The 51,748-nt window shown below is 49.4% G+C and carries 85 protein-coding genes, 1 tRNA gene and 1 pseudogene (1 of these 87 cut by a window edge); 23 read left to right on the forward strand and 64 right to left on the reverse strand.

The annotated features are described in order from the left end of the window. From PHI12_06395 to PHI12_06505, 23 genes are all read right to left on the reverse strand, one after another. On the reverse strand, positions 1-2,078 hold a 2,078-nt coding region (locus PHI12_06395; GenBank protein MDD5510418.1), incomplete at its 3' end, for a hypothetical protein. A 13-nt stretch (positions 2,079-2,091) separates the two neighbouring features. Next, complete coding sequence (locus PHI12_06400; protein MDD5510419.1) at positions 2,092-2,265, reverse strand: hypothetical protein; 174 nt, start codon at positions 2,263-2,265, stop codon at positions 2,092-2,094. After that, positions 2,262-2,498, reverse strand: coding sequence for a hypothetical protein (locus PHI12_06405; GenBank protein MDD5510420.1), 237 nt, complete (start codon positions 2,496-2,498; stop codon positions 2,262-2,264). The genes PHI12_06400 and PHI12_06405 overlap by 4 nt, the downstream gene beginning before the upstream one ends. A gap of 43 nt (positions 2,499-2,541) precedes the next feature. Further along, positions 2,542-3,465, reverse strand: coding sequence for an SDR family oxidoreductase (locus PHI12_06410; protein ID MDD5510421.1), 924 nt, complete (start codon positions 3,463-3,465; stop codon positions 2,542-2,544). Between the two features lie 9 nt (positions 3,466-3,474). Continuing rightward, a complete protein-coding gene (locus PHI12_06415; GenBank protein MDD5510422.1) occupies positions 3,475-3,951 on the reverse strand; it encodes a hypothetical protein in 477 nt (158 codons plus the stop codon). Positions 3,952-4,259: 308 nt separating this feature from the next. Beyond that, entirely contained in the window at positions 4,260-5,132 is an 873-nt protein-coding gene (locus tag PHI12_06420; protein MDD5510423.1) for a hypothetical protein, read from the reverse strand. Continuing rightward, on the reverse strand, positions 5,117-6,157 hold the full coding sequence (locus tag PHI12_06425; protein MDD5510424.1) for a 3-oxoacyl-[acyl-carrier-protein] synthase III C-terminal domain-containing protein: 1,041 nt from the start codon (positions 6,155-6,157) through the stop codon (positions 5,117-5,119). Before PHI12_06425 ends, PHI12_06420 begins: the two co-directional genes overlap by 16 nt. A 24-nt stretch (positions 6,158-6,181) precedes the next feature. Next, positions 6,182-6,454 (reverse strand): hypothetical protein, encoded by a 273-nt coding sequence (locus tag PHI12_06430; GenBank protein MDD5510425.1) that lies wholly within the window; start codon positions 6,452-6,454, stop codon positions 6,182-6,184. Between the two features lie 145 nt (positions 6,455-6,599). Beyond that, positions 6,600-7,733 (reverse strand): DNA polymerase III subunit beta, encoded by a 1,134-nt coding sequence (gene dnaN, locus PHI12_06435; protein ID MDD5510426.1) that lies wholly within the window; start codon positions 7,731-7,733, stop codon positions 6,600-6,602. Positions 7,734-7,763: 30 nt separating this feature from the next. Continuing rightward, on the reverse strand, positions 7,764-8,183 hold the full coding sequence (locus tag PHI12_06440; protein ID MDD5510427.1) for a hypothetical protein: 420 nt from the start codon (positions 8,181-8,183) through the stop codon (positions 7,764-7,766). Next, positions 8,180-9,010 carry a DUF5131 family protein gene (locus PHI12_06445; GenBank protein MDD5510428.1) on the reverse strand — a complete coding sequence of 277 codons (831 nt, stop codon included), beginning with the start codon at positions 9,008-9,010 and terminating at the stop codon, positions 8,180-8,182. The genes PHI12_06440 and PHI12_06445 overlap by 4 nt, the downstream gene beginning before the upstream one ends. Further along, entirely contained in the window at positions 9,007-9,420 is a 414-nt protein-coding gene (locus tag PHI12_06450) for a VRR-NUC domain-containing protein (protein MDD5510429.1), read from the reverse strand. The genes PHI12_06445 and PHI12_06450 overlap by 4 nt, the downstream gene beginning before the upstream one ends. Continuing rightward, positions 9,417-9,932 (reverse strand): J domain-containing protein, encoded by a 516-nt coding sequence (locus PHI12_06455; protein ID MDD5510430.1) that lies wholly within the window; start codon positions 9,930-9,932, stop codon positions 9,417-9,419. The genes PHI12_06450 and PHI12_06455 overlap by 4 nt, the downstream gene beginning before the upstream one ends. 24 nt (positions 9,933-9,956) lie before the next feature. Further along, positions 9,957-10,772 (reverse strand): prenyltransferase, encoded by an 816-nt coding sequence (locus PHI12_06460; protein ID MDD5510431.1) that lies wholly within the window; start codon positions 10,770-10,772, stop codon positions 9,957-9,959. A gap of 109 nt (positions 10,773-10,881) precedes the next feature. Continuing rightward, positions 10,882-11,277, reverse strand: coding sequence for a hypothetical protein (locus PHI12_06465; GenBank protein MDD5510432.1), 396 nt, complete (start codon positions 11,275-11,277; stop codon positions 10,882-10,884). 451 nt (positions 11,278-11,728) lie between these two features. Beyond that, positions 11,729-11,872 (reverse strand): hypothetical protein, encoded by a 144-nt coding sequence (locus PHI12_06470; protein MDD5510433.1) that lies wholly within the window; start codon positions 11,870-11,872, stop codon positions 11,729-11,731. Positions 11,873-11,883: 11 nt separating this feature from the next. Beyond that, positions 11,884-12,066, reverse strand: a complete 183-nt coding sequence (locus tag PHI12_06475) for a hypothetical protein (protein ID MDD5510434.1) — start codon at positions 12,064-12,066, stop codon at positions 11,884-11,886. A 173-nt stretch (positions 12,067-12,239) separates the two neighbouring features. Continuing rightward, positions 12,240-12,803: a hypothetical protein gene (locus PHI12_06480; protein MDD5510435.1), complete on the reverse strand. Its 564-nt coding sequence runs from the start codon at positions 12,801-12,803 to the stop codon at positions 12,240-12,242. A 265-nt stretch (positions 12,804-13,068) separates the two neighbouring features. Further along, entirely contained in the window at positions 13,069-13,746 is a 678-nt protein-coding gene (locus tag PHI12_06485; GenBank protein ID MDD5510436.1) for a hypothetical protein, read from the reverse strand. A 12-nt stretch (positions 13,747-13,758) separates the two neighbouring features. After that, positions 13,759-13,902 carry a hypothetical protein gene (locus PHI12_06490; protein MDD5510437.1) on the reverse strand — a complete coding sequence of 48 codons (144 nt, stop codon included), beginning with the start codon at positions 13,900-13,902 and terminating at the stop codon, positions 13,759-13,761. Position 13,903: 1 nt separating this feature from the next. Further along, positions 13,904-14,095, reverse strand: a complete 192-nt coding sequence (locus PHI12_06495; GenBank protein ID MDD5510438.1) for a hypothetical protein — start codon at positions 14,093-14,095, stop codon at positions 13,904-13,906. 8 nt (positions 14,096-14,103) lie between these two features. Beyond that, a complete protein-coding gene (locus PHI12_06500; protein MDD5510439.1) occupies positions 14,104-14,490 on the reverse strand; it encodes a hypothetical protein in 387 nt (128 codons plus the stop codon). Position 14,491: 1 nt separating this feature from the next. Further along, entirely contained in the window at positions 14,492-15,082 is a 591-nt protein-coding gene (locus tag PHI12_06505) for a hypothetical protein (protein ID MDD5510440.1), read from the reverse strand. A 175-nt stretch (positions 15,083-15,257) separates the two neighbouring features. Between PHI12_06505 and PHI12_06510 the strand changes: the two genes are divergently transcribed. Beyond that, a complete protein-coding gene (locus PHI12_06510; protein ID MDD5510441.1) occupies positions 15,258-16,280 on the forward strand; it encodes an RNA-guided endonuclease TnpB family protein in 1,023 nt (340 codons plus the stop codon). Positions 16,281-16,315: 35 nt separating this feature from the next. On the opposite strand, the gene PHI12_06515 is transcribed toward PHI12_06510, so the two are convergent. The 3 genes from PHI12_06515 to PHI12_06525 are packed head-to-tail and all read right to left on the reverse strand — an operon-like array spanning position 16,316 to position 18,130. Then, complete coding sequence (locus PHI12_06515; GenBank protein MDD5510442.1) at positions 16,316-16,651, reverse strand: hypothetical protein; 336 nt, start codon at positions 16,649-16,651, stop codon at positions 16,316-16,318. Positions 16,652-16,666: 15 nt separating this feature from the next. Beyond that, positions 16,667-17,521, reverse strand: a complete 855-nt coding sequence (locus PHI12_06520) for a P-loop NTPase (protein MDD5510443.1) — start codon at positions 17,519-17,521, stop codon at positions 16,667-16,669. Positions 17,522-17,548: 27 nt separating this feature from the next. Next, entirely contained in the window at positions 17,549-18,130 is a 582-nt protein-coding gene (locus tag PHI12_06525) for a hypothetical protein (protein MDD5510444.1), read from the reverse strand. Between the two features lie 122 nt (positions 18,131-18,252). Between PHI12_06525 and PHI12_06530 the strand changes: the two genes are divergently transcribed. The 22 genes from PHI12_06530 (at position 18,253) to PHI12_06635 (ending at position 31,549) form a co-directional block, all read left to right on the forward strand. Beyond that, positions 18,253-18,600 (forward strand): hypothetical protein, encoded by a 348-nt coding sequence (locus PHI12_06530; protein MDD5510445.1) that lies wholly within the window; start codon positions 18,253-18,255, stop codon positions 18,598-18,600. A gap of 31 nt (positions 18,601-18,631) precedes the next feature. Continuing rightward, the gene (locus tag PHI12_06535) at positions 18,632-18,916 is read left to right on the forward strand and encodes a hypothetical protein (GenBank protein MDD5510446.1); all 285 of its coding nucleotides are present in this window, start codon (positions 18,632-18,634) and stop codon (positions 18,914-18,916) included. Then, a complete protein-coding gene (locus PHI12_06540; protein MDD5510447.1) occupies positions 18,888-20,198 on the forward strand; it encodes a hypothetical protein in 1,311 nt (436 codons plus the stop codon). The genes PHI12_06535 and PHI12_06540 overlap by 29 nt, the downstream gene beginning before the upstream one ends. Before the next feature lie 3 nt (positions 20,199-20,201). Beyond that, complete coding sequence (locus PHI12_06545) at positions 20,202-20,639, forward strand: hypothetical protein (protein ID MDD5510448.1); 438 nt, start codon at positions 20,202-20,204, stop codon at positions 20,637-20,639. Positions 20,640-20,817: 178 nt separating this feature from the next. Then, positions 20,818-21,012, forward strand: coding sequence for a hypothetical protein (locus tag PHI12_06550; protein MDD5510449.1), 195 nt, complete (start codon positions 20,818-20,820; stop codon positions 21,010-21,012). Positions 21,013-21,199: 187 nt separating this feature from the next. Beyond that, positions 21,200-21,697: a hypothetical protein gene (locus PHI12_06555; protein ID MDD5510450.1), complete on the forward strand. Its 498-nt coding sequence runs from the start codon at positions 21,200-21,202 to the stop codon at positions 21,695-21,697. A gap of 62 nt (positions 21,698-21,759) precedes the next feature. Beyond that, positions 21,760-22,440, forward strand: coding sequence for a DNA polymerase III subunit gamma/tau (dnaX, locus tag PHI12_06560; GenBank protein MDD5510451.1), 681 nt, complete (start codon positions 21,760-21,762; stop codon positions 22,438-22,440). A 6-nt stretch (positions 22,441-22,446) separates the two neighbouring features. Beyond that, positions 22,447-23,058: a hypothetical protein gene (locus tag PHI12_06565; GenBank protein ID MDD5510452.1), complete on the forward strand. Its 612-nt coding sequence runs from the start codon at positions 22,447-22,449 to the stop codon at positions 23,056-23,058. Then, on the forward strand, positions 23,055-23,243 hold the full coding sequence (locus tag PHI12_06570) for a hypothetical protein (GenBank protein MDD5510453.1): 189 nt from the start codon (positions 23,055-23,057) through the stop codon (positions 23,241-23,243). The genes PHI12_06565 and PHI12_06570 overlap by 4 nt, the downstream gene beginning before the upstream one ends. 146 nt (positions 23,244-23,389) lie before the next feature. Next, positions 23,390-23,749 (forward strand): hypothetical protein, encoded by a 360-nt coding sequence (locus PHI12_06575; GenBank protein MDD5510454.1) that lies wholly within the window; start codon positions 23,390-23,392, stop codon positions 23,747-23,749. A gap of 4 nt (positions 23,750-23,753) precedes the next feature. Then, positions 23,754-23,987, forward strand: coding sequence for a hypothetical protein (locus tag PHI12_06580; GenBank protein MDD5510455.1), 234 nt, complete (start codon positions 23,754-23,756; stop codon positions 23,985-23,987). Continuing rightward, the gene (locus PHI12_06585) at positions 23,984-24,931 is read left to right on the forward strand and encodes a hypothetical protein (GenBank protein ID MDD5510456.1); all 948 of its coding nucleotides are present in this window, start codon (positions 23,984-23,986) and stop codon (positions 24,929-24,931) included. Before PHI12_06580 ends, PHI12_06585 begins: the two co-directional genes overlap by 4 nt. A 13-nt stretch (positions 24,932-24,944) precedes the next feature. After that, entirely contained in the window at positions 24,945-25,400 is a 456-nt protein-coding gene (locus PHI12_06590; protein MDD5510457.1) for a hypothetical protein, read from the forward strand. Further along, a complete protein-coding gene (locus tag PHI12_06595; GenBank protein ID MDD5510458.1) occupies positions 25,400-25,678 on the forward strand; it encodes a GIY-YIG nuclease family protein in 279 nt (92 codons plus the stop codon). The genes PHI12_06590 and PHI12_06595 overlap by 1 nt, the downstream gene beginning before the upstream one ends. Next, positions 25,678-25,935 (forward strand): hypothetical protein, encoded by a 258-nt coding sequence (locus tag PHI12_06600; GenBank protein MDD5510459.1) that lies wholly within the window; start codon positions 25,678-25,680, stop codon positions 25,933-25,935. Before PHI12_06595 ends, PHI12_06600 begins: the two co-directional genes overlap by 1 nt. Next, entirely contained in the window at positions 25,922-26,245 is a 324-nt protein-coding gene (locus PHI12_06605) for a hypothetical protein (GenBank protein MDD5510460.1), read from the forward strand. Before PHI12_06600 ends, PHI12_06605 begins: the two co-directional genes overlap by 14 nt. Then, entirely contained in the window at positions 26,246-26,611 is a 366-nt protein-coding gene (locus tag PHI12_06610; protein ID MDD5510461.1) for a hypothetical protein, read from the forward strand. A 1,150-nt stretch (positions 26,612-27,761) separates the two neighbouring features. Beyond that, on the forward strand, positions 27,762-28,181 hold the full coding sequence (locus PHI12_06615; protein ID MDD5510462.1) for a hypothetical protein: 420 nt from the start codon (positions 27,762-27,764) through the stop codon (positions 28,179-28,181). 42 nt (positions 28,182-28,223) lie between these two features. Beyond that, positions 28,224-28,439: a hypothetical protein gene (locus PHI12_06620; GenBank protein MDD5510463.1), complete on the forward strand. Its 216-nt coding sequence runs from the start codon at positions 28,224-28,226 to the stop codon at positions 28,437-28,439. 184 nt (positions 28,440-28,623) lie between these two features. Continuing rightward, positions 28,624-30,756, forward strand: coding sequence for an ArdC-like ssDNA-binding domain-containing protein (locus PHI12_06625; protein MDD5510464.1), 2,133 nt, complete (start codon positions 28,624-28,626; stop codon positions 30,754-30,756). 3 nt (positions 30,757-30,759) lie between these two features. After that, positions 30,760-31,236: an SAP domain-containing protein gene (locus tag PHI12_06630; GenBank protein MDD5510465.1), complete on the forward strand. Its 477-nt coding sequence runs from the start codon at positions 30,760-30,762 to the stop codon at positions 31,234-31,236. Next, entirely contained in the window at positions 31,220-31,549 is a 330-nt protein-coding gene (locus PHI12_06635; protein MDD5510466.1) for a hypothetical protein, read from the forward strand. The genes PHI12_06630 and PHI12_06635 overlap by 17 nt, the downstream gene beginning before the upstream one ends. Here the strand turns inward: PHI12_06635 and PHI12_06640 are convergent. From PHI12_06640 to thyX, 38 genes and pseudogenes are all read right to left on the reverse strand, one after another. Then, complete coding sequence (locus PHI12_06640; GenBank protein MDD5510467.1) at positions 31,506-31,706, reverse strand: hypothetical protein; 201 nt, start codon at positions 31,704-31,706, stop codon at positions 31,506-31,508. The genes PHI12_06635 and PHI12_06640 overlap by 44 nt on opposite strands. Positions 31,707-31,787: 81 nt before the next feature. Beyond that, positions 31,788-32,045, reverse strand: coding sequence for a hypothetical protein (locus tag PHI12_06645; GenBank protein ID MDD5510468.1), 258 nt, complete (start codon positions 32,043-32,045; stop codon positions 31,788-31,790). 117 nt (positions 32,046-32,162) lie between these two features. After that, positions 32,163-32,237, reverse strand: a tRNA-Met gene (locus PHI12_06650). Positions 32,238-32,319: 82 nt separating this feature from the next. Beyond that, positions 32,320-32,754: a hypothetical protein gene (locus PHI12_06655; protein MDD5510469.1), complete on the reverse strand. Its 435-nt coding sequence runs from the start codon at positions 32,752-32,754 to the stop codon at positions 32,320-32,322. Position 32,755: 1 nt separating this feature from the next. Next, positions 32,756-33,367 (reverse strand): hypothetical protein, encoded by a 612-nt coding sequence (locus PHI12_06660; protein ID MDD5510470.1) that lies wholly within the window; start codon positions 33,365-33,367, stop codon positions 32,756-32,758. Between the two features lie 180 nt (positions 33,368-33,547). After that, positions 33,548-34,165 carry a hypothetical protein gene (locus tag PHI12_06665; protein ID MDD5510471.1) on the reverse strand — a complete coding sequence of 206 codons (618 nt, stop codon included), beginning with the start codon at positions 34,163-34,165 and terminating at the stop codon, positions 33,548-33,550. Next, positions 34,162-34,650: a hypothetical protein gene (locus PHI12_06670; protein ID MDD5510472.1), complete on the reverse strand. Its 489-nt coding sequence runs from the start codon at positions 34,648-34,650 to the stop codon at positions 34,162-34,164. The genes PHI12_06665 and PHI12_06670 overlap by 4 nt, the downstream gene beginning before the upstream one ends. A gap of 4 nt (positions 34,651-34,654) precedes the next feature. Next, positions 34,655-34,915 carry a hypothetical protein gene (locus PHI12_06675; GenBank protein MDD5510473.1) on the reverse strand — a complete coding sequence of 87 codons (261 nt, stop codon included), beginning with the start codon at positions 34,913-34,915 and terminating at the stop codon, positions 34,655-34,657. 12 nt (positions 34,916-34,927) lie between these two features. After that, positions 34,928-35,455 (reverse strand): hypothetical protein, encoded by a 528-nt coding sequence (locus tag PHI12_06680; GenBank protein MDD5510474.1) that lies wholly within the window; start codon positions 35,453-35,455, stop codon positions 34,928-34,930. A gap of 1 nt (position 35,456) precedes the next feature. Then, positions 35,457-36,122, reverse strand: a complete 666-nt coding sequence (locus PHI12_06685; GenBank protein ID MDD5510475.1) for a hypothetical protein — start codon at positions 36,120-36,122, stop codon at positions 35,457-35,459. A gap of 112 nt (positions 36,123-36,234) precedes the next feature. After that, positions 36,235-37,563, reverse strand: a complete 1,329-nt coding sequence (locus PHI12_06690) for a cohesin domain-containing protein (GenBank protein MDD5510476.1) — start codon at positions 37,561-37,563, stop codon at positions 36,235-36,237. Between the two features lie 112 nt (positions 37,564-37,675). Beyond that, positions 37,676-37,996, reverse strand: a complete 321-nt coding sequence (locus PHI12_06695) for a hypothetical protein (protein MDD5510477.1) — start codon at positions 37,994-37,996, stop codon at positions 37,676-37,678. Then, complete coding sequence (locus tag PHI12_06700) at positions 37,971-38,357, reverse strand: hypothetical protein (GenBank protein MDD5510478.1); 387 nt, start codon at positions 38,355-38,357, stop codon at positions 37,971-37,973. The genes PHI12_06695 and PHI12_06700 overlap by 26 nt, the downstream gene beginning before the upstream one ends. Continuing rightward, positions 38,354-38,665 (reverse strand): ferritin family protein, encoded by a 312-nt coding sequence (locus PHI12_06705; GenBank protein MDD5510479.1) that lies wholly within the window; start codon positions 38,663-38,665, stop codon positions 38,354-38,356. The genes PHI12_06700 and PHI12_06705 overlap by 4 nt, the downstream gene beginning before the upstream one ends. A 22-nt stretch (positions 38,666-38,687) precedes the next feature. Beyond that, a complete protein-coding gene (locus PHI12_06710) occupies positions 38,688-39,011 on the reverse strand; it encodes a hypothetical protein (protein ID MDD5510480.1) in 324 nt (107 codons plus the stop codon). A 65-nt stretch (positions 39,012-39,076) separates the two neighbouring features. Further along, complete coding sequence (locus PHI12_06715) at positions 39,077-39,451, reverse strand: hypothetical protein (protein MDD5510481.1); 375 nt, start codon at positions 39,449-39,451, stop codon at positions 39,077-39,079. Between the two features lie 4 nt (positions 39,452-39,455). Continuing rightward, positions 39,456-39,791, reverse strand: coding sequence for a hypothetical protein (locus PHI12_06720; GenBank protein MDD5510482.1), 336 nt, complete (start codon positions 39,789-39,791; stop codon positions 39,456-39,458). Then, the gene (locus PHI12_06725) at positions 39,736-40,800 is read right to left on the reverse strand and encodes a site-specific DNA-methyltransferase (protein MDD5510483.1); all 1,065 of its coding nucleotides are present in this window, start codon (positions 40,798-40,800) and stop codon (positions 39,736-39,738) included. The genes PHI12_06720 and PHI12_06725 overlap by 56 nt, the downstream gene beginning before the upstream one ends. Before the next feature lie 45 nt (positions 40,801-40,845). Continuing rightward, positions 40,846-41,508, reverse strand: a pseudogene (locus PHI12_06730) (DNA methyltransferase). A 39-nt stretch (positions 41,509-41,547) separates the two neighbouring features. After that, positions 41,548-41,919, reverse strand: a complete 372-nt coding sequence (locus tag PHI12_06735; GenBank protein ID MDD5510484.1) for a hypothetical protein — start codon at positions 41,917-41,919, stop codon at positions 41,548-41,550. Between the two features lie 2 nt (positions 41,920-41,921). Beyond that, positions 41,922-42,881, reverse strand: a complete 960-nt coding sequence (locus tag PHI12_06740; protein ID MDD5510485.1) for a hypothetical protein — start codon at positions 42,879-42,881, stop codon at positions 41,922-41,924. Continuing rightward, positions 42,874-43,830 (reverse strand): DNA cytosine methyltransferase, encoded by a 957-nt coding sequence (locus tag PHI12_06745; protein MDD5510486.1) that lies wholly within the window; start codon positions 43,828-43,830, stop codon positions 42,874-42,876. The genes PHI12_06740 and PHI12_06745 overlap by 8 nt, the downstream gene beginning before the upstream one ends. Then, positions 43,827-44,078 (reverse strand): hypothetical protein, encoded by a 252-nt coding sequence (locus PHI12_06750; GenBank protein ID MDD5510487.1) that lies wholly within the window; start codon positions 44,076-44,078, stop codon positions 43,827-43,829. The genes PHI12_06745 and PHI12_06750 overlap by 4 nt, the downstream gene beginning before the upstream one ends. A 24-nt stretch (positions 44,079-44,102) precedes the next feature. Beyond that, positions 44,103-44,423, reverse strand: coding sequence for a hypothetical protein (locus PHI12_06755; protein MDD5510488.1), 321 nt, complete (start codon positions 44,421-44,423; stop codon positions 44,103-44,105). A 114-nt stretch (positions 44,424-44,537) separates the two neighbouring features. Further along, positions 44,538-44,738, reverse strand: a complete 201-nt coding sequence (locus PHI12_06760) for a hypothetical protein (protein ID MDD5510489.1) — start codon at positions 44,736-44,738, stop codon at positions 44,538-44,540. A 408-nt stretch (positions 44,739-45,146) separates the two neighbouring features. Continuing rightward, positions 45,147-45,464, reverse strand: a complete 318-nt coding sequence (locus PHI12_06765) for a hypothetical protein (protein MDD5510490.1) — start codon at positions 45,462-45,464, stop codon at positions 45,147-45,149. A 35-nt stretch (positions 45,465-45,499) separates the two neighbouring features. Beyond that, positions 45,500-45,685, reverse strand: coding sequence for a hypothetical protein (locus tag PHI12_06770; protein ID MDD5510491.1), 186 nt, complete (start codon positions 45,683-45,685; stop codon positions 45,500-45,502). Between the two features lie 20 nt (positions 45,686-45,705). Next, positions 45,706-46,578 carry a hypothetical protein gene (locus PHI12_06775; GenBank protein MDD5510492.1) on the reverse strand — a complete coding sequence of 291 codons (873 nt, stop codon included), beginning with the start codon at positions 46,576-46,578 and terminating at the stop codon, positions 45,706-45,708. Between the two features lie 6 nt (positions 46,579-46,584). Then, positions 46,585-46,719: a hypothetical protein gene (locus PHI12_06780; GenBank protein ID MDD5510493.1), complete on the reverse strand. Its 135-nt coding sequence runs from the start codon at positions 46,717-46,719 to the stop codon at positions 46,585-46,587. Next, positions 46,706-46,984, reverse strand: a complete 279-nt coding sequence (locus tag PHI12_06785; GenBank protein MDD5510494.1) for a hypothetical protein — start codon at positions 46,982-46,984, stop codon at positions 46,706-46,708. The genes PHI12_06780 and PHI12_06785 overlap by 14 nt, the downstream gene beginning before the upstream one ends. A gap of 31 nt (positions 46,985-47,015) precedes the next feature. Beyond that, entirely contained in the window at positions 47,016-47,270 is a 255-nt protein-coding gene (locus tag PHI12_06790) for a hypothetical protein (protein MDD5510495.1), read from the reverse strand. Further along, positions 47,227-47,430, reverse strand: a complete 204-nt coding sequence (locus PHI12_06795; GenBank protein MDD5510496.1) for a hypothetical protein — start codon at positions 47,428-47,430, stop codon at positions 47,227-47,229. The genes PHI12_06790 and PHI12_06795 overlap by 44 nt, the downstream gene beginning before the upstream one ends. Before the next feature lie 46 nt (positions 47,431-47,476). Next, positions 47,477-48,133: a hypothetical protein gene (locus PHI12_06800; GenBank protein MDD5510497.1), complete on the reverse strand. Its 657-nt coding sequence runs from the start codon at positions 48,131-48,133 to the stop codon at positions 47,477-47,479. Positions 48,134-48,295: 162 nt separating this feature from the next. Continuing rightward, on the reverse strand, positions 48,296-48,496 hold the full coding sequence (locus PHI12_06805; protein ID MDD5510498.1) for a hypothetical protein: 201 nt from the start codon (positions 48,494-48,496) through the stop codon (positions 48,296-48,298). A gap of 12 nt (positions 48,497-48,508) precedes the next feature. After that, positions 48,509-50,689: an LAGLIDADG family homing endonuclease gene (locus PHI12_06810; protein MDD5510499.1), complete on the reverse strand. Its 2,181-nt coding sequence runs from the start codon at positions 50,687-50,689 to the stop codon at positions 48,509-48,511. Positions 50,690-50,723: 34 nt separating this feature from the next. Next, entirely contained in the window at positions 50,724-50,978 is a 255-nt protein-coding gene (locus PHI12_06815) for a hypothetical protein (GenBank protein ID MDD5510500.1), read from the reverse strand. Between the two features lie 2 nt (positions 50,979-50,980). Next, positions 50,981-51,496, reverse strand: coding sequence for a DUF1643 domain-containing protein (locus tag PHI12_06820; GenBank protein ID MDD5510501.1), 516 nt, complete (start codon positions 51,494-51,496; stop codon positions 50,981-50,983). Positions 51,497-51,509: 13 nt separating this feature from the next. Further along, on the reverse strand, positions 51,510-51,748 hold the final stretch of the coding sequence (gene thyX, locus PHI12_06825) for an FAD-dependent thymidylate synthase (protein ID MDD5510502.1). 379 nt of this gene lie beyond the right edge of the window; only the last 239 of its 618 coding nucleotides appear in the window; its start codon lies beyond the right edge, outside the window; the stop codon is at positions 51,510-51,512.

Here is a 51,748-nt window from a genome sequence, read left to right on the forward strand (position 1 = left end):
CCCGAAAATACAAAGTCGGAAAATAATATATACCAGCCATCTCCGGGCTCTGCCTCTGTATCCTGTTTTTCGATGGCTGATATAGGAATGAAGCCATCAATCGTCAGGTCAATGTGACCAATCTCGCTGACATCAGAGGTGTTAATCCATCCTATAGCCAGAGAGATGGCTTTGTCCATTGGAACCTGGAGTCCGGATTCAATCTGTTTCCAAAGCCCGAGTCCTTCATAATAAATAATACCTCCATGGATTGACCCTGATAGTGTGCCTTGCCCGCCACTCGTTACATAGAACACATCGTCCCACTCGTCACTGGCGATCGACGTGCCACCGACGAATAGCTCCACTCCAATATCTCTCCGATCGATACTCCCGGCTACCGCCGTGTCGGTAACCACCACATTATAGGTGGCTCCCGGTGCTATGCTGAAGTTGACCGTCTTAGTCGTCAGCAACGTGCCATGACCAGACAAGATACTGCCTTCATAGATATAGACCTTGGCCGTCACCGATTGAGTGGCTGAGGACTGCGATGACACCGGACAGGTGATGGTCACTGCACTACCCGGGGCGACCTGGCCGGGGCTGGCCGATGGTTGTCCCAGTGTAAAAGCTACCACCGGAGCACTCGTTACATAGAACACGTCGTCCCACTCGTCACTGGTGATCGACGTGCCACCGACGAATAGCTCCACTCCAATATCTCTCCGATCGATACTCCCGGCTACCGCCGTGTCAGTAACCACCACGTTATAGGTGGACCCAGGAGCCACGCTGAAGTTGACCGTCTTGGTCGCCAGCAGCGTGCCGTGACCAGCCAGGGCACTACCTTCATATATATAGACCTTGGCCGTTACCGATTGGCTGGCGGAGGACTGTGATGACACCGGACAGGTGATGGTCACTGCACTACCCGGGGCGACCTGGCCGGGGCTGGCCGATGGTTGTCCCAGTGTAAAAGCTACCACCGGAGCACTCGTTACATAGAACACATCGTCCCATTCGTCACTGGCGATCGACGTGCCACCGACGAATAGCTCCACTCCAATATCTCTCCGATCGATACTCCCGGATACCGCCGTGTCGGTAACCACCACATTATAGGTGGCTCCCGGTGCTATGCTGAAGTTGACCGTCTTAGTCGTCAGCAACGTGCCATGTCCTGCCAGGGCGCTGCCTTCATATATATAGACTTTGGCCGTCACCGATTTGGCAGTATCATAATTCGATTTGACCGGGCAGGTTAAAGTCACCGCGCTGCCGGCGACAACATTAACAGGAGAGGCGGTCGGCTGGGAAAGAGTAAAACCTTCACTCACTTGCTGGACATTGAACACATCGTCCCATTCGTCACTGGCGATCGACGTGCCGCCAATGAATAGTTCCACCCCCACGTCACGCCGGTCTATGCTCCCGGCTACCGCCGTATCGGTAACCACGATGTCATGAGACGCGCCAGGCTCTATATTGAAGTTAACCGTCTTGGTCGTCAGCAACGTGCCGTGACCAGCCAAGGCGCTGCCTTCATAGATATAGACCTTGGCCGTGACGGACTGCGCGGTAGAATACCCTGATGTCACCGTGCACTTGATCGTTACCGTATTGCCCGGCATTACGGAGTTGGGGGTCGCCGTCGGTTGGGAGATGGCAAACCCGGCCTCTTCGCTTGAGACGCTAAAGGTCTGTTCGGTCAATTTGGTTAAAGACGGAAACGGCGGCAGCGTCACGGATTTGGAACTAATAATAGATACTGTGGTCGTCGGGCCGGCATACGCGCTGACTTCCAGTTTGTACTCTCCATCCCGGCTAAACCCTTTATCGAAGGTTACCTTAAAATTGCCGAGCCACGTCATCGCTGTTTTATATTCAGCGGGAGATCCTATGATTTCCCACCACTCCTCTGGATAGGTAACAGATACGATAACCCAGACAGGCACCAATAAAGGAATACCGAATAGCTCTACTTTCCCTTCGACAGTAAAAGCATCGTTCTTTTTAGGGATTTCGGGTGTCCATGTCACCTCTTTTAAAGTGAACAAAGCACCCGATGACTCCGCAAGGTCAACCGGAAATTTCATATCAACCTCCTCGCTACCAGTTCCACGGCCAGCCGGGTAGAAATCTCGGTACGGGCGGACCCTCCCAAGGGAATTGGGGTAGCAAATACCAGATTGCTTGAAACGGGTTAAGGGTAAAGAGTTTGGTAAAGTCCGTAAGTTTGGTCAGTTCTACCTGCTGCTGTTGTCTTCGCTGGTATTCGTTCATAGTTTGCTCCCGGTTACTATCTCGAACTCCCGCCGCAGTTCCTCCATAAGCCCTTTTTGCGGAATGGTTTTCCAGGGCGGTTCGTCGATAAGACGCTGTATGCCTCTTGTCAGGAAACCGGGCCACGAAATGTCCCAACTGGCAGGCACCGGGGGGCCTTCTTTAGGATTAGAGGGCTTCAGGAGAATCTCGGCAACTTTGAGGGCATTAACCTGTTTGCTCGTTATATCCATAGCCATCCTCCTGATAGGAGTTTAATCCGTCAAGAGGGATATGTCAAGACTTTAAGAGAAAACGCTTTATACTTTCCTGAATGTACCGCTTGTCGATTTTAGAGCAGTTACTCAGGTCGCTTTTGAAATCATCCCCTTGCAGGTAGGGGATAAAAGCATAACCCAAGCGCCGCAGGGCTGCCTCGATTGGCGTGGCCTGAAATTCAGGCTCTATGCGGAAGTCCAGGAGTATAACCTCGCCCACCCAGTCCGCTATTTGAGATAAAGATGGCGGAGAATCGTTTACAATCTGGAATGTCCCCTCGTCTTTAATATCAGCCATGCCGCGGGCGACATCATCGACTCTGATAAGGTTTAATACCCCGTCAGGATTCCCCGGCAGCCGGAACAGCGGCCGCAGCTCGGGTAAGCGCATCTGCCCCTCGATATACCGGCGGATAACCTCAGCCCGGTGATGGACGCCTACAATAAGCGAGACAAGCTGAAAGAAGTGCCCGTCGTAACTGGTGCCTTCGGGCATCACAATAGAAGGGCGGAAGATGGTTTTCAGGGGAATATCGGATTTTCCCAGTATCAACTCCGCCGCTTTTTTCGACCTCTCGTAAGGGTTGTGACCGCCTTCACAATATGCCGTTGAGCAATAATATAGATGGGGCACGTCATAACGGACGCAGAAATTGATTACATTACGTGTTCCTATAAAGTTTGTCTCGTAAACGTCCCCCTTTTTGTCATGCCCCAGGTTGACCAGCCCGGCAAGATGATAACAGGAATCGAAACCTTCGGCAGGGACCGCCAGTATACCAAGGTTCGGCTCAAGTATGTCGCCGGGCAGACCGATGAGATTTTTACTTGATTCTACAGGGTGACGAGAGAGTGAGTAAACGGTATGACCCTGTTCAACCAGTTTTTGAGCAAGGGCATTACCTATCAGACCCGATCCACCTGTTAGTAAAATATTGCTCATAAACGTCAATTATATGGGCATGATGCTGGCGCCGGGGTCATAAGGAATATAGTAGATTACCCAACCAAGTTCACCTAATCCGCCGGTAGCCGCCGATGTCGTTAAAGAGATTGTGCCGGGAGGTAAAAGGGGTAACCAGGTTATGGTATAGCCGACGATATCTACGAGTATCGGATCGGTCGGAACCATTATTTCAGAAAGTATCGTGCCCACCGGGGCGCTGTCGATATCCGCAGTCCCATCATCTAAAAAGAAAATACCGCCAATCGTCCTTTGCAAATACCCCTGTATGGTATTGACTCCGGCACCAAAGGGTGCTGTCACCACCTCACCTATCATCGAGGTCACTGCAACACGCCCGCCGGCTATCGCAAACAGGGAATGAGGACCAGCCGTGGCGAAGGTGGACGGGGCTCTTTCGACACGCTGCCCCAGAAACCCGACCGTGGACTTATATAACGCTGCCAGCTGTCTCGCAGGAATCATGTTACTCCCCCGGCCTTATTATCTGTTCAGAAAGCACCATTTGTCAATTTCTACCCCACTAATTCCGGTATTTGTGCCCTTTCGTAATAGGTGCTTTCCTTGGTTTCACCGGTTGCAACAGTATATCGAAGTGTCTGGAGCACAACATACAAACAAACTCAAACATCCCATTCCCTGAAGACTCACGTAGAAGTTTACTCCCACAACGGGGGCAATATGGGATTTTCAAGAGGATTAATCCCCCCTTGCATCGCTCACCAGCAATATAACAAGTTTACTTTTATTCAGTAAAACGCATGAGGGCCACGTTACTGGCACTTAGCCAATTTTTGCCATTGTCTGATCTTGTCCACAATTTCTTGTTCTGATAATTCTTTAATCTCATACTCCCAAATAACTAGACATCTAAAACCAACCGATGCGCAAGCCATGATACGTCCTAACTCTGTTTGGTGCCATTTAAGTTTCTTTCTTTTGTGCCAGTAATCTCCAAATATTTCAATAATTTCTTTTCTACCATTACAATTAGTGAAATCAGGTCTGTAACCTTCGATAATAAGAGAACCATCCCCAGTATATTTCCATTCTCCGGGGAAATTTCGTACAAGAATATCCCGTATATATTTCTCGGGTATATTTGGTTGTTTATGGAGAGATTGGGCAATAATATATGATTGGCTTTTCCGGTATTCTGGGTCTTTCCATTTCTGTATCATTGCTATTTTGTTTTTAGCACCAATCTTCTTTTTCGCATCCTCGGTAAGCCCTTTACGCCCCTCTCTCAGTTTCTGTAAATGTACTGAAGAACGCTTCCATCTTTTAGAGCCTTCACTAATCTTTTTTAACGCATCTTCCGAAAATACTCCGGTTTTACCTTTATTCCACGGAGTTCTACCAAGTACGCTGCATCCTCCTAATCGTTTCCCAATTAATTTAGCCTTCTCTTTATTAAGACCTTTATTCCATGGCACATGACCCGTACCATAAGAGGCTAGAAATAATTTAACTTCTGGTCTTTCCTTACCTTTTGGCCAACTACCCACCTTTTTACCTAAAATCAATTGCTGGGCTTTTGTTTGCGCTTTATTATGAGGAACTTGGCCCTTACTAAAGGCGGACTTTGGTATATTGCCCTTGGCAAATCTACCAAGATCATCTCTTTTATCTACTGGAACCTGCAAAGCGTAGCTCCTCCGGTCATTCCTGGCCCGATACTCAACATCATCAAATAATCATCTTGCTTAATATCTTGAAACATTAAGTGCTTACCCGTAATGCCGACGCTGGTACTGGACGTGTTGCCAAAATTTTTTAATGTTTCTCGCGAAAGTTTAATCTGCTCCTCCGAGAGTCCGATAGCATCCCGAATATTATCCAATACTCCACTTCCCGCAGCATGAATTACCCACCATTTTACTTGATGGCTGTCAAGTTTAGTTCGTGATAGAAGACCACTCATAGCTTTATAAGCTACCTCTGCCGCCAGATCCGGTACTCTCCGGGAAATAACAGCCCTTAAACGTCCATTCTGCCAGCGATAGCCCAAGTCATTCAAGTAAGTATGATCGATATATGTTTCGGTGTCAATGATGGTTGGGTGACGCCAATCATCATCATGCCCAACCAGACAAGCTACAGCTGCGTCTCCGAACAGGGCATTAGCTCGCATTAGAGAATAGCCGTCACCTTGATCCGGCTTCCCATTCTCAGGGAAATAGGTTAAATCACAGAGTTCACAGTTCACGACCAAGGCCATTTTACCGGATGACTGCACAAAGTCAAACCCTCGCTTTAACCCCGGGAAACCGCTTTCGCAACCCTGTCCTATAATATTGGAATGATAAACCGAAGGTGACATATTGAACTTAGCCCCGATATAATGACTAGCAGATGGTCCAGGCATCAGTCCTGTGCAACTACCATAGGTAATACACCCGATATCTTGCACATCACGACCATCCAAACATTGTACTATCGCTTCACACGACAACTGTACCGCCCATTTGGCATACTGTTCCTGCTGCTCCTGGAAGCTAAGAGTCTTTATCTTCTCAAGCGGCAAACAGAAATATCTCTTATTAATTTGAGCATCTCTGAACATTCGGAAAAAGGGTCTAGGATAACCCAGCACTTCAAATATCTTTTCCTGGGTGTACGTAAATTCCGGCACCGCGTATCCCAGGGAGATAACTTTGACTTTACTCATTTTTCATTCCCTTCCTGCTGCTATTTACTCTTTTATTTTTAAGAAGTCGGACCTTTCCACCCAGCGATTAATCCGCTCAATCTTCTCCGCCTCTTCCCGGGCTTCCACTTCTTTCGCCAGCCACTTTTTTGTATACTTCCCCAGGACATCATCCTGAAGTTCTGCCTTTACCTTGGCATCGAAGCCCCATTCCTTACAATCCTCTTCAACCACTGCCTCCAAATCGGAGAGGACTACGGGATGAGGCTCTTCCTTCAAATCCGTGTCGATTTCAACTGCAACCAGAATCCTTTTCACTTCTCACCTCCACTATACTCTTTTAAGGGCTGGTGGGCTTCCTGCAATCTACCGTAATCAGGCTTATCTATCATTTCGATAGCGTCCGACCGACCGATTGAACAGTTTTATCTCACCATGAAGCATGTCCCGTGCACACCCCATACTACCACTGAACGAACATCGGCATGAGTACATGGGTGAAGTTATTTTCACCAACCACACGTATTACACCAGGGGAAGATGGGCTATTGAGTTCAAGCGACAATGACGCCACTTTGAGCTCACTAAGCACTCCCATCAGCAGTTTACCATCGAAGGCAATCCTGGTAGCCTCGCCCTCTACTACCGCGTCTATTTCTCCGACAGCATCACCGATGTCTGCATCCTGTCCGGCAATCACCATTTGTCCGGGATTACCCTCTTTGCCGGCAATTACCTTCAACCGAACAATGGCCGTGTAACCCTGGGAAAAACCCGCGACTGCCTTAACAGCTCTCCACAATTCCCCTCTATCAACGTTTACTTTCGTTACGTAGCCCTGGGGAATCAACTGAGCGTAATTAGGAAAAGTGCCCGAGACAAGCTGGGATACCAGTTCTATTTTCCCGATGTGGAAGAGCACCTGGCTCGTCTTGGTATCGACCGCAATGTCAATCGTCTCTTCCTGATTGCCGATAAGGCTCATGACTGTCACGAGTGTCTTCGCCGGTATAATAATATTCGTATCTCGCCGGGAATTTTCCTTGAGTTCACAACTGGCAACGGACAATCTGAATCCATCGGCCGCCGCTAGTGTCAGAGTTTTACCCGCAAACACAGCATTGACACCGGTAAGAACAGGCCGCGAGTCATTGTCGGATGCTGCGAATACAACCCGACTGAGCCCATGAAACAGGGCCTCCGCTTCCACCCTGGCTATGAATGTATCATCAATGTGGGGAACCGGAGGAAACTCTTTCGCATCGACGCCGCTGAACCGGGCGTCTGATCTGCCGCATTTCACTTCCAGGGACCTGGACGCGGGTAATAGTTCCATAGACACCACATCGTTGGATAGAGAGCCGATAAATTCACTGAACAGCCGGGCGGGTATGGTGATTGCCCCTTTCTCCTTGACATCAGAGCCTATACGGCACACGAGCGCCATTTCCAGGTTTGTGGCTGTCAACACGAGATCCCCATCTTCCGCAGACATAAGGATGTTCTGGGTAATCGGCAAAGTTGTCCGGGTAGCTACTGCCTTCCCAACCACCCCAAGCCCCCAATCCAGTTTTTCTTTCGTACATGATAGTTTCATCACTACCTCCTTAATAATATATAGTAATAGTCATCTTACAGATGGTAATATAACTGGAAAGAAGCCAAGCTGGCCACGGTATGGAATAGGATTATCATAAAGTTCCCCGTCATTTACCAGAAAACAGAAGGGACCGAAAGCCCAGAGCGACAGAGTGGAAATCTCAGGCCCTGATATTTCCCCCCTGATAGTTATTTCGGCGATGATTTTACCACGGTACCGCTCCCAGTCTACCTTATTAAATTCGATTAACTGATCGGAACCCAGATGACTACGAATAAAAGCCAGTTCATCCGGGGGTGTTTTAGTTTTGCTGGCATGAAGATAGACCCGAATCGGCAACTCTTCACGTTTGATGTACCGAAAGAGCGACCATGGGCGGTTCTCCTCCGGTTTAATGTTCTTGGCCATGAGCCAGAACCATTCGGCGTAGCCGCTGAGTGCTTTCATTTCGGCATATCCTCCCGGTGAATATTGAATAGGTTAGATAATGGGGGCTTGACGAAGACCGGTATCTCAGCCTTATCACAGGCAGTTATAATTTCATCCACCCAGGCTCTCTCAGGTAATTTTACAGGTTTTGTCTGGCAACCTAAAATCACCCAGGAGATTCCTGACTCTTTTAGCCAGTTTCCCAGTCCACCCAATGGGTCAGGTCCCGGTACTGATGTTATCCTTTCAAGAAAAGGTTCGATGCTCAAGAATTTAACCTTGGCGGGAATGACCCTTAGCTCAGGCAGGGCAGTCCAGAATTGCGAATAGCAGGTTGTAGTAGCTCCTACCCAAACGTTATCGGGATATGCCCATTTATGAAGATTTTTATATTGCTTGGTCAAAAGGTAAAAGCGATGCTGAGGGCAAGCCTTAATAGTCTCAATCTCCGCCCGTGTCCAATCTTCCGGCCAATAATCAGCCGCCCAGTCGCTCATGTCATCCAGGAAGATGCCGGCGGGTTTCTTCCGGCGCCGGATCTGCTCCAGCTTCGATGGACACCAGCGGGGATAGAAGGGGTTCCCATAGGCTTCGCACTTCGCCTCCGAAAGTTTAAGAACATCATCCATCATATCACCCGGTGTAAAGTCATCACCTGAACCGCTATAATTTACCTTCGGAGTAGCTATATTGGGATTCGCCAGATACCTTGACTTCAATCTCCCGTTCGCCAACTTCCGGGCGTAGCAATAGGGGCACCCATTAAGACATCCGGTTTTAGGTGAGACCGTGAAGCCCGGCGTTCCATCGGGATTTTTTACCCAGGGTATATCAGTTCTATTCATCTCCGGTTCCCCCAACTTGACAGAAATTTAGTTCGCCCGGGCAATAGGTCCTGGCCAACATGCAGGATTTCAGCAATCTCTTCGGTATCTTCTGGCATCCAGAGGTACACTTCCTCCCCAGCGTCATAGAGCAAGTCAAGCCACCGGCGCTGCTCCGGCGTGGGTTTCTTACCCTTCATTTTTAATTCGGCGTAAATAATCCGTCCACTACAATTAATTGCCCTAACCAGGATCAAGTCCGGGAACCCCTGGCCATCACCCCCAACTGCGGTGCGCCACCCCTTTTGCGACATGCCGGGCCGGAAGTGTGCCGATGTCCACCCAAGCAGGTGTGCCAGCGAAAGACGCCCCTTGGTATCAGTAATGAGCATATCCAGAAATTCCTGCTCGGTGGTGTTAGGCTGTTTCACTTCTTTTCCCTGGAGTTCATAATAAATTCGTAGGCTTTGGTAATGCGTTTGAATTTTTCGGCATCACCACCTCGGTCAGGGTGATAAAAGTTTACCTTTTGCATATATACCTTTTTAATGAGTTCGGTCGGGTCGCTCTTGTCAACTCCCAACACATCGTAGGCATCTTCAAGTAGGTCCTGCTCCGATGTGGTGCCATTGGCGGTACTCTTCACCAAGTCTTTTGTCGAACTTAGTCCCTGATAACTAATACCAGATTTCTCAGCTATCCGTACCCTGTCCAGAAAGAGGAATATTGACCGCATGTTACGCGCATAGTCCGATAGGTTACAGAATACGGTCTGCCATTCACCTTTTCGGAAATAAGATACGGTGACACCGTTTCCCCTCTTTATTCCACCTGACACGTACTCTTCCTGCTCACGCATGATGCTGAACTGCTCGATATTCCATAAATCAAACATGTGTCTCAGATCGTTTCTGGTTCGATTTGCATCTACAGGATATCCCATAGCATTCTCCTTATAACTACCCAACTATCCAAGTATTTGCCCTACCAGTATTATAATCGGATAAAGCGCCCCGGCTGCCACAATAGCTATCATGCTCTTCTGAAAATCTCTTTCCATGGTCACCAGCAGGCCGACACATACCGGCACCACTACCATGGCCAGCGCCGTGAGCGGCATCAGTATCCCCAGCGTAATTAGCAGCACGTGGTAGATGCACATGAACATAAGCCAAGCGGTGCAATACCAACGAAGCAGGCCGAGAGATTTAGTACGCTCACAATCGACTTCAGATGGGCCACTTGGAATATGGGAGTAGCCACTCCACTCTGAATACTCCCACACCTTGTAAGCCAGGCTCTTGACACCCTTTTTCAGGTTTGCTTCCGCATCCGGCCACTCGTCAAGTGCCAGCCCCAGGAAGCTCAGGATGATGGCCGTGGGGACACTCACCAGAATCCCGTTAACTATGGGTGGATTAGGGTTAACGGCAAACATGCCAATTAGAACAGCGACCGGACCGACCGCCAATCCCAGGGAGAGTTCATGAGCCCAGATAGTAAATTTCCCCCAGCTATACATAAAAGTCATGAGCATACCGCAGACCGCTATTGGCAGCAGCCACCAGCTGACGTGTACTGACAGGTAGATAATCGGCACAAGCGCCAGTGCGTAGTATACCAGGGCGTTAATCAGCACCTCGCGCAAGGATACCGCCCCATTCTCAATGAGGTTCTGGCCACCGGTATAGGACTTCTCGGCACTCCGGTTTTCTTTCTCCCCGCGATCCAAGCCGGTCCAGGCATAGTCCAAGAAGCTGTTGAAACTGTGCCCGCCGGCCATGAGTAAATATCCTGCTATCATAGCTATCCAGGCATTAAGGTTGATGCCACCTGCTAGTACAGAACCTAAAAGCGTACTCGAAAGGAAGAAAGGGGCCGCAAATGGCCTACTAAGCTGGAGTACATGAATTTTTACCTTTTTCGTAAAAGAAACTATCAACTTTTTGGGCGACTGATTGGACATTCTTCAACTCCTTCTCCCATATAATTAGGCATTTGAAACCAAGGGTATTGTAAGCCATTATACGGCCTAGTTCAGTGTATTTCCACCTCAAAACTCTTTTGGGCCCATGCCAGTAATCCCCATACATTTCTATTACAGCTTTTAAGCCATTCTTGTTTATATAATCTGGTATGAGCCCATCCAGAACTAATTTCCCGTCATTATACTCCCATTCTCCTGGATGGTATCTATTTAATATACACCCTAATGCCTTTTCGGGCTTATTGGGGCTAGATTGGATACCTTTCGCAATTTTGTTTTTTAAGTCTTCATCTTCTCTCAAGCGACGAGCCTGCAATTCGTGCCACCAAACAGATGTCCAAAGGCACTTCCTACTACAAAAGCGCCTACTTACTGATGGCCGTACATAGAATGCGCTACCGCAGTTCTCACATATTCTTTCTACTCTGCACCAATTTGGGCTCTCTTGACCTTTAGGTTGAGGACGATGTACATGTTCCGACTCCCATCTATTTTTGCATAAGATAGAACAGAATTTTTTACTTTTAGCTATCGAAGGCTGTATGATAGTAGTCTTACCACATTGTATACATATAACGTTAACGCGTGTAGAACGCCATCCGGCATAAGTATGCTCTTTATGCCAAGCACGAGCACAGGCCACACTACAGAATCGTCTACCTCTCTTGACATCGGACACATATTTTATATGTTTAATTCCGCAGTATGGGCAAGCAACTTCAACAGTATGACCAATTCTAGCCGTAGCTATTTTAAGCCTTCTTTCCTCTATCATCAGGTTGTTTTACTTCCTTTTTCAGCGCCGCCTCAACCGTGTTGTTAACATAGGTGTTTGGGTCCTTGCCGCTCTTTACCAGTTCGTCATAGATGTCTTTTCTTAAATATATCGTAGGCATTAGTCACCTCCCTACCGGTTAACCCTGATTATCGCTATCACATCAATATGCTCCGGCAGCTTTTTCAGCAGTTCCGGCCAGGAGCAATGATATTTCGACTCGCCACCACTTGCATGGAGAACCCTCCACAAATACGGAACTCCCCACGAAGGAACAGGTGTGTATTTCTCCGGTTCAGGATCTGACGTTCCCATAGGAGATTCTCGCGTAAACAGTAACCATTTGTGCTCACCCCATCCCCAAAAGAACCATAGTGTTATTACTAATAATAATACTAATGATTGTGGAAGTCAATACATGGTCAGACAATATTTAGAGCAGTGTTAACAATCCCATAACCAATGCGCTGGCAAGAGGTATGGTCGCATTACCTTTTTATATTAGCTTTGAACTGTCTGACTTTATATACAACTGATTGTTCATCCTTGAGTTCGTGCTCCCAAATAACTAGACAATGAAAGCCGAGAGATTTATATGCCTCTATTCTGCCTGACTCGGTATAGTGCTCTGGTATATTTGTGCGAGTGTGCCAGTATTCCCCAAAAAGTTCTATCACAGCCTTAATTCCATTCATATTGCTGAAATCGGGAGCATAGCCTCCAACAATATGATGGCCATCACCAGTGTATTCCCATTCTCCTGAAAAGTATTTCGTGAGGACGTATTCCAACTTAAATTCAGCTTTGTTTGGATGACGACGATTAGCCGCAAAAACAGCTTCGATAATTCGTTGCCTTTCTACTGGATCGCTCATACGAATACGAGCTTTGCGTCCTATGACTTCTTTTGTTTCTTTTGAGTGTTTATGTCTATAGAAAGGATTTGTCTCCCCAGGTCGCCCCTTTTTCTTGTTTATTTCGATAGAGAAGTGCCTTCCGTAGTTTTGTTGACCGATTTTTTGCGCATATTCCCCTTTTTGCTCTTCTGTCATACCCCGCCACTTCGTCACAAAAGGATTCTTATTACCCTGCATTTGGTGAGCATGCCATTCACCTTGGCATTTTCGAGAGCAGAAATTATTTCCCGTCGGCCACATTTGCGTTCGTCTTCGTGAAAACTCTTGGCCACACTTAGTACATTTTAATATCACTAACGGAGGATTTAGAGAACCAAACCAGCGTAACCGGCATTCCTTTGAACAAAAGTTGTGCTTTTTAATTAATAAGGGGGACCTTTGAAACTCTACTTTACACTTATCACAAACCAAAAGCATACAGTGCTCCGAAATAAATTATAGCAGATGCCAAGGGTATTGCCCAGTTATCATCTGCCCACCTCAGCCACTTTACTGGGCTGACATCACCACAGACATACTCGGTTAAGGTAGCACCTACAGCCACGGCCACTCCTAAGCCAAACGGTTTTATGAATGCCCAACTGATAACCATGCAGGTAGCAAACATAGCTAGCGAACCTTCCCAGCCCTTGGTGGGCTTTGTGTAGCGTAATCCTCTTACCCATCCTGTCAGACAGTCTCCCCAAGCCATCATCAGAACACAGGCTACTGATTCTAATGGACGATCCCAAAGCCCCCAACCCAGTCCAACCACAGGCAGAGATATTAGTGGGAAATATACCTCGGAAAGTGTTGCCGTGCCCCGGCCACTGCCTACACCACGAAACATTGCAGGCTTGATAACCCTAGCTCCACCAAGCATTAAGACAAAGCCAGTCATTAGAATCACTGGCCATATCCACGATGAGAACAAGAGAGCACAAAAAAGAAGTGCCACACCACCAAATGCGTGGCCTACTTTACGACTTTGCCAGTGAGGGATGCCATGGTCAAAGAAAAAATTGCTCCACCATAAGCCCAGCAGGGCGGCGCCGGCAATCAGCAGGACGTAGGGAATCTCCTTGAGCATATCAGGCATGTAATCCCCCTTCTATTGTACTTTTTCCATTAGCTTGGTCAGCGCACCACCCAGGGCAACAATCAGGCCGGTGACAGCCTCGGTTTGATTCCAGTACATAGCCAAGCCTATGAGTAAGCCGATCACAACACATAATATAAGAAGTACACGTTTCATATTAGTTCAATTTCACGTATTTTGCCCAGGTGCATAGTCTCAGCATACGCACGTTGTGCTGAACTACGTCGCAGGGAAACCGGTCACAATATTGATGTTCGCAATATTCCTTACGGACGTGCTGTTCGCACTCCCTCAAAAACTCGCGGTCAAGCACTTGGGCGGATTCTTCAACCAGATTCTGAATATCCACGCTTAATATTACCCCTTCATAGCCTTTTTTATCCCTTCGGCTAGCTCATTAATAGGTAGACTTTTCAGCGCGTCCATCGGCAGAGATTTAACTATTTTCTGAACCGCCATTGCCGTCTCTCTGATATCTTCCGTTATCTTTACCACCTTGTCAATTCTGTCGGCAGGTGTATTCGCCAGCACCTGCATGGCAGCCGCAAAGACCTGCATCCCCTGTGGCCCGCCCTGAGCCTGGAGCTTGACCAAGTTATCAGTAACGCCTCTCAGTACCTTCAAACGCGGCTCATCAAGACTTTTAAGTACCGTGTCCAGCCTATCCAGCATCGCACTGGCTTCCGAGAGCTTGGGGAGCCCGGCAACTTCCTCCACTACTTTTTGCAACCTGCCCATTACCATATTACTTCCTCCTTTGCTTTTTACCCTGTTTGATTAGCCCTTTGATAACAATGGGGAAGGCCAGCTCGTAGATCACCTTATCGAAGATACTTGACCACATCTCGGAGTCAATATCGGGTTTCCCCCCGCCGAACTCAATAAGCTGATTAGCCACTGCCTTGCGAAGGGAAAGCCGGGGGCGCAGACGCGGCAACACCTTGTCTTCACCATCGACTTCCGTCATCTTCGCCAACGCTGCCAGACCACGATGCTCTTCATTATCGCACCTGTATACCAGGCTGCTGACATCTGGGGTAACCAGGTCAAAAAGAGTTTCCGATGGCAGCGTGACAGTATTGCGCAGCGGCACCGAGGGGGGCTTGGGTTGCAGGCCGTTCTCGCAGAACCAAAGGTCAAAAACTCCACCGCCTTCCCCGCTTATCACCAGCTGGCAGGCAAAACCATAGCCCTTTTGTCGCTCGGTTTCCGGGAACTTATCAAGCAGCTTGTTCTGCGAGGCCATACAGCCTCTAAGCAAACTGGCGACCCATCCATCCCCACCGGCCAGTATCCATTGAATTTCCTGATTCCCTTGAGTTTCCTGCGTCATCATAAATATTGCGTCAAGGCAACCCTGCTCTTTAGAACTAGGGGCGAATTGACGCTACCTCCCTTCTAAATAAATACTTGACATGTGGATAATAATACTCTACACTACGGGTATGAAACAAACCCTGATGATTAAACTCTTTCCGAATCCAGATCAACATAAAGCTCTGGTTGAGACAATGGAAAGATTCAACGAAGGTTGCAACTACGCATCGGGTAAGGCTTTTGAGACTTCTACCTATGGTCAATTCCACCTTCACCACATAGTTTATGGCTATCTTCGTGAGCACTACGGACTCTCGGCACAGATGGCGGTAAGAGCAATTGCCCAAGTCTCGGAGAGCTATAAGGTAGATAGAAAAGTCAAGCACTCTTTCAATCCCCACTCTGCTATGGTTTATGACCAACGTATCCTTTCCTGGAAGGGGCTTGATAAGGTCTCTATTCTGACTTTGGTCGGCAGACAGATTGTCCCCACACGTATCGGCGCTTATCAAGAAGCTAGGATAGACCGTAAGGTTAGACAGTCTGACTTGATTCTCCGTGATGGTACCTTTTACCTTGCTGTTGTGGTAGATGCTCCTGAACCAACTCCTAATGATCCCAATGGTTACTTGGGGATTGACCTCGGTATCGTTAATATCGCCGCCGATTCCGACGGCAAAACGTATTCCGGTAATCAGATCAACGGCCTCAGAAAGCGTCAAGCCAAACTTCGTAGCAAACTCCAAGCCAAAGGCACAAAGGCAGCCAAACGACTTCTTGTAAAACGTTCTCACAAAGAAAGACGCTTCGCTACCAATATCAATCACACTATTGCCAAAAGTATTGTTGCAAAGGCTAAAGACACTGGCAGAGGTATCGCTCTTGAAGATTTGAGCGGTATCCATGACAGAATCACGGTTCGACACAGCCAGAGGAGACAACATCACTCTTGGGCATTCAGACAACTGCGTAGTTTTATCGAGTACAAAGCGATACTGGCAGGAGTTGTAGTCAAACTTGTTGACCCTCGTAATACCTCTCGCACCTGTCCTGTCTGTGGCTGTATTGATAAGCGTAACCGTCCTTCTCAATCTATATTCTCCTGTGTATCTTGCGGATTCTCCTCACCCGCTGATACCGTCGCTGCGGGAAACATTTCCCGTAGGGCTCTCGTAAACGAGCCATGCTTCTCACCCGCCCTTATCGGAATCGGGTAGGGAAAAGTCCTAGCCTTTAGTCCTGGGATAGTTTACTAGCCCCCTTTCATCCTTGGCGCCGGCGTCATACTCACTATAGTCATCTGAGGCTGGTAAGTTATTTCGACAGGATATAATTTCTTGCACTCCCCGCAGATATCGAACTTAACCTGCATCGCCGGCGCCGGCACGGGCCGACCCAGTTGATACCGCGGCAGAGTGGGGTCAACAAAAGCTAGGTTCAAGCTGCCCGCGCCATCGGGAAAGGCTTTAGACCCGATATTACCCTCACTTCTCTGCTCTTCGACATACTCCTTGACCATCCGTTTATCGCTGCCGCAGTAGGGGCACTTGTCATTGCACTTCACCGGCTCTTTAATATTGTTTTGCACTACTTACCTCCATCGCTATTTTATTCCTTTCAAAGCTGCCTTCATCGCTCCTTGGATCACGGCATTTTCAAAGCGCTCCTTGAAAGATCTCTCCCAGATAAGCACCGGCTTCTGGCTCAATACTATTCCCGCCAGTTCGCCAAAACGACATTCCAGCATAGTTTTATCCGTTGTCATGGGTATGCTGATAAGATAGGGAACGCCCTTTGCCCGGCAGAAGTCTTCCAACTCTACCCCGGGCGCAGAGAATGGGTAGAACTCCTGATGACAGTGGGGACAGATAGCATTTACCATGTTCCCCACCATGCCGATGAGGGGCAGCCGCTTGTTCTCGATCATGTCCAGGGCTCGCTCCATATCCTCGACCGCCAAGTTGGTAGGCTGGGAGACAAGGATGCAACCGTAGATATCCGGCATGTTATCGTAAAGAGATAAAACTTCGTCACCAGATGAGGGCGGGTTATCTATAAGCAGATAATCAAGATCCCCGAACTCTACATTCTGTATCATCTGCTTGACCAGGTTATAGCGTCCGGTGCCATCCAGTTTAAATTCCTGGCCAAAGGCTTTAACGATACGGTTGCCGCCTCCCCAGAGCAGGGCGGCCGTGCCAAAGCGAAAAGCCAGGCTGAATATCTCGAAGCCGTCGTATTTCACGGCCAGCATCTTTTCTTTTATCATATCCACAGGCACATGCGGTAATGGTTCCTGCATACCCAGGGCCATGGGAAGGTTGGCGCCGGAGAGGTCAATATCAAGAAAACCTATATGAAATCCCTTGGACCCGAGGGCTTTACCGAGCCCGACAGTGGTAGTTGACTTCCCGGTGCCTCCTTTTACGGCAAGCAATAATATCTTTTTTGTAGCCACTCTGATAATCTCCTTCAATGCGCTTCTTTAATAAGTTCCCCAGATAAGTTTTTGATTCGAGCTTCTCTCCATGTTGCCTGGGTGCGGAGGTTCGCTCTCCGGCACAAGCAGCAGACCGAAATCTCTCCAGACAACAAAGTTAAATTCCAGGCACCAGAACTTATGACTGTTATGAACGAACCACTCGAAGTCGGGTTTTACCTCATGGATTAACCACCAGACACCAACCATCGCCACACCGAAGTAATCATAATGCTGATCACCCCAGTAAAGGTATCTCTTGAGAATCTCGTCTTTTAATGCTTCCTGCCGGCCTTGAGGTAAGACCGGGCGGTATACACGCATGTGCCTGGTCTGGTATTCTGAAAGCAGGTGAGCAGTGATGCCCTTGTTTGTTGAATCATGCACCCCATAGTCGCCGATACTGATCTCGTCATCTATTTGCCTGGCCCCTACCATCGCCCAGTGAAAAGATTCGGCACTTATCAGGCCGACAAGAGGTATCTGATAGCCCTCTGCTTTAAAAGCCAGATTATCGCCTACCATCAGCGGAGGCAAGTCATCCAATGTCCAGATTATCTTACCTTTATCAATCACGGTTTGCGGCAAACTCAACTCTTGTACGGCCATATCTTTCCTATAGCAACGCTGTTTCCCTATGTTAACACAGAAATTATAAAAAAGCAATATCCCCTATTGACTATTTTACCAGTTAGTGTTAACATAGGAGCATGAAGAGGATTGTTGTCAAGACAGAACAGCCGGAGACATCGCCCCCGGCTAGTTCGGAACCCCAGCCGATTGTGGAAAATACGGCCCCACCGGAAACAAAGGCACAAGCAAATACCGAACCCCAGCCAACCGATGAGGAGACTACACCCGAAACCAAGGAAAGGGCAGTAGTCAAGGGATTCCGGCTTAAACCCAGCGAAGAGGTGCTGATAGACCAGCTCGCCCAGTATGCCCATGCCGCCGGGTTTATCAAGGAACCATCTTTCCAGGCTTACATGATGTTTGCGCTGAACTGTGCCTATGCCCGGCTCCAGCAGGACTTCCAGAACGGCGTGCATAAGAAATAGGCTAGGCAAGCATAAAAAGGTTGTTTTTGCGATGGAAACTAATAATGTGCCTATTAAGCCGCACAACAACAAGCGATATTTGATCAGGGCGACCAAGATAGAGGTCTTAAAATATGTCAGGGAACGTGAGATTGTTGTCGTAAATGACCTGGTAGAGCACTTCGGTTATAAGCCGGAGGGCTCGAGACGCAGACTCTACGCTCTCGCAGAAGAGGGTTTATTAACTTCCTGGGTTTCACCGGGAAGATGGTGTCTTACTCAAGAGGGGATAAGGAGGCTGAAGTACTATGCCGACAAAGAAAACAAAGAAGATTGAAAAGACGGTCCCGGCAGAACCGCAGGAAATTACCCCTGCGGAGGAAATCGAGGGGAACACGGATGAGGAAAGGCGACCTGACATTGCATCCGAGCCGCATGTGCCGGAGGACAAGGCTGCCTTCATCGAACTGCTGAAAAAATTCCGCATCGGAGTCAAGGGTGACTTCTACGAAACTATTGCCGATGATATCGCAACAACCGGTGGAGAGTTCGTCTTTGAGAGGCCGGACCTGCTCGCCAAGAAAATGCAGGACTGGCACCAGTACATTGAGCCTCCCACCCGGAAACAAATGCTCGAGTACTGGTTCACCAAAAAGAATATCAGGGTGCCAACAGAGGTAATAAAGGAGGCTGGTATGAACGATGTCGAAAGAGAAAAAGCGGAGAAGGATAAGCACCATGATGAAAAATACTCCGTTGATACCGCAACCGGCGTTATCAAGGTAGCCGACTCATCGGATAAGTCCCCGCTTTCCTGGGGCGAGGCGGAGAAGCTGTCGCAGCGGATAAAGAGCGACCTGATGGACCAGAAAAACCGGGATAAAAAGGACACAGATGGCGAGGCCAAGAAAACACCGTTCGTCCTGGATGCCGAGGGTAATGTCAAGATCGCAGATGGGGCGCAACTAAGCGCGTCGGATTTGCTCATCGTCCAGGCTATCAACAAGAGCCAGGCACAAGGGGAAAAGAGAACAGCCCGGGAAATCCTGGAAGAGGAAATGAAACATCAGGAGTTCATCGACAGCTTACGTGGTAGAAACGCTCCGAGTGGTGGGCTCCTTGATAATATAGACCAACTGGTCAAGGCCAAGGAACTTTTCGGGACGAATAAAGAACTACTGGATACCCTCACTTTACTATCCAAAAAAATGGATGATGCGGGGAATACAGGCAAAGAATCACCGGTTATGGAAGCTCTAAGAGCCCAGATTACAGACCTGACCAGAAGACTTGACGACCAGGAGAAACAGACTTTACGAGATCAGATTGCAGCCCAAAATGCAAAACTCGAAGCCTTTAGCCTGGAACTTAAAAAACAGGGTTCATCCCAGGCAGCGAAAAGTGAGTATGACATCATGGGTAAGGCCATGGACAAGATAGATGGAGCGGGCAAGGATATTAAAGAGACAATACTGACACTTCTGCAAAAGCCGGCGCCGCCCATGGCTGCCATGGAGCGTTCAGCCATAACCGAGGCCATTAGCGAAGAGGCCAGCAAAATCACGGCCAAGCAGGAACTCGGAAAGCAGATATTCACCCGGCCTCCCAGGGGAACATAAATTATGGCAGGTAAAAAGAGAAGTGAGATACAGGCATCTCCGCATAAGGTCATAACGGCGGCCGCACCAGCTGCCAAGATAGTCCGGCGGTCTGCTACTCCCGGCAGGGAGTACCGCCAGGCACTATGCCCGGTCTGCGGCAGCTCCCACGGGTACAAACGGGTTAAAAACGGGGATATAGACGACCCCGGCCCGGGTGAACTCGTAAACTACTGGAAATGGCTGGCCGCCAGGGAACGTACTCTGGGGCATGGTGACAAGCAGCCCTTCGGCACTATCCAAGAGATCGGAAAGGGCAAGGGACATAGCATGAAAATTATCGGGTATTTCGGACCCGAGAACGACCCGGACGGTTATTTTCCACTGGTACGCAGCCGGCTGATACTGACAGTCCGGCGATGGATCGCCAGGGGATGGCTTAAACTTTCAGACCTCAAATAATCAATTCTTTTAATTCTAGTTAGCTTCAGTTTCAATCCCGCCATATATTATCAAGATCATATATAGAGCAAAAAATATTTTTCAATTTTTAAATCTGGCTATTGACAACAATCCTGATTTATGGTAATTTGAGGTATACAGTAAAATTATCTTAATAGATACTTGCTAGGGGGCGTAAATGGCAAAGGTAAATGTAGTAGTCGCAGTATTCAAAGGGTGCGCGGATGCTGTCCGGGTGTGCTCTGGCCTTGAGTTCATTGACCAGACCCGCCAGGTAGAGAAGCAGCTCCGGGACAAGTACGGCATACCGGACGGCCAGGACGCGGAGAGCGAAAACCAAGTCCAGGTATTCTATAACGTAGAGGTGGAATAATGCCGACAACAATACAGAGTCTAAAATCAGGCCATAAATGCTACCGGTGTAAGCGTATCATCCGGCGCGGCGAGGGCTGTATAAAATGGGAGTACACAGACAAGAACATTTACCGCCACTTGGGAGAATGTCCTAAGCCGTAAGCCCCGAGCTGGCAGCCGGGCGGGATAGGGGGTAAGTAATGACAATGACAGACGAAAAAACCAAACAGGCCGAGGAACAAGCCCGGGCACAACTTGAGTCTATCATGACAATGGTAAAACGATTACAACACTGTGACGACTGTGACGGCGGGGAAGATTGTGAGCTAACCGATCAGGAGATATTCCACGGGATTAACACCTATTATAAAGAGGGCATGACAGCCAGCGAGGACGATAAACAGGAATATCATGACCGTGACAATGCAGCAGAAAAGATACAAGAGGACCCGCTTGAAGTGCGCTCCGATTGGCACACCCCCGGTGATGATGATTTTAACAAGCCCGCCGAATATAAAATCCTGCTTTGTACCGGCGGCCCGGCCTGCCGGATTGTTGGCGATCTGGATGAACACGGCCAGCCCGACCGCGCCCGGATCGAGTATCAAGACTGGTTTACCCCTTGGATTGAACTTGTAGACATCACCAGTGAGGAACGGGACGCACTATTGGCCTATGCTCAACAATTCTACTTCGGGGAATAGCTAGGGCACGGCCCCCGGCTGGCCGGGGGCGCTCAACTTAGCTAAAGGGGGTAAACAAATTCATGAGTTTTTACACGGAATATCGGCCTCACTCATTTAGTGAAGTGCTCGGCCAGGACCAGGCAACGGCGATCCTGAAAAAACAGGCCGTGATGCACCAGTTTCACCATGCCTATCTTTTACACGGTCCAAGCGGATCGGGAAAAACCACAACCGCCCGGATACTGGCGGCCGCCCTGAACTGCGAGACTATGAACGGGACCGGGGAACCTTGCGGGGTATGCCCGAGCTGCCAGGCCGTCATCGAAGGCCGGCACTGGGACGTAATGGAGATTGACGGGGCACGCTTCCGGGGAATAGATGATATTAAGGACTTGTGCTATAAGGCTTACTTTTCACCCATGAGTAAGAAAAAAGTCTATATCATAGATGAGTGTCACCAGCTAACCGAGCCGGCATGGGCTGCCCTGTTGAAACTTGTCGAGGAGCCGCCGCCCCACCTGGTCATAATCTTATGCACGACAGCCCGGGACAAGGTGCCGGATACGATAGCTTCACGCTGCCAGCTTTACCCATTTAACAAGGTAGAGCCTGAATGTATGAAAGCCAAGCTCACCCGTATCTGCCAGACCATTGGCATTGAGGCCGATGCACGTCACCTGGACTTTATCGCTCAATCCAGCAACGGGAACATGCGGACGGCGGAAAACATATTAGAGCAAGTTTGCCTGCTCAAGAGGTAAAGGGTTATGGAGTTAGCCAAATACTACTGCCCGGCGGACGGGGTAGAATTGAAACTATCCGAAGTCCAGTACCATAATAAAATCGTGTGCCAGACCTGGGAGTGTACCAACGGCCACGTGTGGGATATCTTCCACCCGGTAGGCAGCGACCTTAGTTTTTTACACGTGGAAGTGATAACCTGCGAATGTGGTAAGCGCATCCCAAAACGCATAGGCCGGAGCTGGGAAAAAGACACGATTTGCCAGGACTGCCACGATAAAAAGGCGGCGGCATGGCGCATGGATCCCGAGCAAAGCTCTGCCGTCCTGGAGATTCAACCTCTAATCAGTGAGACAACTCGATACTACCAATTATCGACACATATCGCTATCAGGCCATACCCCAACCCGTTAATGTACGGCGGGATGTACGGGGGTGACACAGTGAAGGACGAAAACGAGGTCGATGCTGCGATTGCCAGGTTTAACAATATAGTTGAGAACTTGAAAGCCAACGGCATGACTAAAATCCAGATAGTCCGTCAGCCTGAAAAGGTGGTGCAATCCCAGATGCCTATGATAACAGTGAAAGCGGAAACCCAGTCCGCAATACAACCAAAGCAGGTGAAGATGATATGAACAAGCTGAATTTAGGACCAGGTATCTATGAGCCGATTTGCGGCTGGCCCTGGGTAGACCAGCACTGGAATGACCCCTACCCGGAGCCTCACTTTGAGTTTATCACGCCGACTTGTCGGCAATCCATGACCATCAAAAATCCGGGAGTCGTAAAGGAAGTAGCCAGGATAATGAAGGGGGGTTAAAGTATGATAACGGGGCGGGGAAAGCCCGCCATATCTGCTAGATAGGCCGGTAACCGTCTAGCCCTCTTACACACTACGGGTTAGAACATGACACACGATAACACCCTAACCCGTAGTCGTAAGAGGAATAATGAAAGGGGGTTAAAGTGATTATCAGATTCAACAGCATCGAGGAATTTACCGAGGAACTCAAAAAGGAGTTCGAGGACAAGCCACGCTTTACCCTGAAACCGATCCTCCGGCTGACTTGCCAGTACCGGGGCAGTTCGGCAAGCCCTAACATCAAGCTCGCAACCGTGGTGGCCACCATCAAGTCTGCCAGCGATCCCCAGGACATCATCCGGCTGGAGAAGTATTGCGGGGATATATGGTCAGCCCAGGGTGCGTCAGTGAACGATAAAACGGGCGCACATATTCAGGAAGCCTACGAGCCGATAGAAAAGGCGTGCAAGGAATTGAAGATTGAAGTCCGCGCCGGTATGTATGAGCCGGAAAAGGGGGATTAATATCATGGCCAGAGTAAGACGTTGTGACAACAGGTGCCACAGGGCAAAGGGCACAAAATGCCGTTGTTGGTGTGGTGGAAATTACCACGGGTCAGCCGGCGCCGATAACCGGGCAGCATTACAGCAAGCCGTAGACAGTAATGCGCAGAAGGAACTGCTTGAGCAGCATGGATTCAAGCCAGGCGAGACTGTTTTCTTACATCAGCCGGAACTCCCCCTGGAGAAAGAGGTAAAATGAGCAAGGATAACAATGTAGACGAATTTTTAAAGAGCATGGGCATGGCCGATAAAGAAAAGGCGCCGGAAGCGACACCGCAACAAGGCGGGGAAGTCAATAACCCCTGGGATAAGATAATCCAGCCGAAAGCATCCTACCTGATCCTGGGAGACGTGGGCACCGGCAAGTCCGCCCTGGCCTACTGGCTGCTGGAGAGGTACGGGCAAAAGTACAACCTGACGCCGGCGGTAGTAGGCATACCCCACAACAAGACTTCACTACTGCCGGAGAACTTCAAGAAGCTGGAGGGTCCCGATGACCTCACCAGAGAAGAGAACGTCATCGCCTATATCGACGAGGCCGATATTCAGCTGGCGATCGAGGATACCAAAGCCCGGAAATACGTCACTAATTTTTTGTCACTTCCGCGCCAGCGCCACCAGATACTTCTGTTGACATTCCATTACCCCCGGCTGGTGCTCGCCCGCTATCTACCGTTCTTTGCCGCTTTCTTCCACAAGCGGCCGCCGTATCTCATCGAGTTTGCCTCAAAAAGCAAGGGTGACTCCCTTTACCAGATGATGATGAAAGCCGAGGAGCGTTTCGCCGAGCTAATCCCCCCGGGCTTCGAGCCGACCGAGGAAAGACCGCAACCCCTTGAGGTTATCCGCAATACCTATGTCGTAGCCCCCCGGATACGCTGGCAGGGCTTAATCACTAACCCCACAGCCTCATTCTGGAACCAGGAACTTTCCGAGGTCTGGGCCGGCACCCAGGTTGATGGCAAAGACAGTAAAGTGATCGCCGTCACCAAGCCGCATGGCCAACTCATAGCTATTGACGGGAAAACCATGATCTCTGACGAGATGAGAGCACGCAAGGTAAAGCTGGAGGACATCAATAACCCTGACGGCAATCAGGCAGTATATCTTGACCCATTTTCAAACGCCCAGTGGATAGAATAGGAGGTACAAGGATATGGTACAGCAGAAAAACCTGTTCGGAAAACAGCAGTACGTCTCACTGGCAAAGAAGCGCCCCCGGCGTCCCCATGGTCCCCTCTTCCCTCTACCCGATGGTTACATGGGGATAATCGAAAAGAAATTCTGGGAGTTCCACAACTCTAACCCGGAGGTCTATCGTCTCCTGGTAAGATATGCTCACGAATGGCGGGACGCCCGGGGTATAAATGCCAGGATAGGAATGAAAGCCCTCTTCGAGCGGGTCCGCTGGGAGATCGGATTGCGAAAGCGGGAGCATCACGATGGGGATAAGGAATTTAAGCTCAACAACAATTACACCGCCTTTTACGCCAGGTTCATTATGTTTAACTACCCGGAATTAAAGGGCATGTTCGCACTCCGTAAGCAGCGTATCCCCGCTACTATCGGACCTAAAAACGAGAGCCTCCCACCCGATAGACAGGTGCTTTAATGGCTGATGTTTATCTGCTGCACTTTGAACGCCCGTACTGGGGGAAAGCCCGGCATTACGTGGGCTATACCAAGTTCACCGCCGCCGAGCGTATCGACACACACCGCGCCGGCAACGGCAGTAAGCTGGTAGCCTACGCTATGGCTCACGGCAATAACTTTGAATGTGTCCTTACCGAGCACTTTGATAGCCCCCAGGAAGCCCGGGCAAGAGAATTACAATTAAAAAAGAGGCATGGTCTGAATAAGCTGTGCCCAAGATGCAAGGGGGAACAATAGTGTCGGTAAAGGTCGAAATTCTGCCCGGTGCCTACTTCTTACCGGTATTTAATTTCAGGGATAAGGAGTTTGTTTTTATCTGGTGGTCAAAGACCAGCCTGAAAAACATCACATGGGAAAGGTGGCTAATTTTCAATCTACGGTGGCCATTCTTCAGGAAAATGGAACTCTTTGTGGATCACGATAATGAATTATTCTATCCCGAAGAAGGTAGTTGGCTACAAAAGAAGATGAAGAAGTCCAATGCCAAGCCGTAAGAAAATGGGCAAGTGTATCGCCTGCGGCCGTCCGGTAGAGTGGGAGAACTGGGCTGCCGGCCCGGTCTGCTATCCCTGCTACTGGGGAGCGAAACTACTCTACGAGAGCGGGATAGATAAGGTTGCGGATATTCCCCCGGCACTGGTGCCTATGCTTGAATCGTTATTCCTCAAGGGTGGTTACAACTGGCCGACCGACCTGACTTGGGCACTGATAAACCGACCGTTCGACAAAGCCGATACCATGCTCCGGCGCTGGTGGAGCCCTACGAAAGAGCAGGAAGCTAAAGACTATCAGGAGGATACTTAGATGGGTAATCACTATGTCGGAAGAGCTATGGGACGCATGGCTGATATGGCGCTTAAGATGAGGACCAATCAGACCGCCCTGGCGCTATTGGATGAAATCTGCGAACCATATCGTGGGGCTGACGCAGAATTTGAGGCCGAAGACCCCAATAACCCCGGGCACCAGCATCCCGAATACTGTCGGTATACCGACCCCAGGGGGCCTTTGGGCACCCTTATCCGTGAGGCTTTTGACCCGAAAGTGGATTGGATTGCCAAACAACGTGAAGCAGAGGAGTCTGGTGATCAGGACAAGATAGATGAGTTCGATGAGAGCTGGGGAGATGGTCCAGAGAAACAATTCGATGCTCGTTATGAATTTTGCTAGCGTATAAGAGAGGTTAAACACAAAGGAGTAAGGGCGATGGATATTAAATGCAATTATCGTGAATGGTGTTGTAGCAAGGGAGACAACGATATGTGCACCGCTGCTGTAGAGGACGCCTGCGATAAGGGAGTACCTAATTGCTTAAATTGGGACAATGCGCAAAGTCTTTGCCGAGTGCAATACCCATCTTCATGTGAACTTCGTTACTTCTGCCAACATAAAGAAACACAGGCATTTAAAAGAGCAGATTACGCAGACCGTCAGCGAAGCGGTAGCGGAAGTTACTAATTAACATTCCATCTGCGAAGAGCTTAGATGAAATTATCTTCCAAGATAATTGAAGGGAAAATAGGAGTGCTAATTGGGAAAGCAATTTGTGATGGAATTAGGTTACGACGGTAGATTCCACCGCTATCCTAAATGCGCCGAATGTGGAAAGGCAGCTCATTATCATTGTGACCGTTGCAATAAAGCAATTTGTGAAAAACATAAAAAGCACTTTATGGGGGAACATTTTTGTAGGGAATGTTGGGAAAGATAAGTAAAAAGTATCATAAAAGATAATCGGAGGGAAAGATGAAACGTCTTCTTTGTTTAATCGGATTCCACAAATGGGACACTTCTAACATGCCTAGACCACAATTTAAAGGAATTAGGAGCGAAGGTGTTATGTTGGTATTCCAGAAGTGTGTGAGGTGCCACAAAATTAGCTTCTTTCTTCTTCGGCAAAATATCATTTCAGATAAGGAAGGATATGAGTTTTATCCGTAAATAATCATTATTGCCGACATCGAACATCAAGTGGTCTGTGTCGCAAATATAGAAGTAAGTGTAAGGAGGGAAAGTAAAATGAACCAAAAACAAACATTTTCACAGTATCTACTATGTCAAGGTAAGGAACTGCTTATACATCTTGGAGGGTTCTGGATGTTAGTATTAGCTCCTGCTGGAGTTTGCATATTGGGGGCTATAGCTGGAACTAGAACTTGGGGATGGCACATTGTTAATCAGGTAACATTTTATCTCTGGTGCGGCTTTGCTTTCTGTCTCATCTGCACTCTGATTACAATTTTCCTATGTCTACACCACAATTATACTGATAGAAACGATAAATAAATCCGACCACGGACAATACTGAAAGGAGATCAAGATGAAAATAGAGTGCATTATACAAGATGGTAAAATCGAAGTCCCGGAATCATGGATAAAGAAATGGAAACAGGAAACCGGAGAGGAACCGGATAGACTGATTTTTGACCTTAGTGATGCCAACCCCAAAGTCCCGGCTGGCGCATTTCTTTCGGCTACTCGCAAAACATTCCCAGAGATACCTCTGAGATTTGAGAAAAGCGACTTAGCTCCAGGAGGTATTCTAACACGGGATAAATTTGAGGAACTCACAATTTGTGAGGGTAAAAGGCAGGGTTATTCAAAAATTTATGATTTTGACTATCCTGATGGACTGGGCGTTTACTACTGTGCCGCCAAAGAAGGACTACCCGGAGATTTATTGTTTTTTAACCCACATCTCATACTTGATAAGGAGAAGGATATAACAGGATGGGTTTAAAACATGGCCAGTATCGTATAGGATAATTGAAAGGAGAGGAAAATGGCTAAGATAGAGTGCAGAGTATGCAAGGCCATCCTCAAGGTCATTGGTACAGATGATCGTCTCATCGGTTATTATAATGGCCATGTTATGACCACTGCGGGGGATTGCATATTCGCAAAATCAAAGGTACTTCAATATAAATCACGCCTCAAGGTTATTGGTCCAGATGATCGTCTCATCTTTACCAATCTTGGCGGGAGTGCTAGAATCTGAGTATGCAACAATGTCAAGCTGAAACTAAACCTGCCGGTTCACCCCGGGCCCAGCGATGCCCTATGCCGGCCTTGCCGGGCGAGTCCTATTGCCCCCTTCACCTGGTACTCAGCCAGCGCATGGAAAAACGACACGAACAATCCCTCCCTGAACGTCTAAGAAAATGCTGCGGAGGTAAATAACAATGTCATATCCTAATATACGCTACCGGGTTAGCCACTATCCGAATATACACTACACGCCCAGCATGGTCTCCCTGCCTACCGGCGATCCCTGCCAGTCTGTACGGCCGCAGGACTTCCCTTTCATTTCCTGGTTCGGCATACCCATGCCTGATTACTCCTTTGCCGTGGAGCCCGAGACCAGAGAACGCAAGCTCGACGACGTGATGAACCGCCTCCGCCAGGGCGTGGAGAGCATCCAGAACAGCGACGTTTTCCGCCAGTTCCTGATGACCATGGCCAAGTTCCACGACTATTCTATCGGTAACCAGATACTTATCATGCTGCAGCGACCGGCCGCCACTCAGGTAGCCGGCTTCAACACATGGAGAGACCTGAGCAGGTCCGTCAAGGCTGGCGAGAAGGGTATCATGATTCTCGCTCCCTGCTTTGCCCCCGGAGGGGAGTCCCGATGGATACGCCATGACACCGAGTGGGCGATCCGCCGTGTCGGCGAAAGATACGGCGTTTACCTGGTCCGCTCTGGCGGCGCCGATGTTGTACCCCCAACCCTGCTCCAGCCGCTCTATGATACACGTGGCCAGGCCGAAAGATATTTACATACTCAAGGTGCTATGAAGGGCGAGGAGAGGGTTCTAGCCCCAACCTACTTCAAGGTGGTCTATGTTTTCGATGTCTCCCAGACCCAGGGTAAGGAATTGCCCAGGGTAGAGGTGCCGACCCTCAGCGGAGAGGTGAACGAAGACCTCTTCAACCGCGCCATGGCGCTGGCCAAGAAGAATAACCTGACCGTAGAGTTTAATCCTCGACCGGAACTATCACCGGACATCAAGGGTATGCTTTCCGGTACCCTTATCTGGGTCAAAGGGGATGAGCCCCGGGCGCAACAGTTGAAAACACTTCTGCATGAATTAGCACACTATTACACAGAGAGGGTGCTGGGGATACCCCGGGCCGATGCCGAGACCATCGCCGAGTCTTCTGCATTTGTCGTGGGTAGTCATTTCGGCTTCGATACAGGCACCAGATCATTCCCCTATGTAGCTCTCTGGTCAAAAGATAAATCCGTACTCGAGAAGAACCTGGCTGCCATCCGCGGCGTGTCCACCCGGATGATTGCCGGAATTGAGGGGGTGGAAGGCGGCGCTTCATTACTGGTAGAACGCGAGAGTCCGCAAAGTACCTTAATAACGAAGGCTCAACTTACCGAGATGTTCAAAGACGAAAGGACCTGCGGTATCTGCTATGACCCCGAAGGTGCCGCCCATCTCCCATCCGGTCTGGAAATGGGGCAATGCACTAATTGCGCCTGGTATGTGGTTGAGAGATTAGGCCGAGGCCAGGTCTACGGATTTTCCGTTGAAGATATACCCGGTTACTCTTATAGGCCGATCTCCATCGTTGGCGGCCATGATTTTGCCGTAATAGATGACCGGTACATCGTTGACCTCTGGCTGAGTCTGTATGCCGGGGAAGAGAAGCAAATTGTATTCGATATGCAGGACCCTATTGACCAGGATAAAATCAAGCGAATATACAGCGACCGAAAACACTGGAAAATTCTCCCAAGCTACCTCAAGGAAACCACCTCTATCGAGGATGAGGGGAAGGCCATCGCCAAAGCAATCGGCGTTGATTATACCGGCCCCCAGTATGATAAAGGCGTATTCAAGTTCCATCTTCTAACCGATCCCGTCACCGGCACCAGTTTCGGAGTTTATTCATTGGAAGATGCCAGAAAACAGCTTAATAAAGTAAGAGCATCATATTCGACAGTGCGCATCGTTCCCTATACTCCGAAAGAGCCTCTGCCCCCCAACGTCAAGGCGTACTTAATCCAGGTTATCACCCCCACCGGAGAGATCGCCGGCTGGCTGGGCTACGATGAACACCCGGATTACGTGCGCATCGGCTATATCAAGGTAGAAGACAAACACCAGGGAAAGGGCTATGCCGGCGATATGGTGAAAAAGCTGGTTGAGGCAGCCGGGAATAAGCCTATACTGACCGGCTCGCTCAACCACTCCTCATGGCGGCTATTGAAACTGGCCCAGGAAAAGGGTAAGATCAAGATTACCGAGCCGCAGTCAGAGTTCCAGGATAAGACCTACTTTCAGCTTGAGCCTGTGAGGTAGTTTATGCCGAAGACAGCAGAGGAACCCAGACCCGATAAGTTTCGCATTATACCCCACTATTCCCCGGTCACCGGCATCCTGACCTCATTCACGGTCGAGGACCCGAAGGGCGTCCCGGTAACCAGGTGGCGCGAGTACGCCACCGAGATCAACAAACGATATCCCGCCGTACCTGTCAAGGAGTTGGAAGAGGCCAAGGTACAGTATCTTGAATACCGGGCGGTGTTTACCCTGGGAAGGGCCTCTTTTACCCTCGAGCAGTTGAAAGGCAAACCCGCGGTATCGGAACTCAGTACCACGCAGCGCCTGGCCCGCTACGGTGTGTCAGAAGAGGACTACGAGAAGGTCATTGAGACGGACAAGAAATTCACCATGAACGATCTCCGCCAGATGTGCCGCGATCTGGGGCTGGCCACCGGCGGAGATAAGAAAAAACTTATAAGTAGATTGATGGAGGCAGAAAGTGGCAAACAAAGCTAAAGAGTGGACAGCCAAACCGGATGGACAACTGATGATACCGGAGGAATACAGCAAGTGTCTTGCCTACGATGTAACCATCCTGAGTGCCAAGAAGATGATGAACTTCCAGTGCGGCGGTTATGAAACTAACGGCCAGACTACTACTTTTCGTGACGTGCTTTTAGATAGTTCGGAGAAAAACGCCCGGGGAAAGGTAACTCTTCAAAGAGTGAGCTACCATGACGTGGTAGTATTGGGCAACACCGGCTTTATGGCTATACCGATCCCGGCTACTGAGACGGAGCCTTCAACTTCTCCCTTACCAGAGAGTTAAACTTAATTACCCTCGCCGCGCCCCTTAGTTCCGTGTCCTGAAGTTCGGCTGCCGCTTCTTTGGCAGCCACTTTGAATTTTTCCCGATATCCGTCCAGCCAGGGCGTCGGCCTGCCTTTCCGGGATTTGCGTACTGAGATTACCAGTTCATCCGACATCTACATTCACCCCCTTTAAAACAGATACGCCCAAGATTTTACTCTTGAGCGTATCTTTCAGCTAATAATATTCAGCTTGGGTCAGGCTGACCGTTTCCTGCCGAGGGCCGCGCTTACGCAGCTGTTCATGCTGATAATTCGTGCGGCACCGCTCTTGCCAGCGGTCTCTCTGGCGCATGTCGCTGGGACACCACCTTTTGAGAAAAGATACTGGCGAAGATGATTTGGCACGGCGCCTTTGGGGAAACTCTGAGATTTGAGGCTCACCAAACGGTGCGACCACGGAACGGAGTTATAGAGGATGGCATTGCCGGCATTGGTCAATAAAATTCCCGCCATTGTCATTCTCCTTTTTTCGTTGTCACCTCAATTACGAGGGCGGCGACCCTTGCACTGGTTATTACCAGACGCATTTCTATGATAAAACAACGAATGGGTATTTGTCAAGAGGGGGAATGGTAGCGGGGGATGGATTTGAACCACCGACCTCCTGGTTATGAGCCAGGCGAGCTGCCGCTGCTCTACCCCGCGATAGCCCCAATTCACCTTTTATTGCGCAGTCTAAAACAAGACGCTGTTTGGCCTCTGGACCCGTTTCGTATTCAGCCATAGATTACTTCCGGTGAGGGTATTTTACCTGTTTTTTATTCGGTACGTGCGGGTATAGAGGCCCTTTAACTGTCGCCTCAACAGGGTCTAATTCCAGACCGAAGACAAGGGCATAGGGCCGGCCAGGGTTTTGCTTTTTGTGCCACTCTGGTTCGTTATCAAGTCTTACCCTGACCCCAAGCCACTCATCCTCAATAAAGTAGCTCTCTACAATACCAGTGCCCAGTTGGTTAAAATTGATGGTTACTTTATCACCAATTTTAGGCAAAGGTTTTTTACCGGACCACATCCCCTCGGCCTGCACAGAAGGCGCATTGTAAACCATCAAGGCATTGGGAAACATTTTCTGATATTCCGCATCCGACATCCCTTGAGCCTTTCGTGGAAACCGTTTTATATCAGTTTCTTCGACAAAGGCCAAGTTGTAATGGTTAGCCATGTTAAACCTCCTTGTTAGCTTTTTTCAGAATCTCGCTGTCTTGCTCTTTAAGATAGTCCTCCAAATCCCCCAGTACCTCTTTATACGCTTCCTGGCCGCATCCATCCTTGCCAGCCACCTCACGCATGGTTTTAAGCCACTTCTCCGGGGGCGTAGTCTCATCCTGGAGGAGTGGCTGGATAGCCTTGCCGGTTTCTCCATTACAGTCGTGCTGGCTGATATTGACGAACTTCACCACGGCGTCAGCCACATGGCACTCGGCACATTCAGCATACAGTTCTTCATCGGTTTTTTCAGCCTGAACTGGCATATTTTCCGGCATATTTTCCACCTCTTTTGACGGTTTTAAGTAGTCTTCCAGACCCTCCATGTCAGTGGTTTCCATTGGTACAGTGATGGTCGCCTGTAGCTTGTCCCGGGCAGTCTTGATTGCCAGGTCGCAGGCAGATGAGTCGGGGGCATCCTTGTTGGCCAGGCACTTCCGGGCTGCCTCTTCGACATAACCATGATGACGTTCCAGCCCACGTTTAGTGGTAAGGTAGAGCGCCTGCTTTAGCTGCTTTTTATCCAACGCCTCGACCGATTTTTTTATCCTGTCAGTCACACTAGCCATCTCTTTTGACCCCTCACTTTGATTTTACTTCTTTGAGGACGCGCCGACAATATGTTGAACCTGACATCCTATCGTAGGACATCACCATAGGGCACCTTTTGCCTGGCTCCATGGGATTGTGCTCAATCTTTGTCTGCAAATCTTCTGTATCCCAGACATGACCCGCCGAGCATTTTAAAATCACCCGAATAGACCCCCTTTTTCCCTCGAAAGTGCATACGCTTCCCAAGCCTCTCTGCCTTTATCCGTGTAGTGCTTGAGGTAGTCTACGTGTCTTAATGCACCGGCGAAGTACCAGTTACCAAAATCAACCGCGGCATCTCTCGCCGTCCGCTGGGCCAGGTTCGCTCCCGTTAATCTACTGTGTGCCTCTGCATAGTCTTTGCCCAGTTCCCTGAGCTTCTCCAGCGCCTCCCGTTCACTCCGATACTTGGGTGAGCCATCTTTATTTTTGAGATAAGGCAGGTTAGTATGTATCTGCTCTCGCACTTCACGCTCATAACCATAACGGTTGCCCATAACCTCATGTATACGGTCAACCTTCTTCTTGACGAACTCGTAACCGCCACGGAGGGAAGAGGGGTCCTCAGCCATGCGATTCGTCAAATCTCCGATGTGTTCTGCCATATACCCATAGAGTTGGGCTATCTGGGACATCTGGATACGCAGCATCGCCTTTTCAGGTTCACCTCGCTGATCTTCGGCCAGTTGCTTCGATAGTTTATTGAACTCGGCTTCTGTCCATTCGCGGGACTGCGATTTCGTAACATGAGGGTAAAGCGGCTGGTATTTACTCACCTGATACCCCTCGCTTTAGCTTGTTTGATGGCCTCGCCGTACATGACGAGATAGCCATCCGTATAATCCAGGTCTATAATCCGGGCGCCGGCGCCGAAGTCGAACGGCTCATATTCCGTGATATCACCCTTCCGTGTCATCCCCTCGCTGAGATACTCGGCGGCCGCATCCTTAGACCTCGCAATCCAGATAACATTGTTCGCCGGATAGTTCTCCAGCATCCGCAGCTGCTCGTCGGATAAGTGCCGCTCGTTGCCTAACTCCTCCGCCTCAAATCTTATAATATCGGCAACTGTAGCGCCCCGGGGAATACCCCAGTTCTCGATGTTAACCCGATAGCCTTTACCTCGCCAGAGAGGAAAGTCATCAATCGTTTTGGCTGCCCGTATTTGCTTCTCCAACACCTCATCGGCGGGCAAAGTTTCAAGTTGCGGGGATGACTTCCGGCTTTTGGGGACGTGGGGGTATAAAGGCTGTCTGGCCATCTTTCTACTCCCCCAGCCTCGTGGAGAGATTATCACGCAACGCTTTAGCAGCATCTGCGGTAAGATTCTCAAAAATCCAATTGGCCATTCTCAAGGCTGAATGTATGTTCGCTTCCGCATGTTTCCGGGTTAGAAAAGACATAGGTTCAACCTCGATGGACACCTTTATCGGAACATCGGCATCAGCAGCATAAAATTGGAATGGTCCTTTGCTGGGCAATTGGCTCTGAGGCACATGCGGATATAATGGTTGTTTTTTAGCCATAGTTTACCTCCTTCAATCCCTGTATCCAGCCACAAGTCCGGGTGACTTCTTTCTTACTTCCCTGATCTCTGCCCAATTAAGCTGGTTCCAGAGTTCCTGATATTCCCGGTATGCCGGGTGTTTTTCAGTAATAGCCACCTTCTGCGCCAGTTTTCTGGCCTTCGCTGTCTGCTCAACAAGCTCCGGTCGAATAGGGCCGAAGTAATGGCGTTCGTCTGCCTCTTTGACAGCCTGGAATATAACCTCCGGGGTTATTTCGTACCCGGCAGGGGTATAGCGCCGACCAGCGTTCTTTCTCATTACATCAGCATCATAGAGAGCCTCGGCTTTGTCCTCGTAGCCATCCAAGACATCCGTGATAACCTTGGCCATAATAACGTCGGGGTCGTACTCGCCCTCACGATGCAGGTCAGCTTCGATGGTTTTATAAAGTATGGAGAGGTCATCTTGCCCCGGCGCCGGCCCTGTCTCCCCTACCCGATGGGGAAACTGCACCTTTTTACTTCCGGGTATGTGAGGATACAACGGTTTTTTGGCCATATTAAGCCTCCTTCGACTCTCTCAGTTGCTCCTTGATAACATCATAAAGTTGCTCCCGAGTGACTTTTCTTATGTACACATCGCCGCCGGAGAGATCGCCGGTCAAGTTATTTACCCTATCCCAGTCCCTGCCATCATATGCCTTGACATAGGATTGCTTCGTCGGCAAATCCCACTCATCCAGCTTCTTTATAGTGTACCTGTTGGATGACAATATCGGAGAGCTACGTACGAACTTCTCTAGCTCGCCCTGTCCCGGCTGTTTCTCGGCCTCCGCCGTACTGCCCTTCTCGATAATCGGGCCCATGATATCCACCACCTCTGGTACTTTGGCATTGTAAAGACGCCGGCATAGTTCCTTCTTATGGCCATAGTCAGACATGCCATTCTCCCGACATAGTGATTTCAATTCGCTCCCCAGGAAGGCCACATCGCAGGCAATCAGCGCCTCCGCCCACTCCGGGGACTCTGAGATCTCCAGTTCCCAGCCGAACTTGGCCATCAGCCTGCCGAGGTTAGCATTGATGTAAGGGGTAAGTCCATAGATCGCCAGCTGGCTGAGTAGCTCGTTTAGCTGCGCGAACTCATTGGGGGACAGCGCCTTGCGACCCGCTTCACGGATCTGGGCGATTTTTGCCGGTGCGAAGGTAACGATATGGTCGGTCATTTTGTTCATCTCCTTTTTATAGCACTCTGGGCATATGCCGTGAGTAGCGCCCTATTAAATAGGGAGCGGGGTGATTGAAGGCGCCCTACCCCCTATTTAACAGTTGGAGTCTCTAGATCACCAGAAGAGCCGTTGCGGTAATATCCAAGGCATTGATCGCGCCATCGTCGTTAGTGTCGCTGGTAAAGTCGTAGGTATCACCTTCCATTAGAACTATTACCCGCGCTATCATGGTGAGATCGGCAGCCCCAAGTTCAAAGTCTCCATTTACGTCACCGGCAACATAGATGGCGATGTAGTCAGCCTTGGTCTCGTCATCATCGGCTATCAGGCTGTCGTCTACCGTCAGCACGACGTCGTACTCCGCCCCTTCAAACCCGGCGCCAGTAGCATTGGCAAAATCAGCGAAGTTCTTGCTGGGGTTGGCGACTGCGCTGTCCTCAGTCGAATCACTGTTGAAGTCCCAGCTATAGGTATTGGCAGGCTTACCGCCAGCGGTAGCATCAGTGAAGGCCACTGTGCTGGAATGCTGGGTGGTGCTTACCCAGGTATCGGTCACGTACTTTACGATGCCTTTTTCCGGCGTGCCCGAGAAACCGGCCACCAGGTTAGCATAGATTTCGGCTGATATCGTTCCCACGGAAAACGTCGAGGTGCTGCCGTGGCTGTCGGTCACCGTGAGTGTGATAGTCTTTGTACCGTTAGAGCTATAGGTGACATCACTAGGCGCGACTGCTGCAGTGGTTCCTGAACTGTCAGTGCCGAATGTCCACGCGTAGGTATTGTAAGTCCCGGAGCCGCCGGTGACCGTAGGCGTCAGGGTGAATGTCGTCGCGTCAGCACCCGGATTCACATAACCTTCGTTGTCTGCGGGTATGTTATCGCCGTCCACATCAACGGCGGCAACTTCGAGCAAGTCAACGGTCGCTGTGCCATCGGCTAGTGTGGAGGTTATCGGATCCGCATTTTTATCACTCAGGGTACAGTTTTCAAGGTTAAGAGCGGTGTTCTCCCCATTAGTGAAAGTTTCGTTGGCAGTGAAAGCCAAGGTGGCAATACTACCATCCCCGTTCACGCCAATACCCGGACCGGCATAGCCAACTATTCCCCACCAATCTTTACCCGGGTAGGTCCCGCCGGTCTGCCTGGCAGATATAAGGAATGTCCAGCCGGTTCCCGTCAGACTTCCCGATGTGACACCTGTCAGGGTAAGGGTGTCGGTATCGACAACAAGGTCAATGTTGAAAGCATTCAAGTCGCTATATGACCCAGAGATGTTCAATGGAAGAGTGAATGATGCGTCTTCATCCAGAGTGACATTGGGGATAGCTACTGTAGCCATTCCGCCGGCGCTCACCGGCAGAGCCGTCGCCAGACACATGGTCAGCAACAGCACCAGAGTCAGAACTATACCGATAATACATTTCCCTGTTTTAACCATTATAATAATCCTCCTGATTCATTTGAATATTCAGCCTCTTTATCTATCCGTTCTTTTTGCCTGTTTTCTTTTTTTCTAAACACCCCCCTCCTGCTTCAGTAACGATGGTCCGTCATCGTGTCATCTCCTTGACCTTACCCAGATCATCTTCCAAATTTTCCCCAGGCATCAACCTGCCTTTCTCAACACCATGGCCAAAGACAATGGTTTCGCCCGCGCCCTGAGTGCCAATCTTGTCAAGGATACTCTTACAGCTATCCCCGTCACACACAAAAATGGGGATGCCTTCTTTTTCCAGTTCCTGGAGACGTTCCAGCCACTTGTTGTTTTTAGCACCCGCTTTCTCAGACCAAGTGGCTACGACGACCTTCGGCTGCTCGGCTTTCAATTTCTCGAACCACTCTGCGCTACACGAAAAAACGTTGGGGCTCATAAGTACCTCCTACCATCTCCCTTACGGGTACTACTGTAATATAAGTCAACTTCAGAATAACTCTGGCCGGCACAGGGACACTCTGGTGATGCTGGGGAAGATTGAATAAAAATCTCAGCTTATCGTTAGCCACGGCCGCCGGGCCCACAATGCGCATGACATTTTTGGCAGTCTCCTCCGTAGCTACGGCGGCTGCCATGGTAAAATCACCCGTATCCCTCAAATGACCGGCACTACGTTCAAGGGCATCGGCCAGCCTGTATTCGCAGTCCCGGTAATAGCCGAAATCCCTGGCCACCACCTGGTTTAAGAACAAAAAGGCAGCCTTGGTTTCCTCGGCCAGTAACCTGACTTTGTTCATGATAGCCCCACCCCCGCCAGCTTCGGGAACTTATTACTGACCTCGACCGCCCCCTGTTTCATCCATTTCCGCTCGTCTTCCGTGAGTATCTCAATAAGTCTTAGAAACTCGCCAGCATGTACTCGCTCCTCATTGGCGATATCCAGCAGCATGGTCTTGGCCATGACATTTTCCGCGGCATCGGCATGGCTGCTGTATAAATGAATGGCGTCCTCTTCGGCAGCAAGGTCTAATCGAAGCGCCCTGATTAAATCACCGTCCCGGAGCGGCACCGATAGTCCGGGGAATGGATCAGTAAAATTAGGCATAGGTCACCTCCTTTACAGGATTTTAATCTTGGTGCTCTTTTAAAAACTGCGATAATCTCACCGGCTGGGGGCAGGTGGGACAATCTTTTTCATTTTGAGATGCCATCTGTTGTACTTTTTTTCTAAATCCCGAGGCTTTTCCGCTCTCCTTGATTAAATCAGCATCATATTGCCCTGTATTTATCTGCGCGGGAGAAACGATGGGTCTTACTTTGGTGGCCCAGGATAAAATATCTGTTAACAATGATGTGTCAACCCCCATCCTAGCAGCTATAGGAATTGTTTCTTGGCTAAAATTTATTACATCATCCAGATGTTTCTGGCAACAATCGCACGCACGAGCCATCTTAATTTTCTCCTATATAAAATATACTAACGTAAAGTTCTTTCAGTTTTTCGACATCAACAACGTTATTTGCCAATTTTACATCCCTCTGCCAAATGTATCTCAAGTGACCTTAATGATTTAGCTAAGTGGTCTAATTGGTATTTGAGCGTCTCAGTATCTGTTACCGAAGTAGCGGTTTCTGTTACTTTCTCCGGCTTTTCTGTTGATAATTCCTCTGTTTTTGTTTCATTTTCAGAGGTTTCGGTTACATTGTCCTCGGCTTTTGTTTCGGTCTCTTCGGCACCCTCTAGCCTAAGAGAGGAAGCAACACTGGATACCTCGGATCTGAAATTGGCGATGGATGACTTGGCATCCTCGATAACCTCATGCAATGGATTGTTATTGAATATGTCCGCCAGCCGGGGCGGCCTCGGTAGTTTAGGCATTAAATTTACCATAAATTTACCCCTTGAGTGTATTTGCCAGTGCGGCAGGCACAGGAGGAAAATATTTCTTATACAGTATCGGCGCCATTACTTCGGCTGCTTTCTTCCGAAACGCCGGTAATCCGGCGACATCGGGCACCGGTGGCGTCGCCACGGCGACAAAGCGGTTAAACTTCTCTTCAAATGTAGGGGCGTTTATCGCCGATTGGAGTCCCTCAGCAATATCCTTCCAGGTCACAGATGATTTGAATTTAAAAGGAGAGCCGGCGATCGTCCCCACAGGGAGAGGCGGACCATCACCCGGAAGCATCGGACGTATTTTCGCAAACCCCGCCATTATGTCCATCTTCATCATCACCTCCTGTTTGAAATTTACACCCGTCAGCACTATTAGTCAAGAGTTCCGGCTGATAGGCCACCCTCTGGAGATTGTAGCGGGCCATAACGCAGTACGGCCTGACCACATCTACGAGGATTGCTTTGCGCCCGAGCCTCTTTGCAGCCACTCCTGTGGTGCCGGAGCCGCCGAATGGATCCAATACCACATCACCAACCCTTGAGCTTGCAAGGATAGGATTGATTACTAGAGACTCTGGAAATGGGGCAAAGTGCCCGGTCATTCCTTTTTCGTGGCACTTGGGACATGTTTTGATGTATCGCTTGAACACAGTGTCACACTTCGGGCATACACAGATAGTCGATGGCTTGGTTGTAATCTCCCAGAGGGTATCTTCCCATGTATCCCCCGGATTTTTCCCTTTGGCGGCAAAAGCCCTTTCCGGGTCAACCTCGGGCTCCGGCGGTCGAGAGAAGTGGTCTTTTTCATAACGCCCGTCCGGCCGCTGGCGATGAACATCAACGATGTCGCCGGGTTTGGCACCATTAGGGTGTACCTTGCCCCCCGTATGACCGCCTTGAACCCTGATGGACTGGGGATTGCTGACCTCTCCGTATTTGCTCCCGGTGGCGCCGGCGCCATCAATGAAATCGCCTGGATTCTTACCTTTTGTGAAATCTACCAATGGCTCGCCGTCCGCACCTGCGTAGCCACTGTGATGTTTGCGTGCAAAGCTCTGTGGGCTAGTGGAAACATCCTGTTCCTTGATATCCGGGCTTGTTTTGCCCTCACCATCCCTGCCCCGGTGCAGTCTCTCCGTATTATCCAGGCTGGACCCATGGTGCTTGGCAAGCCCGGTATTTCCCCCCCCCTGGTGAGCTACCGGATTATCAAAGAGTTGCCCTTTTTTAGCCGCCTCTTCCCGCCAGTCGGGTTTCTCCGGGTAGCCGTAGTTCTCTATCTCTTCATCTGAGGCTTTAAGCTCGCCAGTCAGGGCAGTGCTACCGAGCTTACCGCGCTTCACGTCCCTTACTCTAAGGTTGAAGGCTTGGGGCTGAGGACCATGGTTAAAGAAGCCGTCTTTACCGCTATACCTTTCAATACTCATAGTTTTGTGGGGGATACGTATAGCATCCAGATCAAAATAGTAATCGAAGCCGGCCCATGCAGGCATTATCTTTACCCAGCCTTTTTGCTTCTCCCAGCTTATCTCCCCGGTGTCGGGGTTGCGGAACATACCGCCTTCAGGGTACTTTTCCTCCCTGGTAGGCTCCGTATCCCGCCACTCCCCAGTCTCACGATGACGCCACAGGCAGGTGTCACTGCTTTTCACAAAGAAGTAAACGAACTCCCATGATGAGGTTAAGCGGTCTTTTTGTGACCCGGGCATACTGTTGGGCTTTCGCCAGATCAACTTATTGCGAAGCACGTAGCCTTCTTGAACCATGGCGAACATCACCCGCTCTGGAACCATGGTCATGCACTTCGGCGGGATGCCTTTATACATACGATTAGGAGCATCTGTACCGGTGGGATACTGTGTCTTCTTATCGTTCCGTGACTGCCATGATTGGTCGCCGCCGCCCGGATTGATGCAAATCCCTTTACCGGAGGTATAAGTATCTCCAATATTCAAATATAGAGAGCCACTTTTTTTAAGAACACGCTTCACTTCGCGGAAGATCATCATGAGGTGCTCAACGAACAAATCCGGGTCTGGTTCAAGGCCGAGCTGTCCCCGCCACGCATGGCATTTGACACAGAAACAGCCCTAGTCATTGGCATCCTTCGATAGCTGGCCCGTTTGAGTACCGACCAGTGTTGACTTATCGCCGCAGTTCCCCTTGTTAATGCGCTTCATGGGCTTACCGATGGTCGTCGGATGCGAGTCGGGATTATGATACTGCTTGGTAAAGGTATCCCAGTTCGGCTGGCCGGGACCGGGGATAATATCACCCCACTCATGCTGGCAGTTCGGATCGCCTCCCCATACTATATCAGAACCCCCACTGTAATTTCTTAGGCCCCAGTAGGGGGGAGAACAGACACACATCTGTACCGACTCGTCCGGGAGGCTTCGTAACACCTCCAGCGAATTGCCGCAGTATATGTCATCGAATACATCGGAGTAGAACTTCTCCATCTTCAACTCCACAGCCTTACCGCCGGCGAATATTTGATCACGAGCTTATCCACTTCCAACGGCGACTTGGTGTAATACCTATCGACCATTTCAGCGGCCGTGGACTGCTTCCAGGCAAGGAATATCTTGGCCACCAGTTCCGGCTCCATCTTGAGCTCTGGCCGGCTGGCGAAGGTGTCCCGGATATCTATCAAAACACGATGACGCAGTGAATGCCAGGCTTTATGATACACTTTCTCAACCCCAGCCTTTTTACAGATGGAGTGAAATACCTTGTTAATCATATAAGGGGAGTATTCCAGCGAGAAGTCGTACTCTTTTAAATAAGGGACAAGACACGGCGCCAGCGCCTGGTTCCTTTTTTCGCCGCCTTTTTCGGTCTGCCGCCAGATGGTGCCGGCAGCGTAGTCAATATGTTCCGGTAAAATAGCCCGCAGCTCGCCGGCCCGGAAACCATAGACGGAACTGACGGCGAGAAAGGCGGTCTCAGACGGGTCTAATTTCCCCAACCTGGCCGTGTTCACCAGTAACATCAGCTCCTCACGGGACATCTCCGGCTTGGTTATATCGCTGCCGTTGACCTCCGGCAGGAAACGCTTGCCCGGATTCCACACCGGGCCAGGCATCGCCATGGCCTTCAACACCTCAGCTAAGGCGGTAGGGTCACTGGCATCGACCGAGGCTATCAGCTTGGTACGCTCCTGTTCATGCACCGCCCGGGCGGTGTCGAAGACCCTCTTGACCACTCCCATAGCATTGCGGATGGTAAGCGGGGTGTATTTCTCTTCCTCCAGCTTTCTCATGAATGAGGTTACCAGCCGCTTGTCCCAGTCAGATAAAGGCTGGCGATGAGCGTATTTGAGGAATCTATCGCACCAGAAGAGGCGTACTCTCCGTGTCTCCGTCGAGGAGCCCTCCAGTTCGGAGAGAAAGTAGTCCCGTATCTCTTTTACGTCAGGCATGGTTTACTCCTGTTTCAATGTCTACTATAGCTTTATAAATAGGATATAACTGCTGAGGAACTACGGCGTTTCCGAGGGCTTGCAATCTAGCCACCCTATTGGGAAACCCATCATCCATTCCACAAAGTGCGGTTGCAACTTCAACCCAGTTTTCTCTCCATCCTTGTACTGTATAGTATTCGGGAGACAATCCTTTTCGGCATATTTCCCTCTTTGAGATTGACCCTTGTAATCCCGACTCCTTGGAGTCGGGATTAGATTGGCTACTACGCCGGCCAATGCTTGACCGTGTTTCCCTTTTACCTGCGATGGTGGCAACCTGGTTGTCCTGTTTTCGTTCGGCGATGCCCTCGGTGTCGGCAGCATTTGTATCTTCCCCGATAGCGTTATTGATTTCCGGTCGTGATTCCCCCTCGAATAAGTGTACTGGTGGCCATGAGCGTCGGCTGTGGTTGGAGTGCCCAACAATGAAGAGCCGTTCCCTTTTATGCGGGGCATTGACGGCGCAAGCCGGAATAACAAACGACCGTGTTTCATATCCCGCACTTTCCAGGTTAGATAGCACTTCGTGGAAGTCCATTGTGAGTCTTCCAGTAGGATTTTCGTTAACAACCCAAGCGGGCTCGAACTCCCGTATGACCCTAAACATCTCCGGCCAGAGGTCACGGTCATCTGCCTTGCCTTTTCGCTGCCCGGCGATACTGCGAGGCTGGCAAGGGTCTCCGCCGGAAATAATGTCAATCCAATCTTTCCCTGTGACCTGCTTGAGTTTTTCTTTCGTGAGTTCATGTATATCCTCCACAATCGGAACCCCTGGCCAGTGTTTCCTGATAATCTGCTGACAGAACTTATCTATCTCGCAAAAACACACGGTTTTTATTCCCGCCCATGAACAAGCTAAGTCTATACCGCAGACTCCACTGAAAAGACTGAGGTGCTCCAGCGTCATGTCTTCCTCATTCTTTCAAACCTAGGCTTCCAGTACCCCTTATCGCGTTTGGGCTGTTTCATCAACAGCAGGTCTTCGTGCGGACAATGAACCACGGTATCTATCGGGTATATCTTTGCCCGGTTATCGACGGCGGCAGCCGAAGCGTCAGAAAACAATCTTACGCGGTCCTGGTCGGACATTGTGGCGGAGGAATCAGACACGACCAATATATATCTCGCTTGACTATCCGTGCCAGTACCATTCATTTTACTTTCCTCGTTTCACGACCACTATATCAGGCTACAATTCTGGTATAGGTCATATTCATCATCCCCGCAGTTGGGACATTTCTTTACCATCAGTTCACACACTTCCCGGTAAACGCCGCAATTCCCACACCGTTGCGGTTTAATCTCGTTTGTTGGCCTTTCAAGCCACGCAAACTCTGGGGGTCGAAGCCCTAATTGTTGACCCTCTTCCGTCTCGATAGAAACAGCCCCCTGCGGATTGACGAAGGCATCATATACACCAGGTTCAGCGATTATGTTATGCCCTATGGGAAAATCTCCGCGAACTCTATTTTTGAGAATCACCCTACCGCTTTTAATCATTTAATCCTCCGGTTGGACAGCAGCAGCCAGATAGTAACTGCAATCACTATAACACCCGTTATCGCTAAAATAACGAAGGTGAGTTGAAGCGGTCCTACTGGGCAAGGAGGTACGTTAATCATCTTGCAGAGCCTCTATCGTTATCATCACCCGTTTAAGAGCATATTCCCCCAGTTCGTCGATTAACTTGGTTCGGAATATCGGCGACCCGTCCCTGTAGCAGATTTCCACATCCACGAGCCCATCCCCGGGAGCAAGAACGGGAGGATTTGTAGGATTTATTGCAACTATGCCAACAATAATTGTCTTCATCATCGCTCACCTTCCACTTAATACCAGGAAAAATAGTGCTATCAGTATCATTCCGCATCCAAGGCCACATACAAAGGCTTCGAGCACAATGAATCTTCTTTCCATCAGTTACCTCCTGTGCAGTTTTTAGGGTCGCAGTTAACACGACCTTTATTATGCTTCGATGGGGCACGGCATTTTCTTGGATGTGTCACTGACTTATACCGGCAGGTTTTTTCTATCTTCATCCAATCTTCTAATCTCATAGTTCTTGTCCATTCCACTCTGAAGAGCCGGTGCTCGTAGACCTTTTGCAAGAGCCCTGTTAACCCGGATAGGCACCATTAGCCGTGTACGGGAGGTTGACCCTTCAGAGTGGTGTTAACATTATACCAGAAATGTATCCTAGAAGATACAAGGGGTTAGTACCGATTAAACACTAACTTTGTTACGTCTGCCTCTTATCCACTCCCATTGTTCTATGGGCATGAGGCCATTATAATCCTTTTCCTCTTCGGGGAATTTCGCTATAAGGATAAAATCACCATCTCCATTAAAAAATGGTTTCAGTCTATCAGTTAATTGCTCCGCTGTCTCATCAGTATCAATCAACCATGTTTCATCGATATAGTGAGACCATGGAGATTTCATCAATTCAATAAGGAAATGCTCCACACGGTGGCGTGTAGAGGAATCCCAAAAGCTAACCTTTTTCCCTCTGCACATCGAAGCTGATACAAGATAAATCATTTCTAATCTCCTTTGCGTTTAACAGCAATTATACGCTAAGGTTTTTTCTTCTTTTCACGCCGGAACCAAATAACGCTGGTTCCTGTATAATCACGATACTTAACTATTACCCCAGGCCCCGAACCGGATAGCTCATAGACAACGGCGTATGGCTCCCAGCCTGCCTTAAGATATTTCCGTGCCTCTTGACTACCAGCTTTCGCTGAACCTATTTCCCACATATTAACCTCCTGTAGATACTCTAGATTCCTCCGTTATGTGGCAATATAAAGTCCTTACCATCCATCGTTTGCATTACAGCTGGCCTTATCCACCGGCGAGACAATTCTCGCCACTCGTTTGAGTATTCAATCCAATGGTCGGGCGGTTGGTATAATTGGGCATGAGGCATAAACCCGGCTGCCCAAACATCCTCTAAGTGCCCTATCGCTTCGCTAATCGTCTGACCATTGAAAGCCAACAGGACGTAACAACGGGCTTTCCGGCGATCAAGCCCGTTGAGCATCTTTCCGACTCTCTGTAAAGCCTTTAAAGCACCCTTGGTGTCACAGGCAAAGAATAACTGGTAGATTCGCAGGGAGCGTAATTGCTCAACATCCCATTCGGTAAGCAGGTTTGACTGAAGCCCGCCTAGAAACTCTATCCGACTTTGGGTATGGAGCATTTCATAAACTATTTTGCGGTGCTCCCTGGGATTTTGTAGGAAATTATCATCATTGATTATATTCCCAGGAACTAATGGTAATTGTCTTAACGAGTCTTCAACCAAGCACCAGGGACAATGATTATTGCACCCCCGGCTGGTAAAGGTGACCCCATCTCTGATATATCGCCCTGGTACAAATTCGCCCCTCCCGCGGTCTCCATAGGCCGGACCGCCCAGTTTGACTACCGGATAATACTGCGACCAAGCCTTTAGTAAGGTTTCGGCGCCGGCTACAAATACTTTCTTCCGACCGGGCTTCTCAAAATGGTCCTTTTTATCCCATGTAAAAGTACACGAAATGTGTATCTCATCAGCTTCCGGCCTATCAAGCGGCGGATTGCCAATGAATGCCAGATCGTCTTTCGGCGTGAAAGCCGTCCGTCGCGGAAATACTCTTAATATCCTCATTTCGACTCACAAGTATCTATAGAGATACAAGGGCTGCCTTAGCCCCATCATATCCAGCCTGGCCTTTTTCCGGCGCTGTTTTTCCAGCCACTGGATTTTCGTTAGAAGTGTCCTGCCTTCGGGATACTTAATTTTGTTCATTTTCAATTTTCTCCATTTCAGCCGGCGCAATCGGGTAAATCCGGCCATCATCATCCAATCGTACATGATAAGTGCTAAATACCGACTCCTGTAGACCGACGATAGTGCCTTTTGTACCTGCGGGTATCCAGCGGCCGAGGAACAAATCCCCACCGATGACTCTAATCCGCTCCCCAATTTGATAACCCTGTTTCCTCAGCTCCGGCTCTGGTTCTGGTTCAGGATCGGATGTCCCTATAGGATTATCTTTCCAACTGTAAATCATCGTACACCTCTTCTTTGTAACGAAGGTATTTTTAAAGCGACATCACGGCTTGCGGAGCAATAACGTTGTTCTGGCAGTTAAAACACAGGTCCTGCTCGTGCGGCTTATTTCCCAACCTCTTCGCCAGTTCCCGGAACGCATCTTCCACCCCACACAGGGATTTCATGTAAACACGGTATTCTGCCCCGCACTTGTCACACAGGTGATATTCAACATAGACCGTCCCGACATCTTTTTCTTTTTTAGTGATCGCCATCCCCAGTAGACTCATCCTTAAGACCTCCATGCGGTCCTCCTTTGTCTTTAGGCTTATTGCCGTTTAGGAGACGCAGGATAACCGTATTATAGGTGTCGCCCCATTTCCCCAGAGACTGTAACATCTTAGCGGTAGTTTCCTCCACCTGGATGGTGGTCATCTTCACTTTCTTTTTTGTTACAGCCTTCACAGTCATTACATCCTATTATAGCGGTTATAACTTCTTCTGTCAATACTTACTTCGCAGTATTTTCCCCTGCCGGCTTACCGGGTTCTACCTTACTGATTATTTTCGGGCTCTGCTCCCTAACCTTCTCCCGGAAGATGACGACCTTATTGCCGTCAGCATCTATACCTTTTTTGAAAGCCCGGGTCTTCGACGTGTGCTTTCTGAGATAGTTGCTGGAGGTCTGGATACTACAGTTGCAGGCACCCGCAGCATCTTCAATGATCTCTGCCTGACCTACCGAGCCATACTTGGCTACTTCCCCGTAAACATAGTTCCACCAGGGAGTTTCAAATCTTCTGTTGGCTTGCATCTCCGGGCTACCTGTTTCGTAAGGTATCATCTCCTTAAGCACACTCTTCCAGGTAGGTAATCCCCCCCTCTCCCTCTCTCGCTCTAATTGGTCACTGTACTGTTGTAACAGCTTTATTTTGTCACGAACATTCATCTTTTCTGCCAGTTTATTGTGGGAGTAACAGGCCAGATGGATGTTTCGCCACGACCAGTTTGTTTTGTCATTATCGGCGTGCTCGATTATAAGGCGCGACTTCGGCGGTCCAGTCTTTTTACCTTCCCCCATATAGCAGAAGATGCACTGGTCACCTTCGGCCTTGGCAATCATCTCATATCGTTCATGCCGCTGCTTATTGGTTTGATATTTCGGCATTGTTAACTGAACCTCCATTCTTTTCTTCATTAGGGTTAGGATGACAACGACCGCAGAGCCAGTCGCCGCCACGCGACCATGCATTTTCGCGCCACCACCATTTCATAGAATGACAATTATGACATGGCTCAGTAGGTCTCTTTTTATCCGGTTTGTTCTCGGTCATTTGACTGCCCTTCTTTTGTGCTCACGTTGCGTGTCATAGACTATACGTTCTTTCAAGTATTCTCCTACGCTCGCCCAGCGGGAGCGCCTACCTTCAATCCTACGCTCAATTGTACACAACACGTCGTTGGGTAACCTTATGGTCACCGGCCTTGACGATTTAGACAAACGATACTTCCTGACTACTTCGTCCGGCATCCCTCTACAACCTTACAGCATCCGGTCGGCCTGCACAGAGCTGTATTTCGTCATCATGCGCAGTACTCTCAGCATATCTTCGTCAGTCGGTTCACGCATAAGCTGCCAGACACCCTTGGCTTTACGTACATCGCCCAGCTTGGAATCAAACACCAGACGCCCGATTTTCGCCGATAGGTCCTCCGGGCACCCTTCCACCCGGGAAAGAAAACTCTGACATACATTGATAAATTCCTCACGAGTATAGTGAGGAAATTTGACGTGCATGGCGAAACGGGACAGGAACTCCGCCGGCATCTTTTTTGAACTATTGCAGGCAGCAATTACCATCGTTTCAAGTCTCAGCCCACGGGTATTCCCGCTCTTGGTCTCGATAATTTCACCAGCAGCCATTAATCCAAGCATCAGCGAAAAGACATCGTGACGCATCTTGTCAGCTTCATCCATCAATAACACGGACGGTTTGATCTCGAATAACTTATCTGAGAGGCCACGCCCGGAGGTACGCGAGCCAAAGGCCATGTAAGCAGTGGGGACGGCAGAGCGCACGGCTTCAAGAATCAAACTCTTGGCGCAGTTATGAACCAGAACCCGATTGCCCAGCACAAAGGTCTCAGCTTCAGGTACAGATAGGTCGTACACTATCTGTTCAGGTTCACTGAACTGCCGAAGGTGCTCCACACGCACCCATCGGATATCAGCATTTAGTAAGTTCATTAGCTGATCGTGCCAGCCACTAGCCATTAGTTCGGTAGCAGAGCGGCGGGTGAATGATTGAGAGCGCCGTCCCTTACGGAGAGAAGATTGCAAGCTCTGCGCTACCTGGGGGCCAAAGGGGAAAGGAATCTTGAAAGCCTCGTCGTGCATAAGGACCGAAGTGGTTACAGTCCTGTTTTTCCTGAATACTCCTACTTTGTCCATAAATCTCTGGGCATCGCACTGCCGGATGGCGACAGATTGTGCGTCTTTTCCGCGGTGCTGAATTGCCGGCGTAATGCCGAGGCGGGTAATAAGCATCGCAATATCCCGGGCGAGATTTGGGCTGGTGCTGGTCGCGGAAATTACGCCATTTGCCACGGTGCCATCGGCATAGAAGTAACCATTGAGAAGCTCACAGATAAATTCTTCTGGGGCTTGCATGACCCAGGGCGGTAGTTTCTTCCAGCGTGATGTGCGTCCTTTGATTCCGGGCTTGCCATCACCGTAAAGGAATTGCTTCTGGAGGAAATTGAAAAGTGGTTGATGTTGTACCATGAGACGGTCGCGTCTCAGGTTTCCTCCTCGATAATATCTTCCTGAGCCTTTCATTGAATAAAGATAACTCTGGATTCTTTTGAGCACGCCATTGTCATGATTTGAGAACGTAATAAGTTTGGTTGCTCCTTGCGATAATCCGCCATCCCCAAGCCAGAAGCCCAGCATGAAACCAAACTCCCCGTCAAGTACTACAGGCACGTGGTTAATGAATATTTGATTACCTTGCGGTAAGACCATCCATCGGGAATGCCATTTGGACAATATGGGAAGTAACTCGCCAACTTTTAAGTCTGCCGCCTTCTTGGGGATAAGACAGCCGAGACAGGGATCATAGGCTACCAGTGAATGGGTGGCCGTCACTGTAAAGGGCAATATGCCAACGCCGGTAATTTCAACCCATTCACCGTCGTAATCGTGCTTTGATAGCTCGGCATCATACCAGTCAGATTTGAGGGTCACAGGATGAACGGCAAGGGTCTTAAACCGCTTGCCCTCCAAACTAGCAATGGGCAAGCACTCGGGCCCATTGCCTTGGTCAATCCAAACTTCGGTACTGCCGTGAATGGAGGCAGGCGGGCCCTCCATGAGAAAGTGGATACGCTTGCGCTCTTCGATGGCATGAGCGATAGCATCCTTGAGATCATCAAAACCCACGATAAGAGACATAGACGCAATGATTTCCTCGGCGGGGATAGGAGGGTTGATTTCATCTTGTACGATTACCAGCCTTCGTCCCTTTTCGGTAAGACGGTAAAGGGCAGGGCCATAAACCCCGGTTTGAATCTTGGATGAGTGCGCCCTCTGCTCGACAAACTCTGCCTGTACCAAGCGATTTATATCCTGCCGCGAAGCCCCGACTGTAGCAATTTCCCAAGCCTGCGGGCCGCGCTTTTCAAAGTTCAGGGCACGATGAAGTATTTCCATATCAGTGACCATAATGTTTCTTTCCCCCAACGATTTGGCGACTTGCTCAGTTAATCTTAATCAGTTCGGAGATTAACTCTCTCAATTTCCTGGCTATAATAGGATACCGGCCGCCGCCGTTGCTCGTGCAAAACTCAATTTCAAATATTCTTCCTTCGTGAATGTCATCAAGTGAAAGAATCACATCACCATCAGCCTGCTGAAAGAGTCCCAACCGGGTATCTTCACCCATATCCCCTTCTACCTCGGATATTTTAATATACTCGTGGGCTGTGCCCTCATTCCCTTTGTAGATTTTCATATTCACCCCCTGACATACGGTATCAGCTGACTGCCTAACGGCATATATAAAGGATGAGCCGGCTCCCCCAGTTTCGTCGTCTTGATACAATATACTGGCTCTCCCAGTACGGCCAGCACCTCATTGGGCCTAGTGCCGGCGTTTTTACCCTCGTTTCCCCAGCCCACCATGGCCTTAGAGCACATCCCACGCATCTGTTTGATAGCCTCGTCATTCAGCCTGACGACTTCCTTCCCGGCCTCGGACAAGGAATTATACCAGCGCCACAGTTCCTGCGGATTGGGGGTAACAAACGGAAGGAGATTGCCGGCAAAAAATCCGCCGAATCCCCAATACCTGGCGAATCCCGCCAGACGAATTACGGTTGGATCGTCCTTAATATCCTGGGCGGTCGAGGGGTTGAGCCCGTTGTATATCAGCTTGTCTTTCCGGGAATCCCAAATTCTCCACAGCGCGAAGCGAAAGCGCCGGTCGGGACCCTCAAATAATGCTCCGCTGATACCTTCACCGATATTCATTACGGCCTGCCTCTCATTCTTCTATCGGAATATCCTCGAATATCACAGGCAATAGACATTTCAACTCTTTAAGAAGAGGAACCATGATTTCCCTCATTTGTGGATGTGCCGCCTTCGATGTTCTTAATTTGAGAATATGACGCCATTCCCGGAGGTTTGCAGTGCAGACAATCTCGGTTTTCAAAGAATTAGGAAGAACACTGCGAGCTTCCTGCGGAGAAGCGCCACCGGCTATCAGTCCATTATAGGTAG

The organism is Dehalococcoidales bacterium (genome assembly GCA_028716225.1).
Taxonomy (GTDB): domain Bacteria; phylum Chloroflexota; class Dehalococcoidia; order Dehalococcoidales; family UBA5760; genus UBA5760.

What these genes read in the sequence shown, in the direction of transcription:
- PHI12_06805 (MDD5510498.1), bottom strand. Translation starts at nt 48,496, where the DNA reads ATGCCGGACGAAGTAGTCAGGAAGTATCGTTTGTCTAAATCGTCAAGG.
- PHI12_06765 (MDD5510490.1), bottom strand. Translation starts at nt 45,464, where the DNA reads ATGATTTATCTTGTATCAGCTTCGATGTGCAGAGGGAAAAAGGTTAGC.
- PHI12_06690 (MDD5510476.1), bottom strand. Translation starts at nt 37,563, where the DNA reads ATGGTTAAAACAGGGAAATGTATTATCGGTATAGTTCTGACTCTGGTG.
- PHI12_06550 (MDD5510449.1), top strand. Translation starts at nt 20,818, where the DNA reads ATGGCAAAGGTAAATGTAGTAGTCGCAGTATTCAAAGGGTGCGCGGAT.
- PHI12_06745 (MDD5510486.1), bottom strand. Translation starts at nt 43,830, where the DNA reads ATGACGCTGGAGCACCTCAGTCTTTTCAGTGGAGTCTGCGGTATAGAC.
- PHI12_06565 (MDD5510452.1), top strand. Translation starts at nt 22,447, where the DNA reads ATGGAGTTAGCCAAATACTACTGCCCGGCGGACGGGGTAGAATTGAAA.
- PHI12_06440 (MDD5510427.1), bottom strand. Translation starts at nt 8,183, where the DNA reads ATGAAAGCACTCAGCGGCTACGCCGAATGGTTCTGGCTCATGGCCAAG.
- PHI12_06750 (MDD5510487.1), bottom strand. Translation starts at nt 44,078, where the DNA reads ATGAATGGTACTGGCACGGATAGTCAAGCGAGATATATATTGGTCGTG.
- PHI12_06705 (MDD5510479.1), bottom strand. Translation starts at nt 38,665, where the DNA reads ATGCCTAATTTTACTGATCCATTCCCCGGACTATCGGTGCCGCTCCGG.
- PHI12_06625 (MDD5510464.1), top strand. Translation starts at nt 28,624, where the DNA reads ATGTCATATCCTAATATACGCTACCGGGTTAGCCACTATCCGAATATA.
- dnaN (MDD5510426.1), bottom strand. Translation starts at nt 7,733, where the DNA reads ATGAAACTATCATGTACGAAAGAAAAACTGGATTGGGGGCTTGGGGTG.
- PHI12_06785 (MDD5510494.1), bottom strand. Translation starts at nt 46,984, where the DNA reads ATGATTTACAGTTGGAAAGATAATCCTATAGGGACATCCGATCCTGAA.
- PHI12_06620 (MDD5510463.1), top strand. Translation starts at nt 28,224, where the DNA reads ATGGCTAAGATAGAGTGCAGAGTATGCAAGGCCATCCTCAAGGTCATT.
- PHI12_06460 (MDD5510431.1), bottom strand. Translation starts at nt 10,772, where the DNA reads ATGGCCGGCGGGCACAGTTTCAACAGCTTCTTGGACTATGCCTGGACC.
- PHI12_06720 (MDD5510482.1), bottom strand. Translation starts at nt 39,791, where the DNA reads ATGAAGATGGACATAATGGCGGGGTTTGCGAAAATACGTCCGATGCTT.
- PHI12_06410 (MDD5510421.1), bottom strand. Translation starts at nt 3,465, where the DNA reads ATGAGCAATATTTTACTAACAGGTGGATCGGGTCTGATAGGTAATGCC.
- PHI12_06585 (MDD5510456.1), top strand. Translation starts at nt 23,984, where the DNA reads ATGAGCAAGGATAACAATGTAGACGAATTTTTAAAGAGCATGGGCATG.
- PHI12_06710 (MDD5510480.1), bottom strand. Translation starts at nt 39,011, where the DNA reads ATGGCTCGTGCGTGCGATTGTTGCCAGAAACATCTGGATGATGTAATA.
- PHI12_06480 (MDD5510435.1), bottom strand. Translation starts at nt 12,803, where the DNA reads ATGACAGAAGAGCAAAAAGGGGAATATGCGCAAAAAATCGGTCAACAA.
- PHI12_06680 (MDD5510474.1), bottom strand. Translation starts at nt 35,455, where the DNA reads ATGGCCAAAAAACCGTTGTATCCTCACATACCCGGAAGTAAAAAGGTG.
- PHI12_06685 (MDD5510475.1), bottom strand. Translation starts at nt 36,122, where the DNA reads ATGACCGACCATATCGTTACCTTCGCACCGGCAAAAATCGCCCAGATC.
- PHI12_06615 (MDD5510462.1), top strand. Translation starts at nt 27,762, where the DNA reads ATGAAAATAGAGTGCATTATACAAGATGGTAAAATCGAAGTCCCGGAA.
- PHI12_06445 (MDD5510428.1), bottom strand. Translation starts at nt 9,010, where the DNA reads ATGAATAGAACTGATATACCCTGGGTAAAAAATCCCGATGGAACGCCG.
- PHI12_06490 (MDD5510437.1), bottom strand. Translation starts at nt 13,902, where the DNA reads ATGAAACGTGTACTTCTTATATTATGTGTTGTGATCGGCTTACTCATA.
- PHI12_06510 (MDD5510441.1), top strand. Translation starts at nt 15,258, where the DNA reads ATGGAAAGATTCAACGAAGGTTGCAACTACGCATCGGGTAAGGCTTTT.
- PHI12_06605 (MDD5510460.1), top strand. Translation starts at nt 25,922, where the DNA reads ATGCCAAGCCGTAAGAAAATGGGCAAGTGTATCGCCTGCGGCCGTCCG.
- PHI12_06590 (MDD5510457.1), top strand. Translation starts at nt 24,945, where the DNA reads ATGGTACAGCAGAAAAACCTGTTCGGAAAACAGCAGTACGTCTCACTG.
- PHI12_06655 (MDD5510469.1), bottom strand. Translation starts at nt 32,754, where the DNA reads ATGGCTAACCATTACAACTTGGCCTTTGTCGAAGAAACTGATATAAAA.
- PHI12_06485 (MDD5510436.1), bottom strand. Translation starts at nt 13,746, where the DNA reads ATGCCTGATATGCTCAAGGAGATTCCCTACGTCCTGCTGATTGCCGGC.
- PHI12_06735 (MDD5510484.1), bottom strand. Translation starts at nt 41,919, where the DNA reads ATGGAGAAGTTCTACTCCGATGTATTCGATGACATATACTGCGGCAAT.
- PHI12_06540 (MDD5510447.1), top strand. Translation starts at nt 18,888, where the DNA reads ATGCCGACAAAGAAAACAAAGAAGATTGAAAAGACGGTCCCGGCAGAA.
- PHI12_06570 (MDD5510453.1), top strand. Translation starts at nt 23,055, where the DNA reads ATGAACAAGCTGAATTTAGGACCAGGTATCTATGAGCCGATTTGCGGC.
- PHI12_06770 (MDD5510491.1), bottom strand. Translation starts at nt 45,685, where the DNA reads ATGTGGGAAATAGGTTCAGCGAAAGCTGGTAGTCAAGAGGCACGGAAA.
- PHI12_06660 (MDD5510470.1), bottom strand. Translation starts at nt 33,367, where the DNA reads ATGGCTAGTGTGACTGACAGGATAAAAAAATCGGTCGAGGCGTTGGAT.
- PHI12_06775 (MDD5510492.1), bottom strand. Translation starts at nt 46,578, where the DNA reads ATGAGGATATTAAGAGTATTTCCGCGACGGACGGCTTTCACGCCGAAA.
- PHI12_06630 (MDD5510465.1), top strand. Translation starts at nt 30,760, where the DNA reads ATGCCGAAGACAGCAGAGGAACCCAGACCCGATAAGTTTCGCATTATA.
- PHI12_06800 (MDD5510497.1), bottom strand. Translation starts at nt 48,133, where the DNA reads ATGCCGAAATATCAAACCAATAAGCAGCGGCATGAACGATATGAGATG.
- PHI12_06405 (MDD5510420.1), bottom strand. Translation starts at nt 2,498, where the DNA reads ATGGATATAACGAGCAAACAGGTTAATGCCCTCAAAGTTGCCGAGATT.
- PHI12_06545 (MDD5510448.1), top strand. Translation starts at nt 20,202, where the DNA reads ATGGCAGGTAAAAAGAGAAGTGAGATACAGGCATCTCCGCATAAGGTC.
- PHI12_06580 (MDD5510455.1), top strand. Translation starts at nt 23,754, where the DNA reads ATGGCCAGAGTAAGACGTTGTGACAACAGGTGCCACAGGGCAAAGGGC.
- PHI12_06530 (MDD5510445.1), top strand. Translation starts at nt 18,253, where the DNA reads ATGAAGAGGATTGTTGTCAAGACAGAACAGCCGGAGACATCGCCCCCG.
- PHI12_06455 (MDD5510430.1), bottom strand. Translation starts at nt 9,932, where the DNA reads ATGGGATATCCTGTAGATGCAAATCGAACCAGAAACGATCTGAGACAC.
- PHI12_06815 (MDD5510500.1), bottom strand. Translation starts at nt 50,978, where the DNA reads ATGAAAATCTACAAAGGGAATGAGGGCACAGCCCACGAGTATATTAAA.
- PHI12_06780 (MDD5510493.1), bottom strand. Translation starts at nt 46,719, where the DNA reads ATGAACAAAATTAAGTATCCCGAAGGCAGGACACTTCTAACGAAAATC.
- PHI12_06500 (MDD5510439.1), bottom strand. Translation starts at nt 14,490, where the DNA reads ATGGTAATGGGCAGGTTGCAAAAAGTAGTGGAGGAAGTTGCCGGGCTC.
- PHI12_06700 (MDD5510478.1), bottom strand. Translation starts at nt 38,357, where the DNA reads ATGAACAAAGTCAGGTTACTGGCCGAGGAAACCAAGGCTGCCTTTTTG.
- PHI12_06475 (MDD5510434.1), bottom strand. Translation starts at nt 12,066, where the DNA reads ATGGGAACGTCAGATCCTGAACCGGAGAAATACACACCTGTTCCTTCG.
- PHI12_06645 (MDD5510468.1), bottom strand. Translation starts at nt 32,045, where the DNA reads ATGGCGGGAATTTTATTGACCAATGCCGGCAATGCCATCCTCTATAAC.
- dnaX (MDD5510451.1), top strand. Translation starts at nt 21,760, where the DNA reads ATGAGTTTTTACACGGAATATCGGCCTCACTCATTTAGTGAAGTGCTC.
- PHI12_06595 (MDD5510458.1), top strand. Translation starts at nt 25,400, where the DNA reads ATGGCTGATGTTTATCTGCTGCACTTTGAACGCCCGTACTGGGGGAAA.
- PHI12_06790 (MDD5510495.1), bottom strand. Translation starts at nt 47,270, where the DNA reads ATGGAGGTCTTAAGGATGAGTCTACTGGGGATGGCGATCACTAAAAAA.
- PHI12_06425 (MDD5510424.1), bottom strand. Translation starts at nt 6,157, where the DNA reads ATGAGTAAAGTCAAAGTTATCTCCCTGGGATACGCGGTGCCGGAATTT.
- PHI12_06535 (MDD5510446.1), top strand. Translation starts at nt 18,632, where the DNA reads ATGGAAACTAATAATGTGCCTATTAAGCCGCACAACAACAAGCGATAT.
- PHI12_06470 (MDD5510433.1), bottom strand. Translation starts at nt 11,872, where the DNA reads ATGCCTACGATATATTTAAGAAAAGACATCTATGACGAACTGGTAAAG.
- PHI12_06415 (MDD5510422.1), bottom strand. Translation starts at nt 3,951, where the DNA reads ATGATTCCTGCGAGACAGCTGGCAGCGTTATATAAGTCCACGGTCGGG.
- PHI12_06740 (MDD5510485.1), bottom strand. Translation starts at nt 42,881, where the DNA reads ATGCCTGACGTAAAAGAGATACGGGACTACTTTCTCTCCGAACTGGAG.
- PHI12_06555 (MDD5510450.1), top strand. Translation starts at nt 21,200, where the DNA reads ATGACAGACGAAAAAACCAAACAGGCCGAGGAACAAGCCCGGGCACAA.
- PHI12_06755 (MDD5510488.1), bottom strand. Translation starts at nt 44,423, where the DNA reads ATGATTAAAAGCGGTAGGGTGATTCTCAAAAATAGAGTTCGCGGAGAT.
- PHI12_06760 (MDD5510489.1), bottom strand. Translation starts at nt 44,738, where the DNA reads ATGATGAAGACAATTATTGTTGGCATAGTTGCAATAAATCCTACAAAT.
- PHI12_06640 (MDD5510467.1), bottom strand. Translation starts at nt 31,706, where the DNA reads ATGTCGGATGAACTGGTAATCTCAGTACGCAAATCCCGGAAAGGCAGG.
- PHI12_06400 (MDD5510419.1), bottom strand. Translation starts at nt 2,265, where the DNA reads ATGAACGAATACCAGCGAAGACAACAGCAGCAGGTAGAACTGACCAAA.
- PHI12_06505 (MDD5510440.1), bottom strand. Translation starts at nt 15,082, where the DNA reads ATGATGACGCAGGAAACTCAAGGGAATCAGGAAATTCAATGGATACTG.
- PHI12_06670 (MDD5510472.1), bottom strand. Translation starts at nt 34,650, where the DNA reads ATGGCCAGACAGCCTTTATACCCCCACGTCCCCAAAAGCCGGAAGTCA.
- PHI12_06715 (MDD5510481.1), bottom strand. Translation starts at nt 39,451, where the DNA reads ATGGTAAATTTAATGCCTAAACTACCGAGGCCGCCCCGGCTGGCGGAC.
- PHI12_06820 (MDD5510501.1), bottom strand. Translation starts at nt 51,496, where the DNA reads ATGAATATCGGTGAAGGTATCAGCGGAGCATTATTTGAGGGTCCCGAC.
- PHI12_06675 (MDD5510473.1), bottom strand. Translation starts at nt 34,915, where the DNA reads ATGGCTAAAAAACAACCATTATATCCGCATGTGCCTCAGAGCCAATTG.
- PHI12_06810 (MDD5510499.1), bottom strand. Translation starts at nt 50,689, where the DNA reads ATGGTCACTGATATGGAAATACTTCATCGTGCCCTGAACTTTGAAAAG.
- PHI12_06610 (MDD5510461.1), top strand. Translation starts at nt 26,246, where the DNA reads ATGGGTAATCACTATGTCGGAAGAGCTATGGGACGCATGGCTGATATG.
- PHI12_06695 (MDD5510477.1), bottom strand. Translation starts at nt 37,996, where the DNA reads ATGAGCCCCAACGTTTTTTCGTGTAGCGCAGAGTGGTTCGAGAAATTG.